This window comes from Vibrio anguillarum, from assembly GCF_001989995.2.
Taxonomy (GTDB): domain Bacteria; phylum Pseudomonadota; class Gammaproteobacteria; order Enterobacterales; family Vibrionaceae; genus Vibrio; species Vibrio anguillarum.
This window is the reverse complement of the sequence record NZ_JAHGUP010000040.1, coordinates 1-57,671: the sequence shown is the minus strand read 5'-3', so window position 1 is coordinate 57,671 and position 57,671 is coordinate 1. Positions and strand designations below refer to the sequence as shown.

45 protein-coding genes and 2 pseudogenes (1 of these 47 running past the window's edge) are annotated in these 57,671 nt (G+C 43.9%); 25 read left to right on the top strand and 22 right to left on the bottom strand.

The features are described 5' to 3' along the window. Window positions 1–112: the final stretch of a glucose-1-phosphate adenylyltransferase gene (glgC, locus tag PL85_RS10935; protein ID WP_115340234.1), read on the top strand. 1,103 nt of this gene lie to the left of the window's left edge; the window shows 112 of its 1,215 coding nt (coding positions 1,104–1,215); its start codon lies beyond the left edge, outside the window; its stop codon occupies window positions 110–112. 112 nt (window positions 113–224) lie between these two features. Here glgC and PL85_RS10930 read toward each other — a convergent pair whose 3' ends face one another. Beyond that, a complete protein-coding gene (locus PL85_RS10930) occupies window positions 225–3,380 on the bottom strand; it encodes a chitinase C-terminal domain-containing protein (protein ID WP_115340235.1) in 3,156 nt (1,051 codons plus the stop codon). 356 nt (window positions 3,381–3,736) lie between these two features. Next, window positions 3,737–4,618, bottom strand: coding sequence for an AraC family transcriptional regulator (locus tag PL85_RS10925; protein WP_017047225.1), 882 nt, complete (start codon window positions 4,616–4,618; stop codon window positions 3,737–3,739). A gap of 165 nt (window positions 4,619–4,783) precedes the next feature. Between PL85_RS10925 and PL85_RS10920 the strand changes: the two genes are divergently transcribed. Further along, window positions 4,784–5,932 (top strand): iron-containing alcohol dehydrogenase, encoded by a 1,149-nt coding sequence (locus PL85_RS10920; RefSeq protein WP_026029117.1) that lies wholly within the window; start codon window positions 4,784–4,786, stop codon window positions 5,930–5,932. 181 nt (window positions 5,933–6,113) lie between these two features. Here the strand turns inward: PL85_RS10920 and PL85_RS10915 are convergent, their stop codons facing one another. From PL85_RS10915 to PL85_RS10905, 3 genes and pseudogenes are all read right to left on the bottom strand, one after another. Beyond that, window positions 6,114–7,382, bottom strand: a complete 1,269-nt coding sequence (locus tag PL85_RS10915; protein WP_013867894.1) for a sigma-54-dependent transcriptional regulator — start codon at window positions 7,380–7,382, stop codon at window positions 6,114–6,116. Beyond that, a pseudogene (locus PL85_RS10910) lies at window positions 7,372–9,719 on the bottom strand (ATP-binding protein). Before PL85_RS10910 ends, PL85_RS10915 begins: the two are co-directional and overlap by 11 nt. Continuing rightward, window positions 9,716–11,068, bottom strand: a complete 1,353-nt coding sequence (locus PL85_RS10905; RefSeq protein ID WP_115340236.1) for an ABC transporter substrate-binding protein — start codon at window positions 11,066–11,068, stop codon at window positions 9,716–9,718. Before PL85_RS10905 ends, PL85_RS10910 begins: the two are co-directional and overlap by 4 nt. 275 nt (window positions 11,069–11,343) lie before the next feature. On the opposite strand from PL85_RS10905, the gene PL85_RS10900 reads away from it, so the two are divergent. Both PL85_RS10900 and pyk read left to right on the top strand, forming a co-directional pair. Next, entirely contained in the window at window positions 11,344–12,723 is a 1,380-nt protein-coding gene (locus tag PL85_RS10900; RefSeq protein WP_115340237.1) for an MFS transporter, read from the top strand. Between the two features lie 187 nt (window positions 12,724–12,910). After that, window positions 12,911–14,374 carry a pyruvate kinase gene (pyk, locus tag PL85_RS10895; protein WP_115340238.1) on the top strand — a complete coding sequence of 488 codons (1,464 nt, stop codon included), beginning with the start codon at window positions 12,911–12,913 and terminating at the stop codon, window positions 14,372–14,374. A gap of 143 nt (window positions 14,375–14,517) precedes the next feature. Here the strand turns inward: pyk and torS are convergent, their stop codons facing one another. Then, window positions 14,518–17,415: a TMAO reductase system sensor histidine kinase/response regulator TorS gene (gene torS / locus PL85_RS10890; RefSeq protein ID WP_234826592.1), complete on the bottom strand. Its 2,898-nt coding sequence runs from the start codon at window positions 17,413–17,415 to the stop codon at window positions 14,518–14,520. An 88-nt stretch (window positions 17,416–17,503) separates the two neighbouring features. On the opposite strand from torS, the gene torT reads away from it, so the two are divergent. Further along, window positions 17,504–18,505: a TMAO reductase system periplasmic protein TorT gene (gene torT, locus PL85_RS10885; protein ID WP_017046403.1), complete on the top strand. Its 1,002-nt coding sequence runs from the start codon at window positions 17,504–17,506 to the stop codon at window positions 18,503–18,505. Window positions 18,506–18,557: 52 nt separating this feature from the next. Next, window positions 18,558–19,013 (top strand): methylglyoxal synthase, encoded by a 456-nt coding sequence (locus PL85_RS10880; protein WP_026027464.1) that lies wholly within the window; start codon window positions 18,558–18,560, stop codon window positions 19,011–19,013. A gap of 103 nt (window positions 19,014–19,116) precedes the next feature. Here PL85_RS10880 and helD read toward each other — a convergent pair whose 3' ends face one another. Further along, complete coding sequence (helD, locus tag PL85_RS10875) at window positions 19,117–21,180, bottom strand: DNA helicase IV (RefSeq protein ID WP_094149880.1); 2,064 nt, start codon at window positions 21,178–21,180, stop codon at window positions 19,117–19,119. A gap of 182 nt (window positions 21,181–21,362) precedes the next feature. Between helD and yccS the strand changes: the two genes are divergently transcribed. The 6 genes from yccS (at window position 21,363) to PL85_RS10845 (ending at window position 28,132) form a co-directional block, all read left to right on the top strand. Next, the gene (gene yccS, locus PL85_RS10870) at window positions 21,363–23,516 is read left to right on the top strand and encodes a YccS family putative transporter (RefSeq protein WP_094131650.1); all 2,154 of its coding nucleotides are present in this window, start codon (window positions 21,363–21,365) and stop codon (window positions 23,514–23,516) included. Window positions 23,517–23,654: 138 nt separating this feature from the next. Beyond that, on the top strand, window positions 23,655–23,879 hold the full coding sequence (locus PL85_RS10865; RefSeq protein WP_013867905.1) for a hypothetical protein: 225 nt from the start codon (window positions 23,655–23,657) through the stop codon (window positions 23,877–23,879). Window positions 23,880–23,946: 67 nt separating this feature from the next. Continuing rightward, entirely contained in the window at window positions 23,947–24,246 is a 300-nt protein-coding gene (locus PL85_RS10860) for a hypothetical protein (protein WP_094131651.1), read from the top strand. A gap of 87 nt (window positions 24,247–24,333) precedes the next feature. After that, window positions 24,334–25,593: a hydroxymethylglutaryl-CoA reductase gene (locus PL85_RS10855; RefSeq protein ID WP_115340240.1), complete on the top strand. Its 1,260-nt coding sequence runs from the start codon at window positions 24,334–24,336 to the stop codon at window positions 25,591–25,593. A gap of 185 nt (window positions 25,594–25,778) precedes the next feature. Continuing rightward, entirely contained in the window at window positions 25,779–27,323 is a 1,545-nt protein-coding gene (glpD, locus tag PL85_RS10850) for a glycerol-3-phosphate dehydrogenase (RefSeq protein WP_115340241.1), read from the top strand. Between the two features lie 143 nt (window positions 27,324–27,466). Next, window positions 27,467–28,132: a PilZ domain-containing protein gene (locus PL85_RS10845; RefSeq protein WP_019282225.1), complete on the top strand. Its 666-nt coding sequence runs from the start codon at window positions 27,467–27,469 to the stop codon at window positions 28,130–28,132. Between the two features lie 17 nt (window positions 28,133–28,149). Here PL85_RS10845 and luxQ read toward each other — a convergent pair. From luxQ to PL85_RS10815, 6 genes and pseudogenes are all read right to left on the bottom strand, one after another. Then, window positions 28,150–30,709, bottom strand: a pseudogene (luxQ, locus tag PL85_RS10840) (quorum-sensing autoinducer 2 sensor kinase/phosphatase LuxQ). Window positions 30,710–30,724: 15 nt separating this feature from the next. After that, window positions 30,725–31,825 carry an autoinducer 2-binding periplasmic protein LuxP gene (locus PL85_RS10835; RefSeq protein ID WP_017048780.1) on the bottom strand — a complete coding sequence of 367 codons (1,101 nt, stop codon included), beginning with the start codon at window positions 31,823–31,825 and terminating at the stop codon, window positions 30,725–30,727. A 224-nt stretch (window positions 31,826–32,049) separates the two neighbouring features. Continuing rightward, window positions 32,050–33,201 (bottom strand): conjugal transfer protein TraF, encoded by a 1,152-nt coding sequence (locus tag PL85_RS10830; protein WP_115340242.1) that lies wholly within the window; start codon window positions 33,199–33,201, stop codon window positions 32,050–32,052. 95 nt (window positions 33,202–33,296) lie between these two features. Beyond that, window positions 33,297–33,620, bottom strand: a complete 324-nt coding sequence (locus PL85_RS10825; protein WP_013867913.1) for a GIY-YIG nuclease family protein — start codon at window positions 33,618–33,620, stop codon at window positions 33,297–33,299. Beyond that, window positions 33,621–34,274 (bottom strand): YceH family protein, encoded by a 654-nt coding sequence (locus PL85_RS10820; protein ID WP_019282227.1) that lies wholly within the window; start codon window positions 34,272–34,274, stop codon window positions 33,621–33,623. It abuts the gene before it with no gap. 57 nt (window positions 34,275–34,331) lie between these two features. Further along, window positions 34,332–34,535, bottom strand: a complete 204-nt coding sequence (locus PL85_RS10815) for a hypothetical protein (RefSeq protein WP_026027876.1) — start codon at window positions 34,533–34,535, stop codon at window positions 34,332–34,334. A gap of 190 nt (window positions 34,536–34,725) precedes the next feature. Between PL85_RS10815 and PL85_RS10810 the strand changes: the two genes are divergently transcribed. Continuing rightward, complete coding sequence (locus PL85_RS10810; RefSeq protein ID WP_115340243.1) at window positions 34,726–35,043, top strand: DUF496 family protein; 318 nt, start codon at window positions 34,726–34,728, stop codon at window positions 35,041–35,043. 307 nt (window positions 35,044–35,350) lie between these two features. Next, window positions 35,351–35,602 carry a YgjV family protein gene (locus PL85_RS10805; RefSeq protein ID WP_013867916.1) on the top strand — a complete coding sequence of 84 codons (252 nt, stop codon included), beginning with the start codon at window positions 35,351–35,353 and terminating at the stop codon, window positions 35,600–35,602. 149 nt (window positions 35,603–35,751) lie between these two features. Here PL85_RS10805 and glpK read toward each other — a convergent pair whose 3' ends face one another. Continuing rightward, window positions 35,752–37,272: a glycerol kinase GlpK gene (gene glpK / locus PL85_RS10800; protein ID WP_115340244.1), complete on the bottom strand. Its 1,521-nt coding sequence runs from the start codon at window positions 37,270–37,272 to the stop codon at window positions 35,752–35,754. Window positions 37,273–37,324: 52 nt separating this feature from the next. Next, window positions 37,325–38,179 carry an MIP/aquaporin family protein gene (locus PL85_RS10795; protein ID WP_010319894.1) on the bottom strand — a complete coding sequence of 285 codons (855 nt, stop codon included), beginning with the start codon at window positions 38,177–38,179 and terminating at the stop codon, window positions 37,325–37,327. 529 nt (window positions 38,180–38,708) lie between these two features. Between PL85_RS10795 and glpA the strand changes: the two genes are divergently transcribed. Genes glpA through glpC form a run of 3 tightly spaced genes read left to right on the top strand, consistent with a single transcriptional unit; the run spans window position 38,709 to window position 42,891 of the window. After that, window positions 38,709–40,358, top strand: a complete 1,650-nt coding sequence (glpA, locus tag PL85_RS10790; RefSeq protein ID WP_115340245.1) for an anaerobic glycerol-3-phosphate dehydrogenase subunit A — start codon at window positions 38,709–38,711, stop codon at window positions 40,356–40,358. Further along, on the top strand, window positions 40,355–41,668 hold the full coding sequence (gene glpB / locus PL85_RS10785) for a glycerol-3-phosphate dehydrogenase subunit GlpB (protein ID WP_017046392.1): 1,314 nt from the start codon (window positions 40,355–40,357) through the stop codon (window positions 41,666–41,668). Before glpA ends, glpB begins: the two co-directional genes overlap by 4 nt. Further along, the gene (gene glpC, locus PL85_RS10780; RefSeq protein WP_094130348.1) at window positions 41,665–42,891 is read left to right on the top strand and encodes an anaerobic glycerol-3-phosphate dehydrogenase subunit GlpC; all 1,227 of its coding nucleotides are present in this window, start codon (window positions 41,665–41,667) and stop codon (window positions 42,889–42,891) included. The genes glpB and glpC overlap by 4 nt, the downstream gene beginning before the upstream one ends. Window positions 42,892–42,980: 89 nt before the next feature. On the opposite strand, the gene PL85_RS10775 is transcribed toward glpC, so the two are convergent. After that, window positions 42,981–44,072, bottom strand: coding sequence for a ketoacyl-ACP synthase III (locus PL85_RS10775; RefSeq protein ID WP_026027878.1), 1,092 nt, complete (start codon window positions 44,070–44,072; stop codon window positions 42,981–42,983). A gap of 189 nt (window positions 44,073–44,261) precedes the next feature. Here PL85_RS10775 and trxC point away from each other — a divergent pair, with 189 nt between their 5' ends. Together trxC and PL85_RS10765 are read left to right on the top strand one after the other, a co-directional pair. Then, window positions 44,262–44,696, top strand: coding sequence for a thioredoxin TrxC (gene trxC, locus PL85_RS10770; protein ID WP_017043322.1), 435 nt, complete (start codon window positions 44,262–44,264; stop codon window positions 44,694–44,696). Between the two features lie 193 nt (window positions 44,697–44,889). Then, a complete protein-coding gene (locus PL85_RS10765; RefSeq protein ID WP_047689642.1) occupies window positions 44,890–46,050 on the top strand; it encodes an MFS transporter in 1,161 nt (386 codons plus the stop codon). A gap of 16 nt (window positions 46,051–46,066) precedes the next feature. On the opposite strand, the gene PL85_RS10760 is transcribed toward PL85_RS10765, so the two are convergent. Continuing rightward, window positions 46,067–46,471 (bottom strand): nitrous oxide-stimulated promoter family protein, encoded by a 405-nt coding sequence (locus tag PL85_RS10760; protein ID WP_202599014.1) that lies wholly within the window; start codon window positions 46,469–46,471, stop codon window positions 46,067–46,069. 97 nt (window positions 46,472–46,568) lie between these two features. On the opposite strand from PL85_RS10760, the gene PL85_RS10755 reads away from it, so the two are divergent. Beyond that, window positions 46,569–46,769 carry a DUF2986 domain-containing protein gene (locus tag PL85_RS10755; RefSeq protein ID WP_010319684.1) on the top strand — a complete coding sequence of 67 codons (201 nt, stop codon included), beginning with the start codon at window positions 46,569–46,571 and terminating at the stop codon, window positions 46,767–46,769. Here PL85_RS10755 and PL85_RS10750 read toward each other — a convergent pair. From PL85_RS10750 to nirB, 5 genes are all read right to left on the bottom strand, one after another. Then, complete coding sequence (locus PL85_RS10750; RefSeq protein ID WP_010319683.1) at window positions 46,758–47,231, bottom strand: LabA-like NYN domain-containing protein; 474 nt, start codon at window positions 47,229–47,231, stop codon at window positions 46,758–46,760. The genes PL85_RS10755 and PL85_RS10750 overlap by 12 nt on opposite strands. Window positions 47,232–47,294: 63 nt before the next feature. Further along, a complete protein-coding gene (gene cobA / locus PL85_RS10745; RefSeq protein WP_017047244.1) occupies window positions 47,295–48,050 on the bottom strand; it encodes a uroporphyrinogen-III C-methyltransferase in 756 nt (251 codons plus the stop codon). A 68-nt stretch (window positions 48,051–48,118) separates the two neighbouring features. Continuing rightward, the gene (locus PL85_RS10740) at window positions 48,119–48,931 is read right to left on the bottom strand and encodes a formate/nitrite transporter family protein (protein WP_094501277.1); all 813 of its coding nucleotides are present in this window, start codon (window positions 48,929–48,931) and stop codon (window positions 48,119–48,121) included. Between the two features lie 142 nt (window positions 48,932–49,073). Further along, the gene (gene nirD / locus PL85_RS10735) at window positions 49,074–49,409 is read right to left on the bottom strand and encodes a nitrite reductase small subunit NirD (protein WP_115340246.1); all 336 of its coding nucleotides are present in this window, start codon (window positions 49,407–49,409) and stop codon (window positions 49,074–49,076) included. A gap of 2 nt (window positions 49,410–49,411) precedes the next feature. Continuing rightward, window positions 49,412–52,000 (bottom strand): nitrite reductase large subunit NirB, encoded by a 2,589-nt coding sequence (nirB, locus tag PL85_RS10730; protein ID WP_047689633.1) that lies wholly within the window; start codon window positions 51,998–52,000, stop codon window positions 49,412–49,414. Between the two features lie 580 nt (window positions 52,001–52,580). On the opposite strand from nirB, the gene PL85_RS10725 reads away from it, so the two are divergent. The 5 genes from PL85_RS10725 to PL85_RS10705 all read left to right on the top strand — a co-directional run bounded on the left by PL85_RS10725 (window position 52,581) and on the right by PL85_RS10705 (window position 57,374). Beyond that, window positions 52,581–53,819: an ISL3-like element ISVa7 family transposase gene (locus tag PL85_RS10725; RefSeq protein ID WP_115340247.1), complete on the top strand. Its 1,239-nt coding sequence runs from the start codon at window positions 52,581–52,583 to the stop codon at window positions 53,817–53,819. Window positions 53,820–54,257: 438 nt separating this feature from the next. Next, a complete protein-coding gene (locus tag PL85_RS10720) occupies window positions 54,258–54,419 on the top strand; it encodes a hypothetical protein (RefSeq protein WP_157727323.1) in 162 nt (53 codons plus the stop codon). Window positions 54,420–54,482: 63 nt separating this feature from the next. Continuing rightward, entirely contained in the window at window positions 54,483–54,974 is a 492-nt protein-coding gene (locus PL85_RS10715) for an ABC-three component system protein (protein WP_197056808.1), read from the top strand. Next, window positions 54,968–55,471 (top strand): ABC-three component system middle component 5, encoded by a 504-nt coding sequence (locus PL85_RS10710; protein ID WP_088718053.1) that lies wholly within the window; start codon window positions 54,968–54,970, stop codon window positions 55,469–55,471. Before PL85_RS10715 ends, PL85_RS10710 begins: the two co-directional genes overlap by 7 nt. Continuing rightward, on the top strand, window positions 55,458–57,374 hold the full coding sequence (locus PL85_RS10705; RefSeq protein WP_115340249.1) for a coiled-coil domain-containing protein: 1,917 nt from the start codon (window positions 55,458–55,460) through the stop codon (window positions 57,372–57,374). Before PL85_RS10710 ends, PL85_RS10705 begins: the two co-directional genes overlap by 14 nt. Window positions 57,375–57,671: the final 297 nt, after the last annotated feature.

Sequence of the window (57,671 nt, the reverse complement as noted above, 5' to 3'; positions counted from 1 at the left end):
TGTAAAAATCCCTCCACATACTCAAATTGGCTTAAACCCAGTTGAAGATGCCCAGCGTTTCCGTATTTCAGAAAATGGCATTGTTGTGGTACCCGAAAGTTATCAATTCTAAACCTAGATTTTTTTGCCCACTCAATTTATCCCTCATTAAAATGAAGCCTTAGCACACGCTAAGGCTTCTTACTTTACACTGAGTTCAAAACATACCGATTAATCACGCTCGGTTATGGGCACGTTGTTGCATCCCAAAACCAATTTGACTGAGTCGGTGACTCCCAAACGCCGGGGTTGTTTTTGGCAATAAAACATTTCCCGTTGTAAATCACAACATCGCCAGTTTTCACCTGTGTGGATCCGGGAACCCAAGTAATGACATTGCTAGGATTCGTGGTACCACCGGTATCGCCACCGCCAGTATCTCCACCGTCACTGCCACCAGAAGATAGGTCAGCAAGTGGAAGATCCGGTTGTTCAAACTTGAAGGCGTAATCGACACCATTAATGTTTACGCTGTAATTTGCAGGCCCAGAAATAGGCAGATAGTAAACCATATCCAACTCATACACGCCGCCTGCGGGCAGAGCTTTCCAGTTCGGCAAACTAAACGCTACGCGGTGCATGACACCGTCTAAGCCACCGACGTTGTTGGCGCGAGTATGGCCAGAAGCAATCACCTTCAAACCACCACCAGATTGGTCTTTAGCATTATCAGGTGCAGATACGGGGATATCAAACTGGAACTCAGTACCACCTGGGATCTCTTGACCTGTGTTGTTAGTAAAGCTGATTTTCGGATTGATTGGGTAGTTTTGATCACCCACCTTAAATCCACCAACGGAGACCGCGATGTCTACAGTTTCACTGGCAATCGTTCCTGTTGCAAGCGTGTTACCATAAGGCGTTGCCGACTTAAACTTGTCATAAATTGCTTTCGTCATGGTATTACCCATGTGGTATTCGCCATTTCCGCTTGCACAAGCTTGCTCTGTTGAATCTACTTGAGTGCGTTGACCATTAGCGTCCAATACATAACAGTTATAATCGCCTGCTAACTCCCAAAACATGATGCCGCCGATCTCTTTATCGATGACATAATCGGCTTTGGTGTTGATAGACTCTTTATCTTCGGTTGATAAGAACACCCATTTATGGGCATTCCACAGCCAAGGCGCGACGGCAACGCTGTCGTAGTGACGTTGGTAAAGACCGACAAGTTGATCGGCAGGCTCATTCACTGGATCAAGGTTATAAGCTTGGGCGTAAGAGCCCCAAATCCCCTTCTCTAGGTTTTTGGCATGCCACATTGGGTTTGAACCTGCGCCCATCTCGTTTCCTTTCGGATCGGTGTCGTGCCACATGTTGTCAATACCCACCGCGCCGTGACCACAGTTGTTTTTCTCACCCTCACCAGTGCCCGGAGCACATTCAGCTTGGTTAGGTAATGCCGCTCGCCCCCATAAACCATTCTCTCCACCCGTGACACCTTGCCAGCCGCGCGTGTAGTAAGGAACGCCGATGTTGATACGCCCTGCGGGCATAGAACCACGGAAATAATGATAAGCCCAGTCAGTGTTGAGATAACCAATACCACCGTATTGAGCCGTACCATATACGTTCCACTGTGCTAACTCTGAATCTTTACCAGTGTCATACAAAGCCGCGTTGTGACCCACGTGATCATTCCATGCGCCGTGTAAGTCATAAGACATGATGTTCACATAATCAAGATACTGAGTGACATCAAACGTCTCCATACCACGCAATAGATAACCAGAAGACGGTGCTGCAATCGTCAGCATGTAATGGTGACCATCTTGTGCCGATGCTTGATCAAGCTTCTGACGTAGTACCTTCATTAACTCTTGGTACGACGCCCATAAATAAGCACGGCGAGGTTCCATAATCGCTTTATCATCTGGATTACCTGCGCCCGCCATTGAGGTTGGATATTCATAGTCGATATCGACACCATCGAATTGATATTTACGAATCATTTCAACAGCCGATGTTGCAAATTTTTCAATACCAACGTGGTTAATAGAGCCATCAGCGTTGGTTGTCATCGTATAAAAACCACCATCGGCGACACGGTTGCCTGCCGTATCAAAGTGCCCGCCAGTTTCAGCCCAGCCTCCGATAGAAATTAAGGTCTTAACATCAAATTTTTTCTTCGCTGTTGCCAACGCACCAAAATGACCTTTAAAGCCTAATGCAGGATCAATCTCAACCCCTGGCCACTCTTTGCCCACTGCCGCATTATTGGGATCGTTCACATCGCCCACATTCACTTTGCCATCGGAACCTATGCTGACGAAGGCATAGTTAATGTGCGTGAGCTGCTCCCACGGGATGTCTTTTACAAGGTAAGCCGATTGCGGATCATCACCCGCACGCCAACTGGTGAAATAACCGATCACACGACGTGGATGATCCGCCCCCATGATCTCACGACCTTCCGCATCATAAACGGTGCAATAAGGTACATTCACACCTTCGGTTTGATATAAACCATCAGGACGACAATTATTAGCTATTGGCGCGCCACTGACTGTTAAAGTCGCTAACGTGGAATCTGTCGTCGCACCAAGGTTATCAGTGGCGCGTGCAAACACCGCCAAGTTACCCGCTTTTGTCGCAGTGTATTCTAAGGTATACGGAGCACTAACAGCCGTTCCAACCAGCGTTCCCGCAACGAAGAAATCAACTTTATCGACGCTTCCATCAGTATCAGCAGCGTTTGCGGTTAAGGTGACTAAAGCCCCCACGTCAACGGAAACCGCAGAGAGCGTAATATCAACGGTTGGAGCCTGATTGCCTGGTTGCTGTGCCTCTTTCACCGTTAAGGTCGTTGCACTTTTCACGCTGGCATCACCTTTATCATCGATGGCTACAACACTGAATTCATGCTGACCAGCGGTTGCGACCCACGTGGCTTTATAAGGTGCCGTGGTGACTATACCCACAATTGCACCATCGACAGAAAACTCGACTCGAGCAACGCTGCCGTCACTATCGGTTGCGTTCGCACTTAATATTACGGTATCACCGACAGCAATCACATCTACTGCGGAAGGTGAAGAGAGATTCGCGGTCGGTAGCTGGTTCTCACCACCGGAAGTGGCGCAAACATCCAACACTTTCCACTGGGCATAATCACCAGAAAAGTTGGCTGGATCGTTACCTTGAGTCCAATAGTTGGCTTGGTAGGCGGTACCACTGTGCTGAACCTTGTTACCGCCAGTATAAACTTTTGACGATTCCCAAGGGCTTAGTGTCGTGCAATCAACGGCTGCATAGCTGTTAAAAGCCATCAAGCAAGAGGCCGTTAAAGTGCTCAGTGTAAAAACACCCTTTGCCACTGTCCTGTTGTTTAAATGCATAGCTGCTCATTCCTTAAGTTATTGTTTCACTATAAAAAGCCTCGTATCAAGAAGAAACCAGACTTTAATTCTCACGTGAAACAACTGTAGGACAGAGCGATAAATAAGCACCTCAATTTGTTCAAATATCAAAAATCACTCGCAACAAGTTGCACTATTTCTGCAAAAGAGACATCGTTATTTTGCATCAACAACTAATTATTGGTTAATTTTCCGATTCTAAAAAAAGCGCCGAAATCAGAACAATATACGGACTGCCTGCCGGTTATTTAACTTACACACCATCAAAAAGAGCAAAAAACATGCAACAACACTAATTGTTACAAAAATGTAGAGTTTAACTTTATGCGCTATTTCTAACGCTGTACTCCTCTTGGGGTTTCATTAAAATGTCGCTTATATTCTCGACTAAACTGAGATGCGCTGGCATAACCAACTAAACGAGCGGCATCGTTCACACGCTTGCCTTCCACACGAATCAGCTCTTTCGCTCTGTTAAGCCTGACTTTTTTTAAATATTGTAAAGGAGATTCTAACGTCACCAGCCTAAAGGCGTGGTGAAACGCCGAAACACTCATATTGGCTTCTTCGGCGAGTAACTGAACGGTAATGGACTGATCATATTCTTGATGTACTTTACTCAACGCTTTGGCTATCCGGGCGTAGTGTCCTTCTTGATGAGCGAGATCAAAAAGCACATAACCGTGCTCGCTGGTTAATGCCCGAAACACAATCTCCTCGACTAAGCTTTCGCCAAGCACTTTAGCTTCAAGATCATCAACCAATGCAGACATCAAACGAATCGCACTTGCTTGCATCTTTGCGCCCATTTCTACTGATTTCAGCCCGCATTTTGATTTGTCTATGCAATCAGATAAAAAACCAGAAGCCTCAAGTCGATCAACCTGTTTAAGGAGAAGTGAGTGATCGATATTAATAGTCAAGCCCAATAACGGTTCACTTTCTGACGCAAAAGCTTCGCACTCAAGTGGTAAAGGTACCCCAACAACCAAGTAATCATTGGGGCCATAATTTACGGGTTGGCTACCAATATGAATGCGTTTATGTCCTTGCCCCAACAATATGATACCGGATTGATACACAAGGGGCTGTCTACCATTACCGCGGCTGCTGCGATAAAACAATACGCCCGGCACTGCCGTTTGGTGAATACCTTCCAAATGATCTAAAGATTGTTTTTCAATGTATTGCTGCATCAGTTGCGCCAGTTTACTCATAATGCCCCCTTATCAAAATTGAAGGAAGAATACGACAATTAGAGAATTAGGCAATTAATTTCGAGAAATTGGTCTATATTGACTGGATAATTAATACTAATATGCACATCGTAAAACACTGCCTTGGAGGCGCCGCCTCCTTTTCTATAAGCAAAGGTGAGAATAATGAAATTTACTTATGTTAACCCTACTCTAATTCACTTCGGCCAAGGCCAAATCTCTGCGATCAGTCAGGCGATTCCAACTGACCAAAAAGTGCTGGTGATCTACGGTGGCGGTTCGATCAAAAAAAATGGTGTTTATGACCAAGTCGTGAGTGCACTCACTGACCACCAATGGGTCGAGTTTTCAGGTGTAGAAGCAAACCCAACCAAAGAAACCTTAGATAAAGCGGTTGCTATCGTCAAAGAACAGGACATCGACTTTATTCTTGCCGTGGGTGGTGGTTCGGTTATCGATGGTTCAAAATACGTTGCCGCGGCGGCTAAGTATGATGGGGATGGCTGGGACATCATGGTGGGTAAACATCAAGTTACTGAAGCTACGCCTATCGGTGCAATTCTGACTCTGCCAGCAACCGGTTCTGAATCCAACATGGGCGCGGTCATTACCAAAGCACAAACACAAGACAAACTGGCCTTTATGGCTCCAGCGGTACAGCCTAAGTTCGCAGTGCTTGATCCAGATGTAATGAAATCACTGCCTGAGCGCCAGTTGATCAACGGTATTGTTGATGCTTGGGTACACGTCTGTGAGCAATATTTAACCTTGCCAACCAATGCAATGGTTCAAGACGGCTATGCCGAAACTTTACTTAAAAACTTGCTGGTATTGGGTCAACAATATGACCAGCGTGATAATGATGGATGGCGAGCAAACCTGATGTGGACAGCGAACCAAGCACTAAATGGCCTGATCGGTACTGGCGTTCCACAAGATTGGGCGACTCATATGATTGGTCACGAGTTCACCGCATTATGGCATGTTGATCACGCCCGTTCGCTAGCGATTGTGCAGCCTTCCCTACTGCGCAATCAACTTGAGAACAAACGCGCTAAACTTGAGCAAATGGGCAAAAATGTCTTTGGACTCAATCAAACTAGCGATCTTGCCTTACGCACAATCGATGCGATTGAAGCCTTCTACCACAGCTTGAATGTTCCAACTCAGTTTGCGGATCATAATAGCAGTAAGCAAGCGGCCATAGACGCAGTTATCGCTCAACTGAACGCACATGGAATGCTTGTTTTGGGTGAACAGCAAGCCATCACGCTTGAAAAATCACGGGAAATTTTGGAACAAGCTATCATTTAGCCTCATTTTTTAGACGAGTGAATAGTGATTTCCACATTCCAATAGCATAGATTCAGCTACATCAAGCAGCGCAATTGGGCGCTGCTTTTTTTGTACTTTTTTTGTATTGGATACTTTATGTAGCGGCCTTTCATTACCATGCCAGCATTATCAAACTGATCCACCACCTAAAATTGAAAAACTAATAACGACTTTTAAAGTCATCCTTTTCTAAACCATGTTTTTTCATTCGTAAGTAGAGCTTTTTACGCGGTACTTGCAAATAATTTGCGGCATCAGCGACGCGACCAGAATGGAGAAATAATGCATCTTCAATAATTTGCTTTTCGTAATCATCCACCAATTCATCAAGCGGTGATAAAAGATCAGACTGATTGTACAAACGCTCTTTTCCCGTCAGTTTTACAATACCTATCGCATATAATTCAGCTACATTTCTCAGCTCTCGTACATTTCCCGGCCATTGATGTGCACGCAGTAACGACAAATAACTCAGTTCTACCGCTGGCAAAGGTTTCGCCAATTTATTACAGCTCTGCTTGAGAAAATAATGGAACAAAGTAGCGATATCATCGGGACGATGTCGAAGTACAGGCACCTCTATCACGCCTTGGTTTAGCAAATAATAGAGCTCTGGCTGCAACCGATTAGCCGTAATCAAGGCTTCAGGTTCCGTACCTAAAATAGCAATCACGCGCGTTCGAGCTTTGCTTAGGCGTTCTTGGTTAAGCATCCTCTGAGTCAAATAACGCTGCAATTCTTCAGAAAGTAATTCGATGTGGTCTATTAGCAATGTACCGTTTTCACTTGCATCTAATTTTTGTTCAATCTGTGCGAGCGTGGTCGCTGATGAAACGGTTAATTCCACCAGAGATGAAGCATGATTACCCTGTGTCAGTTGGTGGATGAGATATGCAATAGTATGCCGTCCAACACCCGATTCTCCACAAATAACAACATGACTGTTGAGCATTGAATACTGAGCAACATGGTGACGAATTTGCCCCATTTGAGCGGATTTTCCGATGAGTTCGCATTTGATTGAGTTGGCCATAGCCGTTTTTTGTTGTACAAAATGACGACGAATATCGAGATTTTTCTTCACTAAGCTCAATAACTCCGCAGGATTGATTGGCTTTTCAAGAAAATCGCATGCCCCTATTTTGACCGCCTCTACCGCCATAGGAATGTCTCCGTGGCCAGTAATGACAATCACAGGAATATGCTCATCAATCGATTTAATCGCTTTAAGCAATTCAATGCCGTTCATTTGTGGCATATAGACATCAAGCAATATCACTCCAGCCCAATCAGAATGGATAAACTCACACGCTTTGGTGGGGTTAAGAAGTGCTTTTGACGGCAAATTAGCTATCGACATAAGATGCGAATATGAGTCAAGGACATCTTGGTCATCATCAATCAATAAAACAGAATAATTATGATTCATAAGGCAACTCCAGCACGACCATTGCACCTCGACTGACTGTCGAGGCAAGATAAATTTGACCCTTTATTTTTCCTATGAGCGAGCGGCAAATATTCAGCCCTAAGCCAACCCTACTTCTTTGGTCGTGGTAAAGGGCGTAAAGAGTTTTTCAACGACATCATGAGCAAATCCAGCCCCTGAATCGCATACTGCAACAACGTGATGCGTTGGCGTACTCGACAGCAATATCACGTCAACTTTTTTGTGCTCACATCCCACAACCGCTTCACAGCCATTTACCAACAAATTAATCAATACCTGTTCCAAGCCGATTTGATCTGCAATGACTTGAATTGGTTGATGAATATGGCTTTGCAATACTATCTGTTGACGTTTCGCTTTCGTTTCAACCAACAACATAGCCTGACCGATAACGTCAGTAATCAAGACAGGGGTAAGGGTTTCATCACTGCTACTTTTACGAGAAAAATGACGTAACCCATTGATGATTTTGCCCATTCGCTCTGTTAAATGTTCAATATGATCGATGGAATGTCTGATTTGCTCTGTTTTCTTCTGCTCTAAAGCAAGGTTTACGCTATAGAGATAAGTCGACATCGCGCTTAATGGTTGATTCAATTCGTGCGCTAAACTGGTCATCGTTTGCCCGACCACCGCCATTTTAGCGGCTTGTACTAACTCACTTTGTGTTTTTTTAAGATGGTTTTCGGTCCGGTGGTGCTGCTCAATTTCAGCGAGTAACTGATGATTTTTTTCACGTAATGAATGAGTTTTTGCTCGAACTCGCTCTTCTAATAATCGATTAGCGTGCTCTTGATCGGTAACATCCGTAATCGTGATGATAACTTTATCGCTTAAACCGTGGGTATACTTACGTAAATACAAGCGCAAGTAATAAGGTTTATTTACATCGCCTAACGATAACGTAATGACATCTGCACCATTTTCGATCAACTTAGCCTCTGGGTTAAACAGTGCTTGCAACTGCGATTGAGTTGACGTTGAAAAACAGAGCCAAAAGGCTTTCGGGTCCTCATTCTGGTCTATATTCAAGCGAACACGAGCGCTTAAGTTAGCCGATTCAATATAACCATCCAAATCACAAGTGATTAAACTCGCTTGCGTATTGTTAATCAAACTCAGTGCGTTGGTTCGGTCCATTTCCTCCACTTTTTTACCATACTGAACCAATTTTTCACTGATCCGGCCAATTTCATCTCTGCCGTCTACCACAATAGGGTGTGAAAGATCATTATGAATGATGGCATCTAAACTGTCGCTAAGGCGGTTAAGTCGGCCCACAATCCGACGATTGATGAAATAGTAAGTCAAAAACAAACTGATAATGATCGATAAGCTAAAGCAGACAAACAGAATACGGTTACCATGAGAAACCAGTTCCGTGGTCTCTTTTTTCGCTTGAACAAACGACTCATCGGCGTTGGCGACCAACATCGCAATATCAGTATGTTGGTGGAGAAGCTGTTGCTGAACTTCAGCTCGAATATCATCAAGCTGGGCATTTAAACGCACCATAGAACGTAAGTTTTGATGGAAAGAGCCATTCAAACTCAATACATCCATTAGCTCACTGAGTAATTGTTGATAGGCGATGGTTGCAGGTTGTGAAAAAATCGGCGCACTCTGTGCGTACAGTTCTTCAAGGCGGAACTGTAGTACTTTCATGCCATTATTCACTTGGCTAATATGCTTAGATTGGATGAGCTCTTTTGCGAACATAAACGTTTGAGCCTCACCATCTAGGATAGACTGGACAGCCCCTAAACTCGCAAACAGCATGTCGCTTTCATTACCTTTCATTTTTCGCTCTAGCTGCCACTGTATTTCTTGGCGCAGCGGAGTCAACTCAGAACCAATATCTTGATGTAGCCATTGGATCTGCTCTTGAAGTAACTCAATTTGACGACTTTGATCAATCCGTTGCCCGACCAGAAGACCAAATTGCTCACTAAGATTACGTAGCCGTTGATACCCAGCAAGCAGCCGTTGCTGCTCGCTGTTCAATTCAATCTCGCTTAATATTTTGCTGATCGTCGTTAAATTGTTATCCAAACGTTGCCGTTGCTCATCCAACTCAACTTTGTTACGCGTATTTGAGATGATTTCGATCCGTCTTTTAATTTCCGAACTACTGCTTTCGAGCAGATAACTGGCATTATATTTAGGAACACTTTTATCAAGCAGCTCGCTCACTTGATTATCTAAACTATTCCATGTTCCCCATGCGACGATGCTGACAATCGTCAACAGCAAGGTACTACAAGCAAAGGCCAAAACCAGTCTCGCGCCAATCGTGTTGTATTTCGGAAAAATCATGGCGTATCGACCCGGTCCAAGTTTTTTAGATCGGACAAAGCTTCTTCTAAGGTTAATGCCAACTGCATCTTCCAACGATGCGTCAGTTCCGCTACTTGCATAGAAATGGCGGCAGAGTGTGTCTCATACTGCGCCTCATCAACACTGATTTTTTGCCATGACTGATATACTACGGCTAACTCTGTTTCGGTCACAGGTAAAGAGAACACTCGAGTTTCAATATTTTCAATGAGCTTCAGAGCGGGTTCATTGTGTGCGTACTTGGTTTTAGCATGATTGATTGCGAGCCAAGTGTCTTTTAACTGAGGTAAGCGTTTGGTAATCGCAATTTCAAACAATAAGTTAACTAACTCCTCACGATGTGTAATGGATGCCATGGACAACTGTGTATATGCCTCATTAAACAGGGATTTATCGTTTATCGCATGTTTAGAAAAATCATTGCTATCCATATTCGTTTGTACCGCTTTTGACATCAATAAATCGATGAATGCCTTCGCATATTGATCATTTTCACGCAGGCTCACTTGGGAGACGTATGTGGGCATTAGGGTAAAACTTTCATCGTAGCGAAATTGAACGTGCTCAAATTTTCGTTCTAATATGCTGGCATAGCTATCAATCGTTGGGCCTATCCCAAATTGCCCTTTGGCTACATAATCACTCACACCAAAACTGCGTGAGGAAATTGTCCCTAAATTTGCCCCCACGTTCAGTAAAATCCGCCACCCTTGTTGCCAACCATATTTAGCAAGAATGCTCTCGACCATTAACTGAGTAGTACCCGAACGTGTTGGCGTACTCATCGTGATGTGGTCAAAATAGATAAAATTAGCCAGATCGGTGAACGACGTAGGCGTCGGTAAATGATGTAAGCTGAGATAGTCACGATTCCATACCAAACCAGCGCCAGAATAGCCTATCGTCACGACTTTATCAGTTGGCGGTAACATGTAGGGTTTTAACCATTCTGGTGGTTGCAAATGGGCAGGTAAGGTTGCGAGCTTATTGCTATTTGCTAAATGCTGCATTAAAAAAGGCGATGAGCTCAGCACTACATCAATATTCTGGATATAGCTTTTATTAAGCAGTTGAATACTCGATTGTGCTCTACGGTGGACAACTTGCACATCAACCCCTTGATACTGTTTGCTGAACTCTTCAATAAGAGGTAGCAAGGGTTCACGTGAAAATGTGGTCAGTATGACTAACTCATTCTCTTTTGCATAAGCGGTATTGATAGCCGCCGCTATCGATCCTAGTAGCACCATCCATTTGCACCAGCGTAATAAGGTACAAGAACGGAAAACCGCTTTTAAATCACAAAACCCTAAAAATTGTGCGTTCACTCAAAACTCTACCGTTTAGCTAAAAATAAATTATTAAACATTTGTGTCAGTTATGACGCAAAACAGCGTATTACAATTTCAATTTTATCAGCAAAACATAATTTACCCTTCGCTGAATTCCCATTTTTGACCCATTCACACTCTCAATTTGAGTCATTTCTGCCTCAAATTGGCACTTTTGAGCCCCATACCCATTTGTTTGAAGATGCATTCCGACAACGAAACAACCCTATTTAGTAATAACCCTATTTAGTATTTGATGAATGGAGAGCTCCATGCTTAACTTTTTTAAAACTCGCCCAGATCTACCGCTATCGGATAGCTCTGAGGGCGCAATGCAATCGCGTTTCAAAAGTTTTCAATGGCAAGTATTCTTAGGCTTAGTCTTTGGATACGCCATGTTCTATGTGGTTCGTATGAGTTTAGGCGTCGTTAAAAAACCGATGCTTGATGCGGGCATCGTATCGATAGAAGAACTCGGGATCATGGGATCAGCCTTCTTCTTCACCTACGCATTTGGTAAGTTTTCGAACGGTTTCCTTTCTGACTACGCCAACATCGGCCGATTTATGTCGTTCTCACTACTGCTTTCTGGTGCCACTGCCATATTCATGGGGTTGAACACCACGGCATTCTTCTTTGTGTTACTTTGGGCCGTCAATGGTTGGTTCCAATCGGTGGGTTCTGCGCCTTCTTGCGTCTCGCTTTTCCAATGGTTCTCACCTAAACAACGCGGAAGCCGTTATTCAATTTGGGGAGGATCTCGAAATATCGGCGAAGGCATCACTTGGATTCTAACAGCAACGCTAGTGAGTTATTTAGGCTGGCAAGCAGGTTTCATCGGTGCGGGCATTGCTGCCATCATCGCTGCATTGATTATGTTCTTTGTACTGAAAGATCGTCCGAAAACCTATGGTTTACCTGATGTTGCAACAGCATTTGGTGAAGAGCCCGAGTTCAAAAAAGCCAACGATCCAAAGGAAACACGTCGCGCTCAACTGTTCATTTTGAAGCAGCCGACTGTCTGGCTGATTGCCGCTGCTTGTGCCGCGATGTATATCTCTCGCTATGCGATGTCTTCTTGGGCGGTGTTATACCTACAAGAAACCAAAGGCTATTCACTGATTGATGCTGGTTTTGCAATGTCCACTTACCCTATTGCAGGCCTCGCGGGCGCTATTTTGTCTGGTATCATTTCAGATAAAGTATTCAACGCTAACCGTCATATCCCAACGCTACTTTACGGATTTGCCAACATTGCAGGTATGTGCTTGATGTTCTTCGGCCCCGATAACCGTATGGTAGATGCTGTTGCTCTAGGCTTAATTGGTTTTGCGATTGGTGGGCTTGTCGTATTTCTTGCTGGCCTAACGGCTTGTGACTTAATGCCTAAAAATGCCGTCGGTGCCGTAAAGGGCTTTATTGGTTTGTTCTCTTACTTAGCCGCTTCGGCTCAAGAACTGGTGTCTTCATCATTGATTAAAATGACGGAAGTAGATGGCGTAACCAAATATGACTTTACTCAAGCACAATATTTCTGGTTGGCCGCTGGCGTGATTTCTTTACTGCTTGCGACTACGGTATGGAATGCCAAGAAAGTAACGGATATTGATGCTCCTACGGGCCAGATACTGGAAACGAAACCAATTCTCTAATCTATAACACCCTTGATACAGGGGGGATAATCCTCCCTGTTATTTTCTTATTTTCATTCTTATTTTCTATATCCAAATCACTTGAAAAATCGACCAAATGTCGGCCGAGAGCAATGGACAAGTGCAATTTGCACCACCATAACTTCAAGTAAAATGGCTATAGCGAGTGTCGTTATAGGATACCACTATGTGTAAAACAAAAATCGTTGCAACGCTTGGCCCTGCAAGCCAAAGCCGTGAGATGATCACCAAGCTCATTAATGCTGGTGTTAACGTTGTACGTTTAAACTTTTCTCACGGCACCGCTGACGAGCATATTGAACGCGCGATGCTAGTACGTGACATTTCACAAAAGCTTGGTGTCAGTGTCGGCATATTAGTCGATTTACAAGGACCTAAGATCCGTATTTCCTGTTTTGAAGACGGTGCGATCACTCTAAAAGCGGGTGACTCACTTATTCTCGATGGGCTTCACCCCACAATGGCTGGTAACCAAGAACGTGTGGGCTTAGATTACCCGCAGCTGATTCAAGACTTGAAGTTGGGTGATACTTTACTGCTTGATGATGGCCGAGTACAACTCCGGGTCGAAGAACTCAACAAACCACAGCAGTGGGTAAAAACTCGCGTCATAAACAACGGTAAGCTGTCTAATCGCAAAGGCATTAATTTGCTCGGTGGTGGCCTCTCCGCGCCGGCACTGACGGACAAAGACAAACGAGACATCATCACTGCCGCGAAACTCCAAGCCGATTTTCTAGCCGTCTCATTTCCACGTAATGCCCAGGATTTACATGAAGCGCGCCGGTTAGCGGTACAAGCCGGATGTCATGCACACATTGTCGCCAAAGTAGAGCGAGCCGAAGTGGTGAGCGATCAAAAAAATATGGACGCGGTCATCAATGCATCCGACGTTGTGATGGTTGCTCGTGGTGATTTAGGCGTTGAAATCGGTGATGCTCGCCTACCCGGCGTACAAAAAGCGTTGATTGCGCGCTCAAACTATTTAGGCAAACCCGTTATCACCGCAACACAGATGCTGGAGTCGATGATTGACAGCCCGCTGCCAACACGCGCAGAAGTGCTTGATGTAGCGAACGCGATTATTGATGGCACTGACGCTATTATGCTGTCAGCAGAATCAGCGGCGGGAAGCTATCCCATTGAAGCAGTGGAAGCGATGGTGCGTATCGCTCACGGTGCAGAACAAGAGTTAGGCTGTGCGCAAAATTCATGGGATAAACTGCATCATTTGTGCAGCGATGCGGGCAAAAGCTTCGCGCTTTCCTCCATGATATCGGCGACTAAGGTTCATAGAGATCTTGGGGTCGCCATTTTAACTCAACAGGGAGAAACACCCCTGTTGATGTCTCGCTGTCAAAGCCAAGCTACCATTTGGGCACTCTCCGACAGGCCTGAACTGCTGCGTAAATTAACCATTTTGCGCGGCGTTACACCAACCTATATTCCATCATTAGCGACGCAAGCAGATTTGCTGTCTCAGCAAGTGCTTAACGCTCTGGCACAAGACGCGGCTAACCGCCATATTTCATCCATTTTAATGACACAATTAGAATCGATCGAAGGCGTGGGTAATATTAACGTCTGTCGTTTATTGACGTTGCCAGTAGTAAAAGAATTAGCCGCGTAGAATGTAGGGTTCTGCGCCGCTAATCATGAGATCATTAAAATTATTCAGTGATCTCAACACCTCCCCCTAAAAAAACTTGCTCCACAGGGAACTTGGCCTGCGCTTGTCGCAGGCCCTTTTTAATGATGCCAACAGCCAATTATTTATACAAACAGTAACCTGAGTGAATGAATGGATTGAGCGGCTAAGGCTTCTAATTCCGCTTGTAGCTCTTGATAAGTTTGCGCAGAGTCAGCACTTTTCTCAATGACTAAACACAGCTCAAACAAGGCATGCAAACCTAAGCTGCCAGCTGAACCTTTCAATTTGTGTGCTAACGACTTAACGACCTGAGCCTGTTCTCTGGATTGACGAAACTCGTGTAGGTATTCATGCGTGCAATCGGCGAACAACTCAATGATTTCATTCATCTTGTCACGCCCTAGCACTTCAATATCCGCGAGTAGGATCCGCTCGTCCATAATCGGACGAGCGGATTTTTGGCTATCCGAGGTTACGTGCATAGGCACAATCAACTCAACGGGTAAGGTATTGTGTTCAATACGTTGCTGGACAAGTTGTGCAAGATCTTCTTTGACTAAAGGTTTGGGCAAATAGCCATCAAAACCAGCCGCTAAATAGCTTTCCACCTCTTCATTAAACACATGCGCCGAAATAGCAACCATCGGTGTGGGGCGTAGATGCGAATACTGTTCACGTTCGATAATTTTGAGCTGTGCCAACAGCTCAACACCATTAACGTCAGGTAGATTAATATCGAGCAGTGCGATATCAAACCTGTCTTCACTAAACAGAACCCGAGCTTCAGCGCCTGTTTTCGCGGTGAGCACATTATGACCGAGACTGGTCAAAAACCCTTCAGCAACCATGCAGTTGACAGGGTTATCCTCCACCAGCAAGATGCTGGCCTCTCGCGTCGCGGCTATCGGCCTTTTAACCACGTCATTCACTGCCTCTCCTCGCTGTAAAGGAACAGTTAACTCAAAACGGCTTCCTTTGCCTAAATCTGATTCAAGCTTAAGCTCGCCGCCCATGGCTTCAACAAGCCGTTTGCTGATAGCCAAACCAAGCCCAGTACCGCCTTTGTAACTTTGCTCACTGGAAGCTTGAGTAAACGCATCAAACAGCCTGATTTGATCCTGTTCACTGACTCCAACACCGGAATCCGACACTTCAAATGTCACTTGATTAGGCATTTCAGCATCAAGACTGACATAAATATCCACATAACCTTGATCGGTAAATTTGATGGCATTACCCACAAGGTTCGTCAGCACTTGACCTAAGCGAGTCATATCACCCACCCAAAAAGGAGCAACATCCAGTTCAATCTGCTTGGTAAATTCAAGCGACTTTTCTTCAGCACGTCCTTTCATCAGTTGGTAAACATCGTCCACCATTTGGTGCAAATTAAAGTTGGCATTGCGAATTTCTAAGTGTCCGGCCTCAATTTTTGAATAATCCAGTACATCATTCAAAATGGACAGCAAGGTGTGGCCGCTGCGGTTAATCACGTCCACATACTGGCGCTGTTGAACCGTTAATGGCATCTCTTGTAATAAACGAGCCGTGCCCAATACGCCATTCATTGGTGTGCGGATTTCATGGCTCATGGTGGCCAAAAATGCCGATTTAGCGCGGTTGGCTTGTTCGGCTAAGTTGCGAGCTTTAGCATGATTCAACACTTCCATATTGAGTTTCTTATTGGTGTGTTGTAATTGCTCTGTTCGCTCGGTAACCACTTCCTCTAAGTGCTCTTTATGTTCTTGTAACGCCTCTCTCGCCTGCGCCTCGCTTTCCGCTACCACTTTAAGAGACTGCGCGGTATTGCGAGCCGTGATGATCGCCTGCCCCATTTGCGCCAGTTCATCCTCTCCTTGGACTACCACTTCCACCTGCAGTTGCCCTTTTGCGATGGATAACAGTGCCGATGAATATTCAGCTAAACGTTTTACCACCGACAGATAGACGACCTTCCACATAATGAAAGCTGCAATGAGAAGGCCAACCAAGGTTAGTAAGGTCAATGTATACTGGGCCACGTTCAAGGTTGTAGAGAGCTGCTCAACAGCGCGGGTCGTTGTACGATTGGAGTCATCCACTAATCGGCTGACGGTGGTATTGAGATCTGAAAACTGTAGTAAGGTATTTTGTGTGAGCGATTTCGCGACCTGTTCGTTATCATAACGTTGCTGTAAAACACTAAAAACCACTTTGCGCTTTTCTAACTCATTAAGCAGCTCTGTCATTTGCTTCGAACGAGTCGGGTCTTCTACCGCGCGTACTCTGCGCTGCATGATGGTGAGATTATGCAAAAACTCGGTTTGGATCTGTTGGATACGCTCAACATCGGTAACCGTGCGTGTCTCTTCGATATGGCTGAGCATTTTGAACGCCAGCAAATGAAGCTCATGCAAGCGTTCTGAAAGATCGAGGTCCACTTCCACTAAAGCGTCTAACGCTTTGTACGCTTGTGATGTTTTATCGGCTTGCAGCAAGTCATAAATGTGCGTCACATTCGCCACTGCGATGGTACTGGTATTGAGCACTTGAGTGCGCGTCAGCTCTTCCAATTGCAGCGCCAGTTGTCGCATCTCTTCCACTCGAACACTTAAGTCATGTGCCAGATACAACTTACGCTCAACCGTAATACCAAGCTGAGCCAATGTATCGATAACGCTTTGAACATCATTTTCTAGGCGCGTCAGCAGTTCTGAATCAAAAGAATCGGCACCCAACTGCTTGATGTGATTAAGCAAAGATTGAAGCTGATCGAAAAGCGCTTTGCCATACTGCTGGCGCTCTTGCTCTGTTTTTGAGTTGGTTAACATTTGCACAGACGTAATGATTCGTGTGCTTAACTCCGACACTTGACGCGCTTCCAGCATCGAAGGAATGGCAGAATTCACCACATTACGTTCGGTTTTAGCCACCAGCGAAAAACCAAACACACCGATCAACGCCGATAACAAAACGAGCAGGGCCATTGCCGAAAAGGACAACATTAATTTTCGGCCAATACTGGCTTTGGCTAACAACATGGCACCCAACCTCAAACATTACTTCTTAAGCAACACGGAATGGGCTATATTTTGCAGTGTTTACTCACGTTATGCCAACGAATAGCGAATGCAATTGATCTTAAACCTTATTTCCCCAACGCTTTTACTGCTAATTTTAAGCTTGGTTAGCAGCACAACATTCGCCGAACCCCATAAGAAAGTCTGCGCTTTATACCCTCACCTCAAAGATTCCTATTGGTTATCAGTCAACTATGGAATGGTTGACGAGGCGAGAAAACAGAAGTTGAATTTACGCGTGTTAGAATCGGGGGGTTATCCTAATCATGAACGACAAAAAGAACAGCTTTCATTGTGCGTTCGTTGGGGCGCTGATGCGATCATTCTCGGTACTGTTGCGCCGGATCTTTACACAACGGACTTAAGCACATACGTCGCTTCTACGCCTGTGTTTGCAACGGTTAATCAGCTCATTCTCAATCAGCAGCAGGCTGCGCGGCTACAAGGTCAAGTGGGTGTCGATTGGTATTGGATGGGATACTACGCGGGAAAATATCTTGCTGATAAGCACCCACAAGGCAGTGGAAAAACCAATATAGCTTTGCTACTTGGCCCGAAAACCAGTGGTGGTACTCAACCCGTTAGTCAAGGTTTTTATCGCGCAATACAAGACAGCGATATCAACGTAGTGGAAAGCCTATGGGCAGATAATGATAAAGAACTGCAGCGTAATTTAGTACAACAAGCGCTGGAGCGAACTGACCTTCGCTATATTGTGGGCAGCGCCGTCGCGATTGAAGCGGCGATCAGCGAATTGAGAACCTCAGGGATGACAAACCACATCGGTTTGGTGGCAACCTATTTAAGTCATGGCGTCTACCGCGGGCTGCTGCGTGGCCGAGTCGAATTTGCGCCAACGGATAAAATGGTCGAGCAAGGCAGGCTTTCCATTCAACAAGCTGCGGCTTTTTTCAATCAGCAGCCTTATGAAAAAAAAGCTGCACCGATTATCGAATCCTTAACGCCTATGTCACTCAATCCGCAGATAATTGCAGATTCGTTATCTCCATCTGAATATAGGCCGACTTTTAGCGTAAAAGAGATTGAATAAAAGTGGCGATTTCGCTATTTAACATACTGATTTGAATCATAGGGACTCTTCAATGCAAACAACGACTCGGACTATGCCTGCGCATAAGCATGTCGCTCTCGTCGCTCACGACAACTGCAAACCGGAACTACTTCGCTGGGTAAAAGAAAATAAAGAAAAACTACAGCGCCATTTTTTATACGCGACAGGAACCACTGGCAATATGCTCAGCAAAGAGACTGGCCTTGCTATAAAAAGCATGATCAGCGGTCCGATGGGTGGTGACCAACAAATTGGCGCGTTGATTTCTGAAGGCAAAATTGATGTGTTGATCTTCTTCTGGGACCCACTCAATGCCGTACCGCATGATCCCGATGTAAAAGCTCTGCTACGAATTGCCAGCGTTTGGAACATTCCAGTTGCCACAAACCGCGCCAGTGCTAAATTTTTGTTCTCTTCACAGTTGATAGAGCAAGAGGTCGATATCGAGATCCCTGATTACCAAGCTTATCTAGCTGAACGCATGTAACCTATAACCTTTACATACGCACAGAGACACACAGTCAAAATCCAAATCACCACATAAGACAACTTGATCGCCTGCGTGAACGCATCCCCTTTCAAAGGATGCGTTATTTCTGCTTCACCACTGGGTAATCCCCTGATAGCAATTCGCGAACAAAAACCGAGCCACTGCCCGAGTGCGTGATCCACACTTTCTCTTTAGCGCGGGTCATTGCAACGTAGAATAAACGGCGCTCTTCGGCGTAGGGGAAATCATCATTCGATTGGCTCAATGCACTATCGATATGCAGCGCTTTCACTCGAGCCGGAAACTGCCCCTCATCAACACCGAGCACAATCACAAAATCGGCTTCTTTACCTTTACTGGCGTGACAAGTCATAAATTCTATATTGAGTGAGCGGTAATGCTTTTTCCAGTCGTTAAGCAGCTCTGGTTTATGATAATGGTTTCGTCCAAGCAATAGCACAGATTGCGTACTATTCGCTTGGCGATTGAGTTGATCCAAGATCTTTTCAATGTTGTTGCTTGGTGCAATAAAAACTGATTTTTGTTTTTGCTGCTTGAAGCTGTTAAGTGTTTTTGGTAACTGATTCGGATTAGCTTGAATAAACTGGTTAGCTACCGCACCCAACTGATCATTAAAACGATAAGTCGTATCCAGATAATGAACCGTCGAGTGTGGGAAGCGTTCACTAAACCCAGTCGTAAGATCCACGTCAGAACCAGCAAATTGATAGATTGACTGCCAATCATCACCCACGGCAAACAAGTTACACGCTCCTGGCTGCTGCTCACATAAAGATTGGATCAACGCCAATCGCTGTGGTGAAATATCTTGGTATTCATCGATCATGATGAATTTCCAATTCGATTTAAATTTACCCTTTTCAACGTATTCCGTTGCGCGGCTGATCATCATATTAAAATCGATTTGATTTTGCTCTTTGAGCATTTGTAACCAAGCTTGGTAACATGGCCAGCACAAAGAGAGCTCACTGTTCAGCCGTGAATAGTCTGGATGGTCAATCAAACGTTGTTGCAGCTCCTTTTTCCCAAGACCAAGCATAGCCAGTTGCTCAAGCTGCTTTTCCAACCATGCAATCAGCTTTGGGTTTTCAACATGGCTGCCCAGTTCATCATCACCAGCTAAATAAGCAATTGGCCATTTAGATAAATGCTTCTGCCAACGCTTAAAATTGGTCGGCGTCATCCAATGTTTCTTCAACCAATCAATACACCATGCCAACTTTAAGTTACTGTCTAGAGCCACTGGCGAAATGATCGCTTCTCGCCCTTCAACCTCGTTTAAAATTTTCAGCCCTAACTGATGGAAGGTATTAACGCGAACGTGTTCCGCCGCCATGCCGATTTTGCTATCTAATCGCTGTTCCATCTCTTTCGACGCATCGCGACCAAAAGCCACCAGTAGAATTTCGTGGGCCTGTGCAAGGTGACTTTGGAGTAGATACGCAACACGCGCCGTCAAAACGCTGGTTTTGCCCGAACCTGCACCCGCAAGGATGAGGTTGTGATCATCATTGAGTAGCACTGCGTGTTGCTGCGATAGATTAAGGGGAGAACTTTCGACTTGAGAGAATAAGACTTCCCAGTTTTGACGTTCCAATTCAAGCCAGTGTTGATTTCGCTGGGCAAGGGACGCCGAGCGATCCGTAAGCCAAGGCGAGAGCTGAGCAATAGCATCAGGTAGCCGTTGACGTGCTTCGGCTAATTTCATGTCCATCGTCGAAAAATCAGCTTCCACTTGCAAAGCCCAAACATCCAATAAGGAGTGCGGCAAAAAAGAGGGTAAACGCTTCAAGCGATTGAGCTCTTGCTCCCAGCGAGGCAGATACTGACTCAACTGCACACATTGACGATTGTGCCATTGTTGATAAGCCGCTACCGCCGTATGGGCAAACTGTCGGCACTCGGGCCAAGGCAAACCTTGCACCAACCATGATTGTTGAACACCTTCATCTTCATGCGCAAAAAACTGCAATGCTCCCCAAAACAAACCACGCTTAACACGGACTTTACCGTTCCAAACCGTGAACGGGATCCGCTCTTCGCTGACAGCCGAGGAGATAATCAAACGCTGTTGGTCAAGTTCAACTTGGTTATATTCGTCTTGAATGAGAAATTGTGCAGGCTTATTTGCGCTCAGCTGCATGGTTTTATGCTCTTTTATAAGAATGTGAATATGATATACCAATCACAGTGGGCATTGAAAAATTAATGTCAAGATTACTGTTGTTGATTTTGTAATCAAGTAGACGTTTTTCTTTATCTTGATCAGAGTGTTAATCAACGCTTCTGCTACACTATGGTTTTCTTTTTGGATGTTGAAGTATCGTGCCGCTCTCTAGCAAAATTCGTCTTTATTGGGCGAATAAAACTGTCAATTACAGCATTCTCATTTTGATCACTCTATTAGGTGTAGTCATTCCTGCGTGGCACTACAACCTCAATACTTGGATTACGCCACTGATCCTTGGCGTGATTGCCGCAGCACTGGCTGAAAGTGATGATAGTTTCAGTGGACGGTTAAAATCCCTCACTCTGACATTTATCTGCTTTGCTATCGCTGCATTTTCTATCGAACTGCTTTTCCATACCCCGCCACTGTTTGCGATTGGGTTATTCATCTCCTCGTTTGGTTTTATCATTCTTGGCGCAATTGGCCCACGCTATGCCAGCATCGCCTTTGGCTCCTTACTTATCGCCATCTACACCATGTTGGGTGCACACCAAAGCGTGAATTTGTGGTTTCAACCCGTTTTGCTCCTGACGGGTGCCGCTTGGTATTACTTCATGTCGATGATTTGGCATATGTTTTGGCCAATGCAACCAGTACAGCAAAGCTTAGCGAATGTTTTTTTGCAATTGGCCAATTATCTTGAGTCCAAAAGCCATCTCTTCCATCCCGTATCGAACTTAGTTCCTCAGCCATATCGAATTGCTGAAGCCAATTTAAACGCGGCAACGGTTACCGCACTCAATCAATGTAAAGCCACTTTGTTGAGTCGTTCAAAAAGAGGCCATATTGATGGTGCCAGTGACCGATTTCTCAACATCTATTTTATGGCACAAGATATCCATGAACGTGTCAATTCAAGTCATTATCGCTATCAAGAGCTTGCCGAACACTTTGGCCGCTCAGATGTGCTGTTTCGCTTTAAACATTTATTAGAAACACAGGCTAAAGCCTGCCGTGAAATAGCCCAATCGATTCAGTTAGGGCGAAGTTATCAGCACCATTCAGAGTCAATTATGGCTTTGGATGAATTGCAAAGCTCATTAAACTACCTACAAGAACAACAACGCCCTGACTGGCGGGTGTCACTAGCGCAATTAGGTTATCTTTTCAATAACTTAGCAACAGTAGAAAAGCAGCTCAATAACGTTAACAACCCTGATGCTAACAAGCTCGAAGAGGGCATGTTGTATGATACAGAAGCCCACACTCTTAAAGCCATGTGGTTACGGGTGAAGGCAAATCTGCATAAAGATTCCATGCTATTTCGTCATGCGCTGCGTATGTCTATCGCACTCACTATCGGTTACGGAATCATCCAAGGTTTTGGTATTGAACGAGGCTATTGGATTTTACTCACGACACTGTTTGTTTGTCAGCCAAACTACTCAGCCACTCGGCAAAAACTGACGGCCCGAATCATTGGCACGTTATCGGGGCTGTTTTTAGGCGTGCTGCTCTTAACCTTGTTCCCATCGCCAGAAAGCCAATTGGTCTTTATCGTACTATCAGGTGTGATGTTTTTCGCCTTTAGACTAAACAACTACGGCTATGCGACTGGCTTTATTACTCTTTTAGTGCTGTTTTGCTTTAATCAATTGGGTGAAGGTTACGCCGTGGTACTGCCTCGGCTTGCCGATACTCTGATTGGCTGCGCATTGGCCGTCGCAGCGGTAGTGCTGATCCTCCCTGACTGGCAATCAAAACGATTACATAAAGTCATGGCGGATGCGATCGATGCCAACAAAGCCTATTTGGGACAGATTATTGGTCAGTACCGCATCGGTAAAAAAGACAACTTGAGCTATCGCATCTCACGGCGCAATGCCCACAACCAAGACGCAAATTTAACCGCAGCGATCAGTAATATGCTGGCAGAACCGGGTAAATATCGCGCGGCAATCGATGAAAGTTTCCGTTTTCTGACACTGAACCATGCACTGCTCAGCTATATCTCTGCTCTTGGAGCCCATCGGACACGCATCGAAGATGAAGCAACGCACCAACTGGTACTTGAAACTCACCGAGTGATCCACCAACACCTAGAGGTGTTGCACAAACAACTTTATGAACATTGTGATGAATGCGATACCAGCGACATTGACGACGCAGGCTTAGAGAAACGCTTAGCCGAATGGCGTGAAGAAGATGAAAGCTCGGTAAGAATGGTCTTACAACAGCTGCACCTTATTTATCGCATGCTACCTGAGCTTCACTCTCTCGCCAGTAAGTTTGCCGTCCGTGTAAACTAGCAATTGTCGTAATAATGAGAGCGGCTCAATTTCGGGCGGCTCTCACCTTTCTCTTGTTATAACTTGACATTTTTCGGACAAAAAATCGCCACATCGAGAATAATCTCAGATTAAGTATTTTCTTACAGGTGTAAGGCCATGAAAGGACATCAAACTTACCGCGGTGAGAAGGCAGCGCATTTTTTACTGAGGCATGAGTCGATGACGCATAATCAATTTGAGTCTTTAAAATCACAATTACAGCATTTAACACCTCAACAACTGCGTTTATTACAAGGCGAGATAAAGCACTCTTTGGAAAATGAATCGAATAACTTACTCACTGATGATGAGCTGAATGTGCTTTCGAGCCTCTTTTCCTAGTCACGAATTTCTTCTTGTGCAAAAAGTAAACGGAGCCTAAACTTTAGACATCGACGAGGGTAAGCTTATGTCTATATCTGGTGTTCATTCTGGCTATCAACTGATCAATCAGTCAAATAAAATGGCTGAGGATGCGGCTCGTGAGCTCAATATGGAAAAAGACATCTCTCCTATTGATAAAACGGACAAAGCGCTTGCTTTTAATAAAGTTGAGTTTGATAAAGTTGTTGCTAAAGCTGAAGAAAAACCTGAAGCAATTGATAGCCTACTAAAATTGAACCAAGCTACACAATACAACCGCATTGGCACCAATATTATCCAACGAGATCAAGACATGCTGGGTTCAATATTGGATATCCAAGCCTAACTCTTCACACAACTTGCAACACAAGCAAATATTGTGTTTATGTGCATGGTTAGTACAATGCCCGCAAATTCTTTACCATGATTCGCTATGCCTAAGCTAAACCTGCATCGAAGAGATTATGTTTCTATTTTGGGTGGTGATATATCAGCCCAGCAGCTAGAGCAAATACTCCAACCCAAACTCACTTCTCCAACGCTCAAATTAACACCAAGTCCGTATTTAACCGCAAAAAATGTAGAACGCCGTTGGCAAGTACTTAACACGCGAACGAACAAAAGTGCGCTTTTAGATGACTTAACAGAGCAAGATATGCTCAGCTACCACAAAAATATTGAGCATTTTATTGGCACAGTCAAAGTTCCAGTTGGGATCGCAGGGCCATTACGAGTCAACGGACTGTTTGCCAAAGGTGATTATCTCGTCCCGTTAGCGACAACCGAAGCCGCTTTGGTTGCCTCTTATCATCGTGGGGCAAAACTGCTCACTGCGGCAGGAGGTGCAAGCGCCATGTTGTTAAATGAAGGCGTTACTCGCACGCCAGGCTTTGCATTTTATAACTTAATCGAAGCTGGGCAGTTTGTGGCGTGGATAGTGACTCAATATGACCACTTTAAACAAGTTGCAGAAAACACGACAGCACACGGAAAACTGTCAGACATTAATGTCAATATTGAAGGGAACCATGTCTACCTCGTGTTTGAGTTTTTAACCGGCGATGCATCAGGGCAAAACATGGTCACTATTGCCACCAATGCCGTGTTCCAAACCATTCTGGCGAATACTCCTGTGCAGCCTGAATACGCATTCCTTGATGGCAACCTATCGGGTGATAAAAAAGCCACTAGCCAAACACTGCGTAGTGTGAGAGGAAAAAAAGTGACTGCCGAGGTGCATTTATCTGCCGAACTCATCCATAAACATCTGCATACGACGCCACAGTCTATGATGCAATTTGGCCAAATGACGACTGTTGGTGGGGCATTAAGCGGCGCGATAGGCATTAACGCGCATTACGCTAATGCACTCGCTGCTTTGTATATTGCCTGTGGGCAAGACGCCGCTTGCGTTGCTGAATCGGCAATTGGTATGACACGCATGGAAGTGGACAAAAATGGTGGTTTGTACGCCAGTGTAACCTTACCCAATTTAATGTTAGGGACCGTTGGTGGCGGTACAGGGTTACCGAGTCAAAAAGCATGTTTGGATATTCTCAGTCTGCACGGTACTGGTCATTCGCAAGCGTTAGCCGAAGTGGCAGCATCACTCTGTCTGGCTGGTGAACTTTCTATTGTCGGTGCGTTCTGCGCTGGCCATTTTTCACGCGCTCATCGTAAACTCGCTCGTTGAGGTATTACTTTTCACAACCGAAAAGGCGTTACGTGAAGACGTAGCGCCTTTTTTATTGGTTAAGTGAGCATATGCATTAGAAAATAATGATCGAGATCAAAATAAAAAAACAAAAAACTAACTATTTCGACTGAAAAATGGTTTCATACGAACATTACAGAACAAAAACGAAATAGGTACGCTCAATGAACAACCATTCTGTTTGCAACTCGATTGAAGCCGAAAACAATGTGCTCGACATTATTGTTGTCGGTGGCGGTATCAATGGGGCAGGCATCGCCGTAGATGCTGCTGGCCGCGGGCTGAAAGTTGGCCTGTATGAAGCAAAAGACTTTGCTAGCGCTACCTCTTCTGCGAGCTCAAAATTAATTCATGGTGGGTTGAGATACCTAGAACATTATGAATTTCGTTTAGTCGGTGAGTCATTGGCTGAACGCGAAGTACTGTTGCGCAAAGCGCCTCACATTGCAAAACCGATGCGATTTCGTCTACCACACCGCCCTTTTCTAAGACCTGCTTGGATGATTCGTGCCGGACTTTTTCTTTATGACCATTTAGGCAAACGAACCTCACTACCTGCCAGCAAAAAAATAGCCCTTAACGCGGGTGTGGTGACTAAAAATGAGATGAAAATGGGTTTCGAATACTCAGACTGCTGGGTCGATGATGCTCGTTTAGTGATACTGAATGCGATGCAAGCACGTGAACTCGGTTCCGAAGTAAAAAACTATTGCCGCGTTGAATCAGCTCGTCGTGTTGACGAGTTATGGCATGTGACTTTGTTTGATGAAAAAACACAAACTCGTTTTACTCGCCGCAGTCACGCGCTTGTCAACGCAACAGGTCCTTGGGTTAAACAGTTCATTGATGAGCAGATTGAAATTACTTCTCCCTACGGTATCCGGCTTATCAAAGGATCACATATTATCGTGCCGAAAATTCACGATGAAGAGCAGGCGTATATTTTACAAAACGAAGATAAGCGGATCGTCTTTGTGATCCCCTATCTTGATCACTATTCAATGATAGGCACCACCGATGTCGAATACCGAGGTGATCCTCGTCAAGTGAAAATTAGCGTCGAAGAAAAACAGTACTTATTGGATGTTGTGAATAAGCACTTTATCCATCAGGTCACACTGGATGATATTGTGGCTGACTTCAGCGGTGTACGCCCGCTTTGTGATGACGAGTCTGACTCACCACAAGCCATTACTCGGGACTATACACTCTCATTGGATCAACAAGCTGATAATGCGCCATTACTTTCTATTTTTGGTGGAAAGTTAACCACTTATCGCAAGTTAGCTGAATCTGCTATGGGTCAATTAAAACCATTTTTTAATCAAATGTCTGACAGTTGGACCGCAAACAAACCACTGCCTGGTGGAGAAGCCTTTTACCCAGCACAGCTCAAACAGCAGCTTGAGCAGCGCTTTCCAGATCTTGATAAAGCGACCATTAACCGCTGGATCACTAATTATGGTAGCCGAGCTTCGGTGATGCTCGATAATGTGCAAAGTAGTGCTGATCTGGGTAAACATTTTGCGGTTGGGCTCTATCAATGCGAAGTCGATTATCTCTTACATTATGAATTTGCTTCTTCATGTGAAGATATCCTATGGCGCAGAAGTAAACTCGGCTTAACATTTAACACTGAACAAATTGATCAGTTAAATGATTATATCGGCCAATCATCAACTTGTGAATGTCAACGCATCAGTGCTTAACACAAGGTGTAGCCACTAGAATTAAAATTGAGAAAAGCTCTTAGAAACATGATCTTCTGAGAGTTTTTTACTTTTTCTTAGTAGGTGACGTAAAAATCACGGGGTATAGTAAAGCTATATTTCCGTAACGACGATGCCACTCAATGCCAATTCCGAATACTAACAGCGACGATCTCATCAAACTCCTTAAGCCATGCATGAAAATCCTCGTCACTATTGAATTCGGACCTGAGGATTCTTACAGCTTTTCAACGACAATTGTCGGATGTAAACGTGAAAGATATGTACTGATCGATATGCCCGTAAAAGCTCGTGAAGACTTGGTGATGCGAAAAATAGTTAATATCCAAATCATTTTGCGTGGGATTTGTGACACTGAATTAGGTCATATACTCGCGTTCAAAACCTCGATTATTCGTAGTATCTCTAAACCGTTCGGATTACTGTTTATCAAGTTTCCTAAGCACTTTGTGACCAAACCAATCCGTGAGCACGAGCGCTATAAACTCTCTTTGCCTGCCGTTATGCATGAAGGAGAGCATCAATTTAAAGGGAAATTGATCGACTTTTCTATTTCTGGCTGCGCGCTATTTATTCCTGGCTTGCACCATTTAGAAAAAGATATGTTTATTGAGATAAAGTCCACACTCTCCCCACTTCTACCACAAGATCTCGCTTGCCAAATCGTCAGTGTGCGTCAACAAGGTAAAGGAATGTTAGTAGGCGTTAAATTTCTTGAATCAATTGCAATGACCGCTGCATTGAAAAAAGAAATATTAGAACGCGCTTTTATGGCTGGTAGCGTATAAGAATGTTGCGCGGTGCTTTATTTCTGCCGTTTTTGGAAGTGACAAAAAGCCTCATGCAATGCTTTCTCTTTGATAGGTTTAACTATCACATACTCTGCACCTGCGGCCATAAATGCTTCGTTAGTCGATTGCATACCATCAGCTGTACACGCATAAATAGGTACATCCATCATCAACTCATGTTTGATCAAATGTGTTGTTTCAACCCCACCTAAGTAAGGCAGTTGGTTATCCATTAATATAAGATCCACTGGATGATCTTTCACATAATCAATCGCCTGTAGACCATCCTCTACTCTTGTCACTTCCATACCGTATTTTTTGCAAAATGCTTGAGCAATAAAAGCGTTGGTATGATTATCTTCGACTAGCAACACTTTGATTGGTTTTTCAAACATTTCATGTGGCGGCGCGCGCTCATAAGATGGTATATCCTTCCCGCAGTCACTGACGACAACCAACGGGAGTTCAACAGAAAATGTAGTACCTAGTCCAAATTGGCTTTTCACGTTTACGGCACCACCAAGCATCTCAATTAAGCTTTTGACAATCGCAAGCCCCAAACCACTACCGCCGTATTCTCGTGTGGTGTTTGATTCTACTTGAGTAAAAGGCTCAAAAATAAGCGCGAGATCTTGCTCTCTGATGCCGATACCTGTATCACTAATCGAAATAAACAATTGGTGGTTATTCTTTTGCTGGAACTCAATGCTAATCAACCCATTATGGGTAAACTTAGTCGCATTATTTAATAAATTAAACAGAATTTGGTTCAGGCGGACTTGATCGCTATGGATCATCATATCAGGCGGAATATTGCTCTTTAGGCTGAACTCAATCTCTTTTTCGGCACATAATGGCCGATAGATACTTTCCACGGCAGAGATGACCTCAACCAGCTTAAAGTCAGACTCTTGAATTCTAAACTGTCCCTGCTCTATCTTTGAAAAATCAAGGATATCATTCAGCACCGCCAATAAATGTTCACCACTACTGCATAACACATTCACTTGTTCAAGTTGCTCATGGTCACTGATTTCACGCTTAAGTAATTGAGAAACACCTAAAATTCCATTCAATGGTGTTCTCAGCTCATGGCTCATGGCTCATTTTTGCAAGAAATTCAGCACGAATACGCGCCGACTCTTCCGCTTCCTGCCTTGCTAGTCGGCTCTGTTTGGCCGCCTCCGCCTCAGCGATTGTCGTAATATCTTGTCCTTGAGTGATGATTGACTCAATTCTCTGCTCAAAAATAATGGGCGATAAATTCCAGCGAAAAACCTTATTGCCAACTTCAACGTTTATCTCTCGGAACGTTTCCTGTTCAACCGCAAGGCGTATCTTTGGCTGCAGTTCTTGCTTTAATGCATCAAGAATGCATTGCTGTTGATCATTGCGACGCATGAAATATTTCTTTGCTGATGGGTTCATTTTGATGATATCACCGTCGATACTCCATACTATGATGGGCGAAAGTGAAAAATTGAACAGATCTTCAAATTGTTTTTCTTGCTCAGATAAACGTTGAAATGTGTGTTCTAGCGTTCTGCCGAAGTGATCAAATTCATAGATTTTAGAACCAGAAAAAAGCTCATAACTCCCAGCTTCTGCAGCTTTGTGGGTGTAATTCATCAAGCTACTGATTTCATTTTTGACACGCTGCTGTAACCACCAACGTGTCAAAATAGAGACTATCACCATCGCAAAAAGGGCAAAAATCATCCAAAAAAAATAATTTTCACGTAATTGCAATACGTTCTCATTGCTCTGCACACTGAGGACGTTAATATAAATTGGTACGCCTTCTATGGTTAACGCGGTACGGCTTACCATGTAATCGGCAAAACTATAGGCGTCAAAATTATCTTCTAAAACATCACGTTCCGTGTAGGTCTCATCACCATTAATTGTTGAGGCTAAGACCTTTTCACCCGTCGTCATCACGAGATTTTCTGAGTTACTCCCTTCACGTAATGTTTCTGCCAGCACGTAATTGTTGTTAAGTACGGTAGCAAGATGCAAAAAACCAATCACCTCTCCGGACTGCGAGTCAATAACGGGAGTACGTCTGACCATTAGGTAGGCATAGCCCAATTGAGAGGGAGATTTGATCATATGCCAGTTATTACTTAACGCGACTTTACGAGACATGTTTACCAGCTCGTTTTGTTCAATACCATAAAACTGAGCATTGCCATCTTCCCACATCAGGCTGTCAGAATCAGAAATGAAACGAATGTCAGGCGTGTTGGCTACTTCTAGCTGGTCAACTCCAAAAAAGAACTGATCAATACTGTCATTATCGCCCTTACGAATTGCTTTAACTAAACCTGCATTTTTTGCGCTGCTATCTTGGTTTATCTGCAGTAATGAAAGGCGGAAGTTAAAGAGGTTCTGGATGAGACTAGAGGTTTGAGAAGCCGTACGTTGCACTTCTTGAGCAATGATTTTGCTACTGATCTGATAACTTTGAAATAAAACGCTGAGCGTCAATGCGCCAATCACCGCAATCATTGATTTGGTGATCACGGTAGCTATCTTTTGTTTTTTCTTGACGGTGCTTGACCTTAAACTCATTAATGACTCGATATATCAATGGTCAGAGTAACGAAATGCTCGTTTTTTGAGCTTTTCAATATACGCTGAAGAGACCTCTTTGGTTACCAACTCAAAATCACCAGAGTAAACCGTAGGTACCGGCTTTCCTTCAAGATCCCACTTAATGGCTTCCGCCATAGCAACACCGGCATCATCATTGACACGCATGATAGTCACATCAAGTGTGCTATTTTGCAGCGCGTCCAATTCAGCCTCACCACCGCCCCAGCCGTTTAACGTAATATCTTCTCTATTTTGCTGCTGCAACGCATCCATGGCACCGAGTGCAACATCAGTAGAGCATGCGTAAATAAAATTAATATCTGGTGTTTGTTTAAGAATACGCAAAGTTGCATCAAATGCACTATCTCGTGTCGCTTTTGTATAAAACGAAGAGGCCAAGTGATATTTGCTGTCTCGACTCATTTCTTGGATAAAACTATCACCGCGAGCATCGCTAACATAGCCTTCAGAATAATAGAGTACGGAATAAGCACTATTCTTTGGCGCCGACTTTTTGTAGTAATCCACCAGTTTCATTGTGCCAATTTCATGATCAAACCCCACGTACATAAAAGGCTGGCGATCTCCCCAACTTTTTACCGGCGTAGTGATATTTTGCAGAATAATTTTGGTTTGATTTGAACTTAACAACTGCTCGATAAATTTACGGTGGCGGATGGTATCAAGCGTAAACACCAAGTAATCGGATTTGTTTCTGATCGCTTCCATCAACGATAAACTTTGTTGGCGAATATCGACATTCGGACGAGTGAAGACTTGGTTAATTTGGTATCTAATCCCAAGTTCGTCTAAACGCATCTCAAAGGCTTTGATATTGCGCGCCCAATAATCGGAAACTTGTTGACCTGGATAAACAACAGAAATATGAATAGGTTTATCTTGCTCTATTGAGAGTACAGCGGGAGGTTGACGCACTGCCTGTATCATCTGGTCGGTAAGAGCCTGTTGCGCAGGATGAAGATCTAAAAACTCTTGATATCGCCAATAACCATTTAAAACTTGCGCTGCAGCCTGAGTGGAGGCTGCCAAACTGACACTGAACACAAATGAAAGGAGCAGGATTTTTCTCATGGCATTCTCATTACACTAACTTCTGGATTTAATGACACACAATGGCTGATTTCGCACTCATCATATTCTCGGACTACCCAATGAAGGATCAAACAAGTAGCCCGTATATCATCTTGATTATTAAGTATGTTCCTTATAAATGATAGTGCAAACCACTAAAAAAGCTGACTTGCACTCATAACCGCTCATTTACTAAACAAAAGCATCAGAATGCTTTCCTATACTTAAAAGGTGAAAGCTAAATTTCCAGAAATGCCAAATTGATTATCTCCAGCATAGTTTCCTGCAAGATCGAAACTGACAAGATCTCCGGGGTTGATGCCAATGCCAAACGTCACGGCGTTGTCCAAAGTATCTTCTAAATCGATTTCATAACCCGCACGAAGCTGTGCCCATCCCCAAGCATTACCTTCTAAGCCAAAGCGTAGGTATTGTGTATCATCTTTTTGGTCTTGGAAACGACTCTGCTTTGTTGCATCTAAATCGATTGCAGCAGTGAAAAACTCAGTGACATATCCACCCGAGATTGTGACTTGCGTATCCAAATCATACGAGCTTAAACCATCAATGGTTTTTAATTCTTGAGCAAAAAGATCCTTTACCGCAACACCCACTCGAAAATCGTTAATTAACCACACAGCCCCTAAATCAAGATTGAAGGCATTATCGTTCGTTTCGCTTTTGTCATAATCAGCAAGATCAAATTCTTTTACCGAAACATTTTGCTTATAGGTTCTTAATTGTTGAATTTTTGGCGTAATGCCAAATGAAAATTGTTGGCCACGAATGTTGTATATTTTGGCCAGTGCTAGGCCAAATTCTGAGTAACCAAATGCAATCAGATCAACAGTTGAATTTTTATAACGATTCTCAACGTCGGTGCCGCTACTGCCTGTATTTGCCGCAATATCAGAACGCGCAATCACCTCCGCGTGACCACGCGCAAAAATATTAAGTGAAACTAGATCGAGAGGAATTGCTATCGCCATACCAATGCCCGCCGATGCAGCAAGAGGCTTGTCATCGGCAAGCTGGTCTAAATACTGATTGAGTTTATCAATATCACTTTGATTGGGTGTACCGGAATTTTCAAACGCTTTGATGCTATCTTGCAGGTCATCAATGGATTTTAGGCTTTTGTCTGGGTCTCTAGCCGCACCACCTACCGCAGGGAAAAGCACGCCAAACGTGTCATTATTCCGATACACGGCCACCAAAGTAGGATTATAGAATGGGGCTAGCAGATAATCGGCCGTTGTTACGCCAGTATTCCCCATTCCATTACCACGTGCGTCAGCTATCGTGTTCGCCGCTTGCGCAGAAGCACAAGCCAACAAGAGCAACGAGACCACTGACCATTTGTTGTAACTGTTCATATTGCAACCAACCCTGTTGTTATTATTCCCTAAACAAGGTTAATACAATTTTTTACATTGCACATGAAATTGGCGAATAATGCCGCTGACCAAACCTAATCGTCACCAAAATCATCCATGCCACTAACAGAGAAATGAACATTCTCTTGCCCTGCCACCAACTGTTCTTTTTGCAATTTGGTCAGTTTTTTAATCGCTAGCTCAGTTTTTAAAGCGAGGCTTTTACCGCCTTCTACACGTTGAGACCAAACCAATAATAACGGCCCTTTACCTCGTAACGCTTTTGCACCCTTCCCTGTTTGGTGTTGTACAAAGCGTCGTTCAACATCCGTTGTAATACCGCAATACAGTGCTTGATGGCGGGTTCGAACCAAATAAACCCACCAGTCCGGGCTATCTTTGTGGGAAACCTTATTCACTTACAGTAAGCTTTCCACCAAAGCGCGTAACTCGGCGACTTCATTTTTTAATGCGTGAACCTCATGTTCAAGCTGATCAATACGAGCAGTCGCCCCACCTTCCGGAGCATGAGCAAAGGTTTGCTCTAAACTTTCAACGTCAACCTCTCCAGAAAAGAGATGTTGATAACGCGACTCTCGCTTACCCGGTTCACGCGGTAGCTTCACCACCAGCGGGCCTGATTCACGGTTGGCTAAAGCGTCTAAAATAGTTTCGACTTCTTTTACATCGGTAAAACTGCATAATCGGTTAGTACGAGTGCGCAACTCTCCCGGCGTTTGTGGCCCACGCAGCAGCATGCAGCACACCAAACCAAGCTCTTGATTTGACAGCTTTAAATCGCCAAATTCGGTATTGCAGAAACGGTGCTGATATTTGCTCACTCGGCTATTAAAACCACTTTCATCACTCATCAGGTGACGAGCGATCAAGCCCTCAGCGGCATCTTGAACCTCAGCTTCGGTTAATGACAGCACTGGCTCACGGTTACTTTTTTGGTTACATGCGGTGGTCAAGCTGTTGAGCGTTAATGGATAGTAATCAGGCGTGGTCACTTCTTTTTCAATTAAGCAGCCAATAATTCGTGCTTCTAGGGGAGAGAGCTCAATGTTCATTATAATTTCCTTTTTTCTAAGCGGAGTTTCCTAATCGAGGCCACAATTGATGTTGCATTAGTGTTCTAACAACAGTGAAATTCGGATGATTTTCCCATTGCTATCAATCATCACAATCTTTGCACGGCTTAACTCTAACTCGGTCATCTCCAGCTTCTCACGCTCGCTAATATAAGCTTCACGCAATTTAACACTGTGATGCAGTTCAGCGTTTGCAGGTACATCTTTTCTTTTAGGTACTAAAATTTCTGAAAGTTGCATCTCTAAATACCATAAGATAGCGATTTGAAAGGTACATGATATAGCGCCTATCCGTACCAATACAATCACTCATGACTAGAGTGATTATTTCTTAATCAAGAGTGAGTCAGGATTGATCTAAAGGCTGTTATGAATCAGCTCGATATGATTTAATCAATGACATTGACATTCAAGTTGGGAAAAGGAACCTATGAGTATCGTATTTGAAATTGTTAACCAAGCTCGCCGTAAAAATAAACTGAAACGTGAACTGCTAGATAACGAGAAAAAAGTTCGTGATAACCGTAAAAGAGTTGAATTGCTTGAAAACTTACTCGATTACATGAAACCGGATATGACCCACGAAGAAGTCATGGCGATCATCAATAACATGAAAGCCGATTATGAAGATCGCGTCGATGATCACATCATCAAAAGCGCAGAAATTTCAAAAGAGCGCCGTGATATTAGCCGTCGTATCAGCGAGCTGACCGATAAAGATAAACAAATGACTCAAGGCAAAAAGTAAAATTGATGCCGACCATCTTCGAAACCCGTCTTAAGACGGGTTTTTTTATGGCCAAAACATTCACAAAACAAATCAATATTTCTATCAACAAAAAGTGCGATAAATTTTATGTGATAGACATTAAACGTTTGCGTAATCGCTAACCTTCACCGAACCTAGTTTTGAGTCTTTTATCACATATTAGCTATTGTTATATTTATACACAGTAAATCAATTATGACCATTCGAGGCACGGAGCTTCCTCACTTATCTCACGGCGAGAAGATTGGTACCGACATCGTTCGGCATATATTAAGAGGGTCAAATTATGGAAATGAATGTGGTTGAAATTTTGGGCTATGCAGCTTCGATCATGGTGGCAATCTCGCTGACAATGAAAGATATCGTTAAACTGCGTATTCTTAATTTTGTTGGTTGTGCACTGTTTACCGCTTACGGACTCATGATTGATTCATGGCCTGTAGTGCTCACCAACGGTTTTATCGCCTGCGTAAACATCTACTTTTTAGCCAAGATGCAACGAGAAAAAAAAACGGCTGACGCCAAAAGCGCTGCATGATAAACCCAAAATAATAAAAATTGACGTGTAAAAAAATGCTCTGCCACGATGACAGAGCATTTTTTATCGATAAATCAGAGAGCAAAAGCATAAATAGCCAAGCAAAAAGCCTCTAGCAGGGGGATACATAGAGGCCATAAGGCTAAGTATTACTCTTCGTCATCGTGCATAGTTGCCCAAGCTTGAGCACATTTCACCGCACGTTTCCAACCTTTATAGCGACGATCGCGCTTCTCTTCATCTTGATGAGGAACGAATGTTTTATCGATCACGGCTTTATCAACAAGCTCATCCAAGCTTCCCCAAAAGCCAACCGCAAGACCAGCTAAATAGGCTGCTCCTAGCGCGGTCACTTCCGTCACTTTAGGACGGTGTACTTCGGTATCAAGCACATCTGATTGGAATTGCATTAAGAAATTATTGGCTACCGCGCCACCGTCTACGCGTAATGCTGACAGTTTGATGCCAGAATCAGCTTGCATTGCATCAAGTACATCACGTGTTTGGTAAGCGACACTTTCCAAGGTCGCACGAATAATATGGTTCGAATTCACGCCACGCGTTAAACCAACAATCGTACCACGGGCATAAGCATCCCAATACGGCGCGCCTAAACCAGTAAACGCTGGCACAACATAAACGCCGTTGGCCGTATCAACTTTCGTAGCGAAATATTCTGAGTCATGCGCATCTGAAATCAGTTTCAATTCATCACGCAACCATTGAATCGATGCACCGCCCATAAAGACTGCACCTTCAAGCGCGTAGTGAGGTTCACCAGCAGGGCCACAAGCTAGAGTTGTTAGCAAGCCATTATGTGAGGTGACTTTCTCTTTACCTGTGTTCATCAATAAGAAACAGCCAGTGCCGTAAGTATTTTTTGCTTGGCCCGCCTCAACACACATCTGCCCATAAAGCGCAGCTTGCTGGTCACCCGCAATTCCAGCAATAGGAATACGTGTCCCGCCTTTACCACCAATGTTGGTTTGGCCGTAAACTTCGGAAGATTTCTTCACTTCAGGCATCATAGACAAAGGAATATCAAACTCTTTTAGGATTTTCTCATCCCAATGCAAGTTGTTGATATTGAAAAGCATAGTGCGAGATGCATTGGTATAATCCGTAACGTGAACACGGCCTTGTGTCATGTTCCAAACGAGCCACGAGTCAATTGTACCAAACAGTAGTTTTCCAGCCTCGGCGTCTTCACGAGCCCCTTCGACATTATCCAAAATCCATTTGATTTTGGTGCCAGAGAAGTAAGGGTCAAGCACTAGGCCTGTATTCTCACGAATGTACTCTTCTAACCCTGGGCGGGCTTTCAATTCTTCACAAATGGATGCGGTACGTCGACATTGCCATACAATCGCATTGTAGACTGGTTTACCCGTTTCTTTGTTCCACACCACCGTAGTTTCACGTTGGTTGGTAATACCAATCGCCGCAATTTCATCACTACGAATACCAGCTTTGCCAAGTGCTTCTACTAGCGTCGAACTTTGCGTCGCATAAATTTCCAGTGGATCATGTTCAACCCAGCCAGCTTGAGGGTAGATCTGGGTAAATTCACGCTGAGAAACACTGACAATGTTAGCATCATGATCTAACACTACAGCACGTGAGCTTGTTGTTCCTTGGTCAAGGGCAACAATATATTTCTGCTCAGTCATGGTCTTTTCCTTATCTTTCACGTTAATCGTTTTATAAAGTGTTGTCGTTATTTTAGACGTGAGCTTGCTCACTTTCTTCTACGTCATCACACTGGTTTGGAATGGTGCAGCCTACGCCGACAGTAGGTAAGTACGCGCCAATAAATTTAGGGTAAGCCCATGCCCCAAAACAGGCACCAGCAATAGGAGCAATGATAGGTACGATGAAGTATGGGATATCTTTTGCACCTGTTAGTGCGTAGTCCCAGCCAGCTAAGTAGGCAAACAATTTAGGGCCAAAATCACGCGCAGGGTTCATTGCAAAGCCAGTCAATGGGCCAAGTGAACCACCGATAACCGCAATCAGAATACCAATCAGCAATGGGTTCATTGCATTGCGATGTGCGCCGTTATTTTCATCACCTAGTGCCAAAATAGCGAACATTAATACTGCTGTGATGACAAATTCGACCGCCAATGCACCAACAAATGATAATGAAGCATTAGGGTAGGTAGAAAAAATACCCGCTGTGGCTAACGCTTCTTGACTGCTACGTACAAAATTGTGTGCGATTTCATAATCAGTAAAAAGGTTGCTGTACAAGCCGTAAACCAGAGCAGCAGAGCAGAATGCACCGAGCATTTGCGCCGCAATATAGGGAAGCACTTTCGCTTTATTAAAGCCATGAAAGGCGGCCAGTGCAATGGTCACAGCTGGATTAATGTGAGCGCCAGAAACACCCGCAGTGCAATAGATGGCAATTGCCACACCTAAGCCCCACATGATGCTGATTTCCCACTGACCAAATTGTGCGCCAGTAAGAACTAAGGCAGCAACACAGCCTACACCGAAAAAAATCAGCAATCCGGTGCCGATAAACTCCGCGATACACTCTCCGAGAAGAGTATGTTGTTTTGTTCGAGTCATAGTAAGTGTCCTTGTTTATTTTTTGTGTACACAATGTTTGTGTGTGGCAAATTTTGCACATTTTTCTTCCCACGAAAATTAAAAAACAGCATTTATGAGCGTTCGAACACAATTTTGTTACTTGCAATATCGTTTTTTGTTAATTAACTCATTATTTTGATCTTCTGCTCATTAACGCAGAGCTTAACAAATGATAGGAAACTAAGGGTGTCTCTATAAACAACGACATAATCAAGTGCAATAACGGATAGAGATATGATTTCATACTGCTAAGAGAGGCATGATGACGAAGTCATCGGATCAGCTCGTAAGCGCATTTGTTCTCTAAAATCCACTTCAGTTGTTAAATTAACCCAACCTAAATTGTTAAATCGTTCATCATTTTGATATGAAATAACATACAAAGATGAAATTACCGCCAAAATGAAACACAATTTCGCTCATTCGCGCTTTTGTGAGCAATATATCGAACATTTTCTATTGAAAATGCCACACTAAATATAAGTTTTTCATCGAATAAGGTTTCACCATGACCACAACCACACGATTTGAAACCGATGTTGTTATCATTGGTGGCGGAGCAACCGGTACTGGGATCATGCGCGACTGCGCACTGCGCGGCATTGCGTGTATTTTGCTAGAAAAGGATGATATTGCTTCTGGTACCACCGGGCGAAATCACGGTTTATTACACTCAGGGGCACGTTACGCAGTTACCGATCCTGAATCGGCCAAAGAGTGCATCCAAGAGAATCAAATTTTAAAAAATATCGCTAGACATTGTGTAGAGAAAACCGACGGCCTGTTCATTACTCTGCCTGAAGACGATCTTGCTTTTCAGAGCACGTTTATCGACGCGTGCGCTCAAGCTGGGATTACAACCGAGCCGCTTTCTGCCAAAGAAGCACTGCGTTTAGAACCTCACGTTAATCCAAACCTTGTTGGCGCGATCAAAGTACCCGATGGCACACTCGATCCTTTTCGTTTATGCGCTTCCAATGTGCTAGACGCCAAAGAGCATGGTGCGCGGATCATGAACAAAACCATTGTGACGTCGCTGATCCGCCAAGGTGACACAGTATTAGGCGTGCGCTGTTTACAGCTCAACACTCATCAACAATATGAGATTTTCGCCAAAGAAGTGATTAACGCAGCTGGAATATGGGGACAAAACATCTGTGAATACGCCGATCTCAACATCAAAATGTTCCCCGCGAAAGGCTCATTGTTGATCCTTGATTATCGTATCAACAACCTTGTGATCAACCGCTGTCGCAAGCCTTCTGATGCCGATATTCTTGTCCCTGGTGATACCATTTCACTGATCGGTACTACCTCTGAACACATTGACTACGACCAAATTGACAACCTGCACGTGACTGAAAAAGAGGTTGATATACTCCTGGCCGAAGGCGCGAAACTGGCCCCCATCATGGCGAATACTCGTGTATTACGCGCTTATGCGGGTGTGCGTCCATTGGTCTCTATTAATGATGATGGCAGCGGCCGAAACATCAGTCGCGGCATCGTATTACTTGACCACGAACAACGCGATGGATTGAAAGGCCTCACCACGATTACAGGCGGTAAATTAATGACTTACCGCCTAATGGCAGAATGGGCGACCGATTTAGTCGCTAAAAAACTGGGCAACAATACTCCTTGCGAAACTCATACTCGCGCCCTACCCGGCTCCAACGAAACCCCAAAACAGGTCAAAAAAACCGCCAGCATTGCCAAACCCGTCTATGAATCGGTTCTTTATCGCCATGGTGAGCGCGCACAAAATTTCTTATCTGATGATGCAAAGAGCCAAGCGGTTATTTGTGAATGTGAAATGGTGACCGCGGGCGAAATTGAATACGCAATTAAACAACTCGATGTAAATAACTTGGTCGATTTACGTCGCCGCACTCGTTTAGGTATGGGGCCATGCCAAGGAGAGCTTTGCAGCTATCGCGCCGCCAGCTTATTTCAAGAATATGGTCACGTTTCGGGAAACCAATCGAGCCAACTGTTGGTTGAGTTTTTAGAAGAGCGCTGGAAAGGCATTAAACCGATTTTCTGGGGAGATGCACTGCGCGAAGCTGAATTCAGTTACTGGATTTATGAAGGCTTGTTCGGAGCCAATGACATTCCAACGCAACACAAGCAAAATGAAAGTGAGGAGACGTTATGATGAAATACGACGTCACAATTATCGGTGGTGGAATTGCAGGTTACAGTGCTGGTCTTCGCTGCTTACAAGCGGGTCTAAAAACTGCACTGATCAGTCAAGGCCAAAGTGCTCTGCATTTTTCATCCGGTTCCATCGATGTTCTGGGTAAACTGCCTAGCGGCGAAGCGGTTGAATCCCCTTTGCTCGCCATTGAAGCATTACGTCAACAAGCCCCGAATCACCCTTACAGTAAAATTGGCGCTGACACTATTTCGCAAGGGTTAATGTGGTTTCAAAAAACGCTGCAGCAGCGCGGCATGCCGCTGACACACCAAGCGGACAACAGTAACCACTATCGCATTACTCCGATGGGGACATTGAAAGCCACTTGGTTATCACAACCTTATGTTTATCAACATAAAGCAAATGCTGATTTCAAGCGTATTGTGCTGCTCGCCATCGATGGTTACCGAGATTTTCAACCACACATGCTGCAAGATAACTTACGCGCTCTACCTGCATTTTCGGCTATCCCAAGTGAGATCATCAATATCACGATTCCGGGTTTCGAAGCACTTCGCCATAATCCCAACGAACTGCGATCCATCGATATTGCTCGTTTGCTCAAACAACCACATGCATGGCGCAGTTTTTGTGATCAACTGATCCGTCATGCCACTGTGCAAGATCTAGTGATCCTACCTGCCATCATGGGCAATGGTGATGGGTTAACCTTACTGAACAAACTCAAATTGGAAACCAACTTGCAGTTGCATGAAGTCCCAACCATGCCGCCATCATTAATGGGCATCCGCATTGAAGAGACACTCAGCCGAGCTTTTTTAACCATGGGTGGTACCCATTTAAAAGGCGATAAAGTCATCAGTGGTGAATTTGATGGTAACCGTTTGACCGCCATTCATACTCAAAATCTCAATGATATGCCGATTCAAGCTGACCATTTCGTGATGGCTACAGGGAGCTATTTCAGCCAAGGTTTACAGGCTTCTCATCACGGTATTAGCGAACCCGTGTTCCAATTAGAGACGGAGAGCTGTCATGATCGCGCTCTATGGCGAAACCATGCCTTTTTCTCAGCAAACTCTCACCCTTTCATGACCTTTGGTGTGCTGACCAACACGTCACTGAACCCAACTCATCAAGGTAATATCATTACCAATTTATACTGCTGTGGTTCGATGCTCGCGGGTTATGATCCTGTCTTTGAAGGCAGCGGTGGAGGCGTTGCTATTGCCAGCGCTTACCACGCTACCTCTCAAATTATGGCTCAAACTCAATCTCGACCAGCCATTCAGGAGGTATTAGCATGAGCACCTCTTTTGTTGAAGCCGCACCCAAAAATACCTCTTTTGATCAATGCATCAAATGCACTGTTTGTACCGTTTATTGCCCGGTTGCTAAAGCAAACCCACTCTATCCGGGGCCAAAACAGTGCGGACCGGATGGCGAACGCTTGAGGATTAAAAGCGCAGAGTATTATGACGACCTACTCAAGCTCTGCACCAACTGCAAACGTTGTGAAACCGCCTGTCCTTCCGGAGTAAAAATTGGCGATATCATTGCTGTGGCGCGTGGCAAACATGGTAAAAAAACGCTGAGTCCAAAGCTGGTGCGTGATTACGTGCTGAGCCATACCGATCTTTTTGGCACGATCGCCACACCATTTGCACCGATAGTGAACGCTGCTACGGCTATGCCGATGGTAAAAAGACTGATGCACAAGACCATTGGTGTGCACGATCATAAATCACTTCCCAAATATTCACACGGCACGTTTCGTCGTTGGTTTAAGCAGAACTGCACACGCCAACCCCTGTATAACCGGCAAGTGACCTATTTCCACGGCTGCTACGTTAACTATAACCACCCGCAGTTAGGTAAAGATTTTGTCTCTGTGATGAATGCGATGAATATCGGCGTACGGTTACTGGATAACGAGAAATGCTGTGGTGTACCACTGATTGCCAATGGTTTTCACGATAAAGCACGTAAAAATGCGCTATTGAATGTGAAAAATATCGAAGCCGCGGTAGTTGATCGTCAAACGACGCTCCTCTCCACCTCATCAACGTGTTCGTTTACCTTACAACAAGAATACCCTCATGTTTTAGGGGTTGATAATAGTAAGGTGGTCAAACAAATCGAGTACGTCACGCGCTTTCTACTCAAAGAGTTCATGAGCGGTAATGCGCCTAAAATGAAACCCGTTAACTTGAAAGTGGTTTACCACACCCCTTGCCACCTTGAACGCAGCGGTAATGTCATTTTTACCATTGAATTATTAAAAATGATCCCAGGATTGGAGTTAGTGGTCTTAGACAGCGAATGCTGCGGCTTAGCGGGAACCTACGGTTTTAAAGAAGAGAACTATGACGTTTCAATGAAAATTGGCGCGCACCTGTTTGATGCAATCAAAACATCGCAAGCTGACTATGCGATTACCGATTGTGAAACCTGTAAATGGCAAATTGAAGAAAATACCGCGTTAGAAACCATTCATCCAATTAGCCTGCTCGCCATGGCGATTGCCTAGTTTATACACCTAGCATTGAGAGTAAAACAGGCCACATTGTGGCCTGTTCTCATACTGCTTGTACTGTGTGAACATTCGTTTTCTAAGCGTTATTTAGATAGCGGGCGCTGCTGGCAGTGCTCAATTGCATTGGCCAATAATTCTAACGCACTGGACTGAGACTCTGGTAACTGCGCTTGGCTACGGCTAATCGCGGTAACACGCTCGCCCCATTTGATGTGCCCAGCCCCCCAAGTTAAGCCCGCCCCGAAAGCAGCCACCAGCAGGTTATCATTCGGTTTGATTTTCCCTTGTTCTACCGCTTCACACAATGCAATAGGTACGGTCGCGGCAGACGTATTACCATAGTGTTGAATGTTAACGAATGCTTTATCTTGGCTAATACCTGATAAGTCACATAAGGTTTGAATGATGCGAATATTCGCTTGATGCGGGATCACCACATCGACTTGTTCGGTTGAAAGACCGGAACGCGCCAACACAGTTTGCGCCGCTGCGCCCATGCCTCGAACCGCGCGTTTAAAAATCTCTTTCCCAACAAAATCAAAATCCCAATACCCATTGTCAGCGGCAAAACGATCCATCGATGAGCCAAATTTAGGCACCGCCAAAATATCACGCCCTTCTGCATCACAACCGATTTGTGCATCTTGCAAACCCACTACTTTATCGGTTTTACTCAAGACAACAGCACCAGCACCGTCACCAAACAACACGGCGGTATCACGTTTGGTCCAATCAATGTAAAAAGAGAGACGCTCAGCACCCACCACTAACGCATGGCGGTAATGGCTTGCTTGCATTAAACGCGTCGCTGTTTCTAATCCATAAACAAAACCGGTACAGGCTGCATTTAAGTCAAAAGCGGCTGCATTTTTAATCCCAAGATTCTGTTGCACTTTCGAGGCAATATTCGGGATAAGAGAATCTGGCGAACAGGTTGCGATGATGATGAGATCAATCTCAGTTGCATCAATCCCAGCACAAGCGATGGCGTGTTGGGCGGCCACCGTAGCTAAATCCGAGGTATTCACATGGCTAATGCGGCGCTGTTCAATCCCGGTGCGAGTTTTAATCCACTCATCGGAAGTTTCAATAAAGGTGCTAAGATCATGGTTTGAGAGCGTTGCAGGTGGTAGGCATTTACCCCAACCTGTAATTTCGGCATAGAATTTTGTCATTGTTAACCTGTTTTTGTTGTATTTTCTAATGCAATCCAAAGACCTAAAATTAAAAACTCATTGTATGAAAGAGAAATGAGACTCAAAAGGTCTTTTTGATGTCAGTCAGTATACGCGCTTTTGCTCTGACGTTAAGTCTAGTGCGTTAAATGCGACTGGAGCAAAACACAAAAATAAAGAGAGGAAACCATGTCAACATTTAATACTCGTTGTCCTTCGTGTCACGCAATGAACCGAGTTCCGATAGAACGAGTGACAGAAAGCCCAAACTGCGGTAAATGCCAAGCTCCCCTGTTTGATGGAGCGCCCATTGAAGGAACGGAAGCCAATTTCGAAGCACTGCTTAATAGTCGCCAACCCGTTGTCGTCGATTTCTGGGCACCTTGGTGTAATCCGTGTGTGGGTTTTGCTCCGGTATTCAGTGATGCTGCGACAGAACGAAAAGGAAACATTCGCTTTATAAAAATTGATACTGAAAGTGAACAAAGCCTCGCCACAAAATTTCAAATTCGCAGCATTCCAACCATTATGGTGTTTAAAAATGGTCAACGAGTCGATATGATCAATGGCGCTTTACCAAAAAGTCAATTTGATCAATGGTTAAACCAAGCCATATTGAAATAATCTATCATTATAACCAATAATAAAGTTGGCATTTTTTATCGATTTATGCCAACTTTACTGCTCATTTCTCTTGCTTTATTTTCGATTAATAAAATTAATCGTTAAGAACATAATTTTTCGTTTTACATTTCTCAATATCAGCTCCATATTCGCCGCAAAATATCCCATCAATTCTGGTTTTGAGGCAAAGTCAATGGACAACATTACTGTGAACGCGTCTTCACCTCGCATTTCCGTTCCGGTCATTGCGCTATCGCTTTATGCGATTGCCTCAGGCTATTTAATGAGCCTGATCCCATTGATGTTGCCGCACTACGGGCTTGAGAGCTCATTGGCAAGCTGGCTTGCCAGTGTCTTTTACGCTGGCTTATTGATCGGCGCATTAGTCGTTGAACCTGTTGTCAACCGCGTTGGCCACCGAAACGCTTTTGTATGGTGCTTAGCGCTGCTCATGTTAACCATTTTTGCCTTACCTGCTCTGCACTATGCCAGTGCTTGGTTAGTGGCACGTTTTGTTGCTGGTATTGCGGTGGCTGGTGTCTTTGTCGTTGTCGAGTCTTGGCTATTACATGGTGATGAAAAAGGCCGAGCAAAACGCCTTGGTATTTATATGGCGGCGCTTTACGGCGGCACGGCATTGGGCCAATTAGGGATTGGTTATTTAGGCGTATCAGGCGGCGTGCCTTTCATTGCCATCATTACCTTGCTATTAATCGCCAGTGTGGTGCTGATTTATGGCGAATCTGACCAACCGTCAACTCAGCATGCCGTCAGCCTATCACTGAAACAGGTACTCAAACTAAACCATGCCGCCTTGCTCGGTTGCGGAGTTTCAGGGCTCACTTTGGGAGCTATCTACGGTCTAATGCCTGTTGAATTGGAACAACGCGGTATCAGCCATACCGATATTGGCAGCTTAATGGCGCTTGTAGTTTTGGGTGGCATGGCGGTGCAACCTATGGTGCCTTGGCTATCAAAGTTTTTGGGCCGAACACTATTAATGGCACTGTTTTGCTTGATTGGCTCTGCGGCGATTACCATAACCTTGTTCGATTCAACGATGATGATATTAGCTGCCAGCTTGTTTTTTTTAGGCATGGCGACGTTTGCCCTGTACCCAATCGCCATCAACTTAGGTTGTGATAAGCTCGATGCCAATTACATTGTCTCGGCGACACAAGTTATGCTGTTTAGCTACAGTATCGGCTCTGTGGTTGGCCCCGTGATCGCTGATTGGTTTATGCAAAGATCGCAAGGCTTAATGGGTTATCTCTTTATTGCTTTACTGGCGACTTGTATTTATATGTTGGCTTCAAGCCTCAAAACCAAACGCCAGTGGGTGGCGGGGAAATAAGTCGCAGCAAAGCCGATCATATTTTATCGCAAGGCGCACGGTTCAATCGTTGATGGCGATTTGATGCATGCGCCTTTGGTTTTTCTGGTAGTGCACGTTTTTCATGCAGTAGATGGCGGATCGCCAATATAGGGTGAGAGAGCAACATTCTTGGCCCTGCGTAACGCATCACCAATCTCATTTGTTCTTTCGGCTCAGGCTTATAGCAATGAATTGGGCAACGGTTGCAGGTGGGTTTATGTTGGCCATAAGGACAGCGATCTAAGCGTACTTGCGCATATTCCAACAAGGTTTTGCAACACGTACAGAGGCCAGATTGACAGCGATGATGGCGCTGACAATAAATGTTCACCATCGCCTCTACGGTGCGAAACTCACTGAGTAGCTCTCCCGTTAAAAGATCGCTATGCATTTTTTCCATTGCCAATAACTCCCATTGAGATCGCAGATAAAAACAAGTATCCTGCGCCACCTTGTTCCTCATGTACCCAAGACTTTGTGTCAAAGAGCAGACGACTATGAACCGCAAAAAGAAAATTAACCAAACACTGCAAAAGCATCTTAAAAAGAAGCATGCCAAGCTGCACGGCAGCAATAAGCCTCGTTATATTTCAAAAGCTGAACGTGAAAAATTAGACGCAGAGCAAGCCGCTTCAACCAGCACGGTAGATACCCAACATAGTGAGATTGTGCCTGCTGAAGGTGAGCTACAACAGTAAGTCTTGCTCGATTGGAACAAACTGGCTGGCGACATCAATAAGGCTTTGAGCCGTCAGCCTTGGTACTCCGTACACTTCTACTTTTTTGTTAAAACGCTGTTTAATCCGTTCGACCAATAGCTCGAAATCACCATCTCCTGATACCAGAACAATCACATCCGCTTGCTCTGCCAGCTCAATCGCATCGAGAGTAATACCGACATCCCAATCCCCTTTTGCACTGCCATCACGACGCTGAATGAAGGGCTTAAGCTGAACCTCAAAACCAATACCGCGCAAAATATGGTGGAACTGGCGCTGCTTAGGATCTTGGCTAGCAATCGCATAGGCATTGGCTTTGATCACCTCTCGCCCTTGAGTGGCTACATACCAAAATTGGTTGTAATCAAAATGCTGGCGGTACTTCTCTTTACAGGTGTAATAGACGTTTTGAACGTCGACAAGAATGGCAACTTTTTCCATGAGCTCTCTTCTCAAATAGAAACAAAAACAGCGGCTTGTTCGCCGCTGCTTTGCAAATTGCGCTTAGTATACGCCAAACCACTTCAATTTGTCGTGCAAGCGAGTCACACTGCCGACCACAATCAAGGCTGGGCTTTGTGCTTGTTGCGCTAAAAGGGGTAAATCGTCAAGCGAGCCCGTCAATACTCTCTGTTTATCTGTAGTGCCGCGTTCGATAATCGCGCAAGGCGTTTCTGCGCTCAGGCCAGCATCCAACAAGTTTCGTGTGATATTCGGGCACTGCTTTAACCCCATATAAAAAACCAAGGTTTGATTATCTTGCGCTAAACATCGCCAATTGATCGCTTTACCTTCTTTTTGTAAGTGACCCGTAATGAACTGCACACTTTGCGCGTGATCACGGTGCGTCAGCGGAATCCCCGCGTAAGCCGTGCAGCCTGCTGCTGCCGTGATCCCCGGAACCACTTCATAAGCGATATGATGTTCAGCCAGCGTTTCGAGCTCTTCACCACCTCGGCCAAAAATAAAGGAATCACCGCCTTTCAAACGGACAACTTTTTTACCTTCTTTGGCTTTATCGACCAGAATTTGGTTGATCTGATCTTGCGGCACACAATGAAAATCCAACTGTTTGCCAACGTAGATCATCTCCGCGCTGCTTGGCGCCAGATCTAAAATCGCTTGCGAAACTAAACGATCATACACCACCACTTGCGCTTGGCTGATCACGCGTAGCCCCTTAACCGTCAGTAGATCGGGATCGCCTGGCCCTGCGCCGACTAAAGAGACAAAACCGCGACTCGTTACACTGCTTACCATGATTACTCTCTACCTTATCGACAAAAGGATATCGTCATTAAGCGAGGTTAAACCTCACTTAACAATGGTTAGCCAAGGTTGCGTTGTGGCAAGGTTTTACCGTGAGTCATGTAAAGGCTTAACCCGGTAAATAACAAGCCGCCCACTAAGTTACCCAATGTGGCCGGAATTTGGTTCCACACCAACCAATCACCAATGGTAAATTCAGCCCCGAGCATCATACCAAGTGGGAACAGATACATGTTCACTACGGCGTGTTCAAAAACCAAACCGAAGAAGATAAAAATAGGTAACCACATTGCAACCACTTTGCCGCTCACAGTAGTTGATGTCATAGCACCGACAACACCTAGACACACCATCCAGTTACACAAGATGCCTTTCACAAACACGGTGATCCAGCCATTAATACCGTGTTCGGCAAAGCCAAGAGTGCGAGCAGTAGACGCTTTGATAAACGCTTGCCCAACCGCGCTCGGCTCGATACTGAAATTCATGGTGAAGGTTAGCGCCACTAAAAAGGCGACGGCAACGGCACCGATTAAGTTACCTAGCCCAACCAAGCCCCAATTCCGTAGAACGCCCGCTTTGGTTACTCCGGCGCGTTTTTCAAACAAAGCTAAAGGTGCTAAAGCAAAAACACCCGTTAATAAATCAAAACCCATTAGGTTCAAAATACAAAATCCCACAGGGAAGACCAGAGCGCCAACAATAGGCACTCCGGTTTGCACAGCCGCAGTAATGGCCACAGCGACTGCGATAGCAAGAATCGCCCCCGCCATAATGCCGCGAATCAGGGTATCGCGCGTTGACATGAAGATTTTGCTTTCGCCAGCGTCAATCATTGTTTGCACAAAATCGGCAGGTTTTACATAAGACATAATGGTCCTTATTGTCACCAAAGTTAAAATTAAAAAGGGAAATTGAATAGATAAAGGCTCCCAACCATCAATGCATCACCAAGAGAACTCGATGAACAAGGAACCTTTTTGCTATTGAATCTCATCGTCTCAAAAGCGGCTGTTAAGCCGCGACTTCGACCACACCGTCGGTGACTCGCGCGGCATAAGCTTTCACGCTAACGCGTTCATCTTCCATACATTGGCCTGTTATGAGATTGAAACGCTGCTTTTTAAGCGGGCTTGCTACCCAGAACTGCTCTTGATGTTGGCAAATAAAACCGCGTGACAACACATTGGCTCGAGCAAAGGGATCCATATTGCTTATCGCCATCACTTCTTGCGCTTCAGTCGGACGGAAGAGAGCCACTTGTTCACCATTAACCAGTGCACACACACCCGTTCCGGGAACAATGTCATTAATGTCACAGATGGCTTGAAATACTGTGTTATTGGCCATGGTTATTTCTCCAAAACAGGGGTAGAGATTGCCGAATCAGCAAGCGCAATGTGGAATATATCGCCTTTGGCTTCTGGGTGTTTTTCGCTATAAGTCGCAGGACGGTGCTGCTCACGAGCGCTGACGAACACGACGTTCTCATCGCGTAAATCAGAATTAATGAAGTGAGTAAAACGAGTTAATTGCTCAGGATGATTAAGCGTTTCTGTCCATTCACAGCGATAATCAGCAATAAGCTTCGCCACATCCGCTTCGAGTTGATCGTTAATGCCCAACTTATCGTCCACAATCACTTCACGCAGGTAATCAACACCACCTTCTAGGTTGTCTAGCCACACTGAGGTGCGTTGTAATTTATCGGCTGTGCGAATGTAGAACATCATGAAACGGTCGATGTATTTCAGTAGTGTTGCTTCATCTAAATCAGAGGCCAGCAGATCCGCATGTCGAGGCTTCATACCACCATTACCGCAGACATACATATTCCAACCCGCATCGGTCGCGATCAGGCCTAAATCTTTCCCTTGCGCTTCGGCACATTCGCGGGTACAGCCTGAGACACCAAACTTCATCTTGTGTGGTGTACGGATACCTTTGTAGCGGTTTTCAATCAGCACACCCAAACCGACGCTATCTTGCACACCAAAACGACACCACGTACTACCGACACACGTTTTTGCCATGCGCAGAGCTTTCGCATACGCTTGACCTGTCTCGTATCCAGCATCAATCAGTTTGCGCCAAATCTCTGGTAAATCGTCTTTTTGAGCACCAAATAGACCAATGCGCTGCGCGCCCGTCACTTTGGTGTAAAGTTTGTATTCTTGAGCGACATTCGCCAGCACCGCAAGCGCTTGTGGTGTGACTTCACCACCCGCCATGCGTGGGATCACCGAATAAGTACCGTCTTTTTGCATGTTACCCAAGAAGTTATCATTGGTGTCTTGCAAACTGACCAGCGATGGCGAGAGCACATGATCCCCCCAACACGAGGCCAGAATCGAACCAATTGTTGGCTTACAGACTTCGCACCCATAACCGCGTCCATGTTTTGCCAACATCTCATCAAAACGTTTGATACCGTTAATGCGGATCAAATGGAACAGCTCTTGGCGTGAATATGCAAAGTGCTCACAAATGTCGTTTTTGACTTCCACACCCGATTTAGCCAATTCCGCATTCAGAACCGACGTCACTAAAGGCACGCAACCACCACAACCGGTTCCTGCCCCTGTCACCGCTTTAATCGCGCCGAGCGTATGATGACCATCGGCCACGGCTTGGGCAATTTTCGCTTTAGTCACATCAAAACAAGAGCAGATCACCGCAGTATCAGGTAGTGCATCCGCGCCTAATGCCGGTTTTTCAGCGCCAGCATGCGCGGGTAGAATCAAGGTGTCTGGGTGTTTGGGCAGCTCAATATCATTGAGTTTGAGTTGCAGTAAATCGCCGTAATCTGACGTGTCGCCAACTAAAACTGCACCAAGCAGTTTTTTACCATCTTCAGAAACGATAATGCGCTTATAAACTTCATCTTCTTCATTTTGATAGACGTAGCTTTTACAACCCGGAGTTCGTCCATTGGCATCACCAATCGATCCCACCTTCACGCCCAGCAGTTTGAGCTTGGCGCTCATGTCTGCACCACTAAATTGGCTCTCATTGCCCACAAGATGATCAACCGCAACCGTTGCCATTTTGTAACCAGGAGCGACCAGACCGAAGAAGGTTTGATTCCAAGAAGCACATTCGCCAATCGCGTAAATATCAGGATCGGATGTTTGGCAGTGATCGTTAATGGCAACGCCACCACGCGGCGCGATGTCTAGGCCCATATCACGAGCTAATTTGTCCTGAGGACGTATCCCTGCGGAAAATACGATGAAGTCAACTTCCAAATCCGAACCGTCGGCAAACTTCATGGTATTACGAGCGGTCTCGCCTTGAGCAACGATCTCTAGCGTATTTTTGCTAGTGTGAACTTGCACCCCCATCCGCTCAATTTTATTACGCAGTTGTAAACCGCCTTGCAAGTCAAGTTGCTCAGCCATTAATACCGGAGCAAACTCAATCACATGGGTTTGTACGCCCAACGCTTTCAGCGCGCCAGCCGCTTCAAGGCCAAGTAAACCACCGCCTATCACTACGCCACTTTTGCTCTTTTTCGCGCACGTTTCGATGGCCTTTAGATCTTCAATGGTGCGGTAGACAAAGCAGTCTTTACTTTCATTGCCTTTGATTGGCGGTACAAAGGGATAAGAGCCAGTCGCCAAGACTAATTTGTCATAGCTCACTTCACGGCCAGTATTTGAATAGACCACGCGCTTTTCGCGATTAATGTTAACCGCCCGCTCGCCCATCAAGACATTAATCGCATGCTTTTGATAGAAACCCGGCTTAACGAGCGAAAGCTCTTCAGCAGTATGGTGCGAAAAGTAGGAAGAAAGATGGACGCGATCGTAGGCAACACGCGGTTCCTCACAAAAAACCGTGACATCAACAGCCGATGCCTCCATTTTTTCGACCAAATCTTCGATATAGCGATGGCCAACCATGCCATTACCGATAACAACCAGCTTCATCCTGCTCATATGGGTTCCTAATTATGGTAACGTTTCATTGAGCGAGATTTTTAATTATGAAAGAAAATGAATTACTGATGTAAATCAATTACAAACTCAAACTACCCTAAAGAGGTAGCCATAAAGAGGAGTATCAGAGAAAAATAAACACCTTACCGTGAATACTAGGGGCCGACAGGTATAGGAAGATAATTTATATAGTATGATCACTTCCAATCAAACCTGATCATTTACAACAAAACTTGTCAGTTTTCCTCTGTCAAAACACTTGGCAGAAGTTATATAAACAACTTAAACACGCTCATTATGCTTTAGAGTAGAAGCTTATGACGGCGTTGTTCCTCCCCCCTTTTAGGGGGAGGGAATTAATTTCGTGAGTATTGGGTATGCTATTTATGATGAGCGATATAGGTTGTTGGAATGTTTTTGCCCCGAAGCTTCTTACGCTTTTAAACACACCATGCATAGTTAGCCAGTTTTGGTATACAAAAAGGGCTCTTCTCCGCTTAGATGAGTCTATAAATTAACAATATAATCAGTAATGCATTGATTTATAATCACTTACCGTCTTATATCTCAGTGTTGTAGTTTGTCGTTATTATCTTCCGCTCTATTTAACTTTAAAGGCCAATCCGTACAGTCTGTAACGCTCGAAGAAAGCTCTCATTCAGTACTCGTCAAATGCAAGCGAGATAGACGCTGTAAAGTTGTTGACCCTGAGACTGGAGCACCGCGCACAGTCGACCACTATGTTCACCGTCGCCTGTCGGATTTACCTGTCAGTGGTCGCCCTTGCGTTATAGAAATTGAATTGGCTCAGACAAGAGATAGGCTCGGCCGAAGGTTGATTGAAGCGACTGATTTTGTTGATAAGGGGAGTCGTTATACCAAGAGATTCTGTCACTTTATTAGTGGACTATGTCGCTATATGAGCATCCACGCAGTGTCTAAGCATTTAGACATACGCTGGGAAACCGTGAAAAATATCGATAAAGCATTTCTGTTATCTACCTTGCCCGCTTTAGAGCCTAAGAATTTGACCAACCTTGTTCATATTGGCGTTGATGAAGTCGCCAGGGCTAAAGGCCATGACTATATGACCGTCGTTTATGATCTAGTTTCAGGACAACTTATTTGGGTTGACCATGGGCGAACTTCAAACGTACTCATCAACTTTTTTGAACAATTATCACCGCAAACGAGAGACGGCATCCAAGCGGTATCAATGGATATGGGGCAATCTTACCAATCAGCAGTGAGAAACGCTCTTCCGAAGGCAGACATCGTTTTTGACCGGTTTCATGTTATGCAGAATTACTCTCTTCTGATAAGGAAAGAGCGTAATAAAGCGTTTAGGAAAGGAACACATGACGAGAAGAAAATGCTTAAGGGGACGCTATTTTTACTCCTCAAAAATGCGCCGAAATTAAGCGATAATCAGTCAGATAGGCTAGATGATTTACTTGAAAGCAATAAGACTCTTTGTACGATTTATATGCTCAAAGAGCAGCTTCAAGCCTTATGGGATGAACGTCATTTTGACTTGATGATCGCAGCGCTTGATGCGTGGTGCCAGCTTGCTAAAAAGACGAGGATCTTGTCTCTCATCAACTTTGCAGACGCGCTTTGGGAGAGAAGAGTTGGGATCTGCAATTATGCAAAATATAAGCTGACGAATGCCCGAGTGGAAGCTGGGAATGTATCGATAGGCCTTCTTAGACGGAGAGCCCGAGGAGTCAGGGATACTGATTACTTTAAATTGAAGATTAGACAAACCTCAATCCTAGAAACTCACTCTACCATTTACCCAGAAATCAAGCTCATTTAAGCGGAGAAGAGCCCAAAAAGTAATGCGTGGCAAAACGCAAGACCTGACCCGTTGCCCTTTCTAAACGTTTGGTGGGCTGGCGGTAGTATCTTTTAAGCCTCATTAAAACAGTTACTCAGCATGTATACTAATGGCATACATTTAGCTCTTAGTACCGACACTAATGCTTAATCAAGCATATCTACTAACTTCGTTTAAATTTTACGTTAAGTAATTGGTTATCTTTGGTTTCAACTCCCTAGTAGGAGTTGAATGGATCTACAGGGTATATTACTACTTTAGGTTAAGTCACGATTCCTTGGTAGCGGTCACAAATTCCATTTCTTTCAGCTACTTACTTTGTAGTACAATCATACTCATATGAAGGTAATGTATCTCTAGGAATTATCATACATTTCCCAACCACTTGGTATAACCTTATGAATTTTAGGTATTTTGATGAATGATCTTGTGACAATGGGCTTGATTGGTGTTGCTATAGTAGCTGTTCTAGGTTTAGGGATCCGTGTTGTATTGAAGTTTAAATCTGGCAAAAGCGTTAAGAATAGTTTGAAAGATGTAGACATCGGTGGCGACTTTGTTGGTCGTGATAAGAAGTGATAAATGACTTTGTTCAATCAGCTAAGAAACGTTCTAATTAAAGGTGATTATGCAGGGAGGGACATGGTAAAGAATGTCCTTCCTAAGCCAACTCAACTTGACCACCTATCAAAAGCTTATAAAGATGAGGTCACTGGCGAGCAGCTGACCTTTGAGTTTATTGATGAGTTGCAACACTATAAGACCAAAAAAAAGAAGCGTAGAGACCTAGCACAGAAACTGTCTGATGTAGGTCTTTCAGAGTTTATTGAAGATGCAGAAGAGCTAAAAGAGCTAATTACTAAACTCATTTTAAAGTATCAACATTACAACTCAGCACAAAAAATAATCACTTATCTTCTTGCAGATGTTGAGTCTATTTTTAATACAGAGATTAAACCGAAGCTACACCCTAGTATTTCAGTATCTGAAGTGAAAGTTCTCTTAAGAACATGTGTTGAAATAGAGATCTCTGAAAAGTTAGGGGAAAATGTTTTAGAGATATACCATAGGCAGATTAATGGGATGGTATTTTATTTGACTGGTAACTGTCATCTGGAGTGGGATGAATGTTAGTTTATAACAAGTCTATAGACGTAAATCATACAGTCTTAAGGTTATCTGCTTTATCGATGGAGTTAGATGGAAAAGAAGTGGAAAAGGATAGGCTGAGAATTCTTGATTTTATTTTGGCACACCCTGTTCATATATCTAAAATGAAACTTGGTCGAGATATGGTCAAAGAAAGGAATGTGTTTAAGTCGTTTACTAATAACTATCAAAACTACAGTGATAATAACCTATTTGAGATTATGAAACCTGTTCAAGATATGGCTATTTGTTACTTAGAAACTCTAGGTGTTATTAGCTTTGTAAAAGAGACGAATAGATTAGCATTTAATTATGATAAAGTATCTCCAGAGATAAAAGATATTATTTCTAAAGAACTAAATAGTATATCATCACAAGCAGTGTCTTTTATAAAAAAGCACCTTATAGATATGGACTTAGTAGGTGATAATGGTTTGAAGTCTGCAAGTAACTTAATGGGATGTAAATATGATGCTATATAATCCATCATTAAGAGTCTCGAGGCTTATCGCTACAAAAAATAGTAGTTATATGTATGACGAAGACTTTCACCATGGAATAAATATTCTTAGCGGATGTAATGGTGGAGGAAAGACCTCAATTATCCAACTGTTAGTTTTTGGGATGGGGTATGAAGTAACTAACTGGAAAGATGAAGCTGGTGCATGCGATTCCGTATATGTTGGGCTTAAGGTAAATGGCATTGATATTACGATAAAAAGAGATATCAATGGTAAAGAAAAACAACCAATGTGGTTTTGTTTTATGCCAATAGCCGATGCTCTAAATACTGGGATTGAAAACTGGAAAAAACACTCATATTCATCTCAATACGATAGTATTAGCTTTTCTCAAAAGTTGTTTGACATTCTTAATATTCCTGAAGCCAAGGCGGATGCAAATAACAATAATGTTACTATACACCAAGTGTTAAGACTTATTTATGGTGACCAATCTAACGCTTCAGGTAATATTTTTAATATCGAGCCATTTGACTCTGCATTTAAGAGGGAGTCTATAGGTAACTACCTGTTAGGCTTGTACGATAACGATCTTTATGCCTATAAAATAGCACTTATTGAAGAAGATAAGAAACTCACCAAGTTAGTCTCAGAGATTACAGCAATACACTCGGTTGTTGGTAAAACGTCATTTTCTAGAGAGTATAGCTCCATTGAAGACGAAAAGAAGGACTATTTAAAGCAGATCGTTGAATTAAATCAGGATGTTATTAATAGTAAATTAGAGTCTTTTGGTGAATATAAGGATGAGAAGTCTACATCTGAAAAAATCGCTATTAACAACATTAAGCTGAAAACAAGCCTTTATGAGTGTGAGAGTGAAATAAGAACACTTCAGTATGATATTGAAGACTCTGGACAATTTATCTCAGAAATGAAAGACAAAAAATTAGCTATTAAAGACGCAATTGTTGTTAACAAATCAATATCAAACTTCTCTTTCCAAGTATGCCCTTGTTGTCAATCCAAACTGAACTCAGTGAAAAAGAATAGTTGCGGATTATGTGGTTCAGAAACTAATGATAAAGGTGAAGCAAACGAAAATTTATTGCGTATGTCAAGCGAAATAGATCTCCAACTTGCTGAGTCTAATCGAATAATAGAACGAAAAAATAAAAAACTTACCGTTCTTGAAGGAAAGAGAAAAGACTTGAGAACGCAGTTGAGAAAAAGTATTTCGGAAAGTTCGTCTGTCATAACATCTATAAATAACAAGAATGAATCAAAGATATTTGGTTGCTATCAGAAGATTGGTTATCTAGAAGAAAAAATTGAGAACCTAGATAGAATTGCTGAATTATTAAATTCAATAGCGGAGCTTACTGACGAAAGAGATAGGACTCAAAAGGCAGTCAACGATCTTAAAGATAAAATATCTAGAAAAGAAAATGTTTATAGATTGAGAGAACCTGAAGTTAGAGAATGTATTTCAAAGAACCTTATCTCAGTTCTTAAAAAAGATATTGGTTCGGAGGATGAGTTTGCTTCTGCTAAAAATATAGAATTTGATTTTGCCTCCAATAGTATATCAGTAAATGGTAAATCATCTTTTTCTGAAAGTGGTATGGTCTATTTATACAACTCATTTAGGCTAGCATTATTGATGACATCATTGGAGAAAACATACCTACGTGTTCCGAGGTTTTTGATTCTTGATGGTATTGAGAATGGCGGTATGGAAGATAGTCGTTCTAAAAATTTTCAAAAAGCTATTCATGATCTTCTTTCTGATTCTCAAGTTGAGTTTCAAATTATTTTTGCAACCAAGAGTATTGAAGAGTCGTTAGACAATAATGATTATATTGTAGGAACGACATTTACCAGAAATAGTAAGAGTTTGAATTTCAAAGCATCAAAGGCATAGTAATAAAACTATGTGAAAGTCTATAGATACATAGACTTTAATCATCAGTAAATAACTCAATGTTGTAGATAAGAGAATTTGGCCAGCCACATTTAGGATGGCCAAATCGTTGCAATACCAGAAGTAATCCGATAAGACAGGGTGCTCTACGGATGGTAACTCGGAATTGTCCAAACTTTTGTCAGGCCGATCTTCGCTGGCTCATTTTTGCCCCATTATGCTCCAGAGTGGAAGCTGAACCGTTCTGTTCCTCCCCCTTTCAGGGGGAGGTTAGGAGCTGTCTCTTATACACAAATC

Bases quoted from the DNA above. Each gene is read 5' to 3' on its own strand.
- PL85_RS10920 (WP_026029117.1), top strand. From the start codon at position 4,784: ATGAAATTTACTTATGTTAACCCTACTCTAATTCACTTCGGCCAAGGC.
- PL85_RS10930 (WP_115340235.1), bottom strand. From the start codon at position 3,380: ATGCATTTAAACAACAGGACAGTGGCAAAGGGTGTTTTTACACTGAGC.
- PL85_RS10760 (WP_202599014.1), bottom strand. From the start codon at position 46,471: ATGGAAAAAATGCATAGCGATCTTTTAACGGGAGAGCTACTCAGTGAG.
- PL85_RS10740 (WP_094501277.1), bottom strand. From the start codon at position 48,931: ATGTCTTATGTAAAACCTGCCGATTTTGTGCAAACAATGATTGACGCT.
- PL85_RS10900 (WP_115340237.1), top strand. From the start codon at position 11,344: ATGCTTAACTTTTTTAAAACTCGCCCAGATCTACCGCTATCGGATAGC.
- glpA (WP_115340245.1), top strand. From the start codon at position 38,709: ATGACCACAACCACACGATTTGAAACCGATGTTGTTATCATTGGTGGC.
- PL85_RS10715 (WP_197056808.1), top strand. From the start codon at position 54,483: ATGGTAAAGAATGTCCTTCCTAAGCCAACTCAACTTGACCACCTATCA.
- nirD (WP_115340246.1), bottom strand. From the start codon at position 49,409: ATGGCCAATAACACAGTATTTCAAGCCATCTGTGACATTAATGACATT.
- trxC (WP_017043322.1), top strand. From the start codon at position 44,262: ATGTCAACATTTAATACTCGTTGTCCTTCGTGTCACGCAATGAACCGA.
- PL85_RS10765 (WP_047689642.1), top strand. From the start codon at position 44,890: ATGGACAACATTACTGTGAACGCGTCTTCACCTCGCATTTCCGTTCCG.
- glpB (WP_017046392.1), top strand. From the start codon at position 40,355: ATGATGAAATACGACGTCACAATTATCGGTGGTGGAATTGCAGGTTAC.
- PL85_RS10865 (WP_013867905.1), top strand. From the start codon at position 23,655: ATGAAAGGACATCAAACTTACCGCGGTGAGAAGGCAGCGCATTTTTTA.
- PL85_RS10815 (WP_026027876.1), bottom strand. From the start codon at position 34,535: ATGCAACTTTCAGAAATTTTAGTACCTAAAAGAAAAGATGTACCTGCA.
- helD (WP_094149880.1), bottom strand. From the start codon at position 21,180: ATGCAGCTGAGCGCAAATAAGCCTGCACAATTTCTCATTCAAGACGAA.
- PL85_RS10835 (WP_017048780.1), bottom strand. From the start codon at position 31,825: ATGAGAAAAATCCTGCTCCTTTCATTTGTGTTCAGTGTCAGTTTGGCA.
- PL85_RS10705 (WP_115340249.1), top strand. From the start codon at position 55,458: ATGATGCTATATAATCCATCATTAAGAGTCTCGAGGCTTATCGCTACA.
- pyk (WP_115340238.1), top strand. From the start codon at position 12,911: ATGTGTAAAACAAAAATCGTTGCAACGCTTGGCCCTGCAAGCCAAAGC.
- PL85_RS10805 (WP_013867916.1), top strand. From the start codon at position 35,351: ATGGAAATGAATGTGGTTGAAATTTTGGGCTATGCAGCTTCGATCATG.
- PL85_RS10925 (WP_017047225.1), bottom strand. From the start codon at position 4,618: ATGAGTAAACTGGCGCAACTGATGCAGCAATACATTGAAAAACAATCT.
- PL85_RS10855 (WP_115340240.1), top strand. From the start codon at position 24,334: ATGCCTAAGCTAAACCTGCATCGAAGAGATTATGTTTCTATTTTGGGT.
- glpK (WP_115340244.1), bottom strand. From the start codon at position 37,272: ATGACTGAGCAGAAATATATTGTTGCCCTTGACCAAGGAACAACAAGC.
- cobA (WP_017047244.1), bottom strand. From the start codon at position 48,050: ATGGTAAGCAGTGTAACGAGTCGCGGTTTTGTCTCTTTAGTCGGCGCA.
- PL85_RS10880 (WP_026027464.1), top strand. From the start codon at position 18,558: ATGCAAACAACGACTCGGACTATGCCTGCGCATAAGCATGTCGCTCTC.
- PL85_RS10830 (WP_115340242.1), bottom strand. From the start codon at position 33,201: ATGAACAGTTACAACAAATGGTCAGTGGTCTCGTTGCTCTTGTTGGCT.
- PL85_RS10755 (WP_010319684.1), top strand. From the start codon at position 46,569: ATGAACCGCAAAAAGAAAATTAACCAAACACTGCAAAAGCATCTTAAA.
- glpC (WP_094130348.1), top strand. From the start codon at position 41,665: ATGAGCACCTCTTTTGTTGAAGCCGCACCCAAAAATACCTCTTTTGAT.
- PL85_RS10860 (WP_094131651.1), top strand. From the start codon at position 23,947: ATGTCTATATCTGGTGTTCATTCTGGCTATCAACTGATCAATCAGTCA.
- PL85_RS10750 (WP_010319683.1), bottom strand. From the start codon at position 47,231: ATGGAAAAAGTTGCCATTCTTGTCGACGTTCAAAACGTCTATTACACC.
- PL85_RS10720 (WP_157727323.1), top strand. From the start codon at position 54,258: ATGAATGATCTTGTGACAATGGGCTTGATTGGTGTTGCTATAGTAGCT.
- glpD (WP_115340241.1), top strand. From the start codon at position 25,779: ATGAACAACCATTCTGTTTGCAACTCGATTGAAGCCGAAAACAATGTG.
- torT (WP_017046403.1), top strand. From the start codon at position 17,504: ATGCAATTGATCTTAAACCTTATTTCCCCAACGCTTTTACTGCTAATT.
- PL85_RS10845 (WP_019282225.1), top strand. From the start codon at position 27,467: ATGCCAATTCCGAATACTAACAGCGACGATCTCATCAAACTCCTTAAG.
- PL85_RS10795 (WP_010319894.1), bottom strand. From the start codon at position 38,179: ATGACTCGAACAAAACAACATACTCTTCTCGGAGAGTGTATCGCGGAG.
- PL85_RS10915 (WP_013867894.1), bottom strand. From the start codon at position 7,382: ATGAATCATAATTATTCTGTTTTATTGATTGATGATGACCAAGATGTC.
- PL85_RS10710 (WP_088718053.1), top strand. From the start codon at position 54,968: ATGTTAGTTTATAACAAGTCTATAGACGTAAATCATACAGTCTTAAGG.
- PL85_RS10810 (WP_115340243.1), top strand. From the start codon at position 34,726: ATGAGTATCGTATTTGAAATTGTTAACCAAGCTCGCCGTAAAAATAAA.
- nirB (WP_047689633.1), bottom strand. From the start codon at position 52,000: ATGAGCAGGATGAAGCTGGTTGTTATCGGTAATGGCATGGTTGGCCAT.
- torS (WP_234826592.1), bottom strand. From the start codon at position 17,415: ATGTTGTTAGCCAAAGCCAGTATTGGCCGAAAATTAATGTTGTCCTTT.
- PL85_RS10775 (WP_026027878.1), bottom strand. From the start codon at position 44,072: ATGACAAAATTCTATGCCGAAATTACAGGTTGGGGTAAATGCCTACCA.
- PL85_RS10820 (WP_019282227.1), bottom strand. From the start codon at position 34,274: ATGAACATTGAGCTCTCTCCCCTAGAAGCACGAATTATTGGCTGCTTA.